The organism is Sporomusa sphaeroides DSM 2875 (genome assembly GCF_001941975.2).
Taxonomy (GTDB): Bacteria; Bacillota; Negativicutes; order Sporomusales; family Sporomusaceae; genus Sporomusa; species Sporomusa sphaeroides.
Genome location: NZ_CP146991.1, coordinates 42,501 through 100,171, shown reverse-complemented (window position 1 = coordinate 100,171; position 57,671 = coordinate 42,501). Strand labels below are relative to the sequence as shown.

Below are 57,671 nucleotides of genomic sequence, written 5' to 3'. Positions count from 1 at the left end.
CAAAAAGATTCACCTGACCGCCATGGGTATGCCCGGCCAGTGACAACGGTATGCCGGCGGCAAAAGCCTCATCCAGAAAAGCGGAATGATGGGTAAGCAATACAGTAAAGGCCTCTGCCGGAATGCCGCGAACGGCCTGGGTAAAAAACTGCTGCCGCACCATTTCCTGTTCCCCTCTGTCCTTGCTCCAGGGGTAGTCAACCCCTGCCAGATACAAGCCGCTGCCAACAGCCGTATTGCTATTTTCCAGAACAACAATAGGGCTCTTGTACAGCGCCTGGCGAATACGGTTGATATCACGGAAGTATTCATGGTTGCCCCAGCAATAGAAAATCCCCTGCGGCAGTTGTGACTGGAAAGCTGTCAGACGTTCCATCGTTGGCGGCAGTAAGGCTAAGTCATCAATCAGGTCGCCGGTAATCACCAAAACTTCCGGCCGCTCCTGCATAACCAGGGAGAGTACCCTGTCCAGCTTATCCATGCCAAAAAACGAACCAATATGGGTATCACTGATTTGGGCAATCCTAAAACCTGCCAGTGATGGCGGCAACTGGGGAAAGATAAGCGTATGCCTGTTTACAACAAGCTGCGTATCGCCGCCGATAACCCCGTAAGCGCTGACCGCCAGCGGCACTGCCGGTATAGCGGCCGACATTCCCTCAAGAAACTGGCGCCGCGTTATCCCCCGCTGTCCGGCTGCTGCCTCTGCCGTATCAGACCCGGGTTGTTCACAGGCAGCGGTTACCCGGCGAGCCGCCAACCGCCGCAACAGGCGTTTGACCACATAGCCTGCCAGCAGTACCACCAGCATAAACACCAGGCCGACAATCCAGATATAGGCAAAGTAAATAAAGTACCGGAACCACTCACCGGGAAAACCGCCGGCCGGCCGCAGCCAGCGGCTAAAAATCAAAATCGCCACAGCGAACAGTGTGGCCCCCCAATATGCATACCTAACCCTTGGGCCGGCATATACTTCATGCCATTTGGGTAAAACCCGGCCTCCCAGCCAGGCTATCCCCGCTAAGAACGAAAAAATAATCAACATCGGAATTATAGACGGACCGTGCTGCATTCGCGCCTCCATTGAGTTTTTTGACAAATAGATTTATCCACAACCCGCAGATGCAGGCAGCAGACGTAGACAATGACTTCCTTCGAGTACCATAGTTATTTCCCCAAAATGCCACTTATATATATTCCACATTAAAGAATATGATAGGCGCCGGCGGATGGTGTATTAACAATGCTCCACCGCAGGCAAAAACGAAATTAGCGGCATAATTGGTCATTCGGCTACATACGGCATATATTATAAGTAGTTTCAACAAGGGGAGGGGTAATTTATGAGCACCAACACGCTAACTATTATTAATGCTATTTTAGGCGATATCAGTGCTGTTATTCCCAACTTTTCCTCATTGGTCAGTTCTTACCGGCTGCTGGTCGGAGCAGCGGAAGAAATCCAGCGCACCCCTGGCGTGCCTTTTGAAATCTACGAGCGGTCAGTCATCCGTTATGACCGGGCAGGAACGCTAATTGACATCCTGCTTGAACTCTTATGCTGCAAGATAGCCTTCAGCAGCCAGTTCTTAGCCGTCACCTGCGCCCCTATCGATATTGTCAGACTCTTGTCCGACTGCGGCAGCGTCGATGACCCTTGCCGCACCGCCGAACAGATCATTATTCTGGAAGCATTGCGGCAGGCATTAAACCGCCCTTGCGGCTCCTGCTTCGGACCGCCGCCGGAGGGTATATTCCCGGCCCCCCCTGCGCCACCGCCACCCGTTACGACAGACGAAAGTACTATTTCCAGCGAGCTTGAATCTTTCGATGAACTGGAAACCGAAGTGACTGCTTTTCCGCCACCGAATTCCTACTTCAAAAAAAGTCCGCTAAGCCGCAGGCATATATAAAACAGCCTGCCCGGACTGCTTGCAGCCAGTGCCCCTGACAGCCGTCCCTGGAATGCCCGGCAATAGCTATAAGCTTACTTAAACATTCCTGCCTTGTTATATAAGGTATAGAAATGATGGGTAGGGCCAACACCCTTCCCAATAGCGAAAGAGTGTTCAATAGCAATGGTTATATATTCTTTGGCTGCAGCCACCGCCTCTGCGACAGACAATCCCTGGCCCAAATTGGCGGCAATGGCCGAAGACAGCGTGCAGCCTGTACCATGCGTATTTTTAGTAACAATCCGGGGAGATTTAAAATAGACAAACCGTTCGCCATCAAACAAAATATCGGTTGAATCACCGGGCAGGTGACCGCCCTTCATGAGTACATGCCTGGGTCCTAAGGCAAAAATTTGCCGGGCCGCGGCTTCCATATCCTCCAGGGTGGCAATCGTGCGTCCGGTAATAACCTCCGCCTCAGGAATATTGGGGGTTACAATATCGGCCAGCGGCAGCAGTTCCCGCATCAAAGTAGCTTCTGCATCCGGGTTTAAAAGGTGGAATCCGCTTTTGGACACCATAACCGGATCGGCAACAATATTCCGGGCCCCATGCTGTTTTAACCTGTCCGCAATGGTAGTGATGGTATCGATTTGCGACACCATCCCGATTTTGACGGCAGCCACATCAATATCTTCATACACGGCGTCTATCTGTTTTGCAATGATTTCCGGCGTAATATCCTGCACGGCAAATACGCCCTGCGTATTTTGGGCGGTAACCGCTGTAATCACACTCATACCGAACACGCCATGGGCGGAAAAGGTCTTGATATCTGCCTGAATGCCTGCCCCGCCACTGGAATCAGAGCCCGCAATTGTTAATACATTTTTCATATTATCACCCCTCATAATAAGTAGCCCAGCTATGACCTGCTTCCTGCCGGCCGCCAAGCAGCCCGCCATGCTGCTGCAGCCAAACAATAAAAGCTTCCGGCGGCAGCGGACGGCTAATAATATAGCCCTGAATAATATCACATTTCTTCTCTCTAAGGTATCTTAACTGGTCCCCGTTCTCGACACCCTCGGCTACAACCTGCAGCCCCATCTGATGCGCCAGTTCAATAATGCTGCCGGTAATGGCAGCATCAACACCGCCAACTGCGATATCGTCAACAAAAGCCTTGTCCATTTTCAAAGCAGCAATCGGCAATTTTTTCAGATAGGTCAGGGACGAATAACCACTGCCAAAATCGTCAAGCGCAATCCTCACTCCCAGTTCTCTCAGCGCCTCCAGCTTGCGAATATTTTCCTCAAACCGTTCCATCAACACGCTTTCGGTAATCTCCAATTCCAGATACTGTGGCGGCACCCCTGTTTCAGCCAGTACGGAGATCACCTTTTCAACAAAATCCTCCTGCATAAGCTGTACAACCGAAATATTTACCGCCGTATACAACCAGCCGCTGCCGCCGGCATGCAGTTGCCGGCTAAATCTACAGGCCTGTTCCAATACCCAGTTGCCCATCTCCACAATGAGGCCGGTTTCTTCTGCCAGTGAAATAAACTTCGGCGGCGCTACCAGGCCGTAATCAGGACTTTCCCAGCGAAGCAGTGCTTCAAAACCCTCTACCCGGCCTGAATTGGCATTAATTTGCGGTTGATAAAGCAGTCTAAGCTCCTGCTGCTCCAGCGTCCGGCGCAGCCTGGCCTCCATCAGCGTTTTTTCCACAACAGCCTCATGCATGGTTTTATTAAACATCATGTAGGTACGTTTGCCGGAGTTTTTCGCCAGATACATGGCAGTGTCGGCATTGCGCAACAGTTCGTCAATATTATCGCCATGCATCGGATAGAGAGCAACACCGACACTGGCCGTAATATAAAAAACATGCTCATTTACCAGAATGGGTTTTTCAAGCAGTCTCATGATCTTATCGGCATAAGCGGCAAACTCCTCAGTCTTATTGATCTTGGGCAGAAAGATAATAATTTCGTCGCCACCCCATCTGGCCACCATGCCTGCCTCATATACCAAGGCTGTCAGTTTGCCGCTAATATTGACAAGCAGTTTATCTCCCCAGGAATGTCCGTAGGTATCGTTAATCTGTTTGAAATTGTCAATATCGATAAACAGGACCGCCCCCTGCGACCCGTCTTGCCTGGCTGCGGCCAAAGCTTGATTGACCGTTTCTGTCAGCAGTTCCCTGTTGGCAAGACCGGTAAGCGCATCATAATAGGCCATATGCTTAATCTTTTCTTCTTTATACTTACGCTCAGTAATATCGGTATAGGAGCCGGCCATTCGCACCGGCTGCCCCTGACTGTCAAACATTACCTTGCCTCTGGATAAAACCCAGCGGTAACCCCCCTCAGGTGATGCAATCCGGTACTCAGCCCCATAAAAGGAGTTACATCCGCTCAAATGTTCTTCCAATTTATCCAGCATATGCGGCAAATCTTCCGGGTGGATAAGCTGCTTCCATTTTTCCTTCGTATTGACTACGTGTTCCGGCAGTCCCAACAGTTCCCGTCCCCGCTCCGACACGACCAGAGCATCGGTAACCATATCCCAGACCCACAGGGCATCATTAGCCCCTTCAGCCACCAGGCGGGACAATTCTTCGTGCTGCCGGATTTTTTCTTCATTCAAATATAATTCATGAAAGCCCTGCCTGAGTTCTTCCTCTTGTGCGGCCAATTCTGACTGAGCCGACTTAAGCTCTTCACTTTGCTGCCACAGCAGCGCTTCTGTCCGCTTGTGCTTATTAATCCGCACCACAAGATACACATCAATCAGAATAAGCAGCACAATGATTACGCTTATACCAAAATCAAACCCGTTAGCCAATTATTTGCACCATCTTCCCCGTAAATATCCTGCAGCAAAATTTAGTTCGTATTTTTTTCTCCCCTCCATTATACACTAATACCATAAAATGCAGGTTGTTATAAGCATTTTTTTTATTTTTAAAACCATCTAAGGTCAAATAAAGTCAAAAAGTCAGTAAAAGTTAGACAGCCTGCGTCCGGCTGGATTTTTTCCTGGAAATTGGCTGTTAAACGGCAAAAATCGGCTGTTATTGCCGTTTATTCAACTCCAACTGAGAACCTTTTTCTGGTAATATTAAATTATAAACAGCCTAGTAGCATGCCAACCTTAAAACGGTAGGATTAGGGTTGGCACGCTACTAACCACCGGCTTAAAAACTTACATTATTTGTGAAGGGGGTTACACATTATGAACAATGAAAAATATACCCAGAAAGCGGCTGCCGCCTTGCAGGAGTCGCAACAACTGGCAGCCTTACATTACCATCAGGAACTAACCACCAGACATTTGGCGCTGGCGCTGATTAAAGATGCCGTAGGGATTACGGCCTATCTCCTGGCCCAATTGCAAATTGATGTCCGCATGCTCACCGCCAAACTGGAGCAACTGCTCAAAACCCTGCCATCGGTACGCGGCCAGGACGGCGGGCTGAGAATGAATACCGCCATGATCCGGGTACTGGCCTTAGCCGAAAAACAGGCTAACGCCATGAAGGATGAATATATTAGTGTCGAGCACTTACTGATAGCCATTGCCGAGGATGGCGACAGTGATGTGGTGGCTGCCTGCCGTGATTTCGGCCTGACCAAAGGTAAGATTCTGGAGACAGTAAACCAGTTCCGGCGCGGCCAATCCATCACCAGCGACAATCCTGACGAAAATTTGCAAGCCCTGAACAAATATGGCCGGGACTTAACCGAACTGGCTAAAGCGGGCAAATTAGACCCGGTTATCGGCCGGGACGAAGAAATTCGCCGCGTTGTGGAAATTCTGTCACGCCGTACCAAAAACAACCCGGTACTGATTGGCGAGCCGGGTGTCGGCAAAACCGCCATTGTCGAGGGGTTGGCCCGGCGGATTATCGCCGGTGATGTACCGGAAAGCCTGAAAAACAAAACCGTATACTCCCTTGACCTGGGAGCTATGGTAGCCGGCGCCAAATTCCGCGGCGAATTTGAAGAACGCCTCAAAACCGTCTTAAGCGAAATTACCAAAGCAGAAGGTAAAATTATATTATTTATCGACGAACTGCACACGGTCGTCGGTGCCGGTGCCGCCGAAGGCGCCATGGATGCCGGCAATATCCTGAAGCCCATGCTGGCCCGGGGTGAACTAAAATGTATTGGGGCCACAACGCTGAACGAGTATCGCAAGCATATTGAAAAAGATGCCGCTCTGGAACGTCGTTTCCAGCCGATTATGGTAGATCAGCCCGGTACCGAGGATACCATCTCCATTTTGCGGGGGTTGCGGGAACGCTATGAAGTGCACCATGGCGTAAAAATCAAGGATGCCGCCCTGGTAGCCGCCGCCGTATTGTCTGACCGCTATATTGCCGACCGGTTCCTGCCGGACAAGGCCATCGACCTGGTCGATGAAGCGGCAGCCAAGCTGCGCACCGAAATTGACTCCATGCCCAGCGAACTGGATGAAGCCCTCCGCCGCATCATGCAGCTGGAAATTGAGGAGCAGGCATTAAAAAAAGAAACCGACACGGCTTCTAAGGACAGATTGGAGCGCATCCATCACGAATTAGCCAGCCTTAAAGAGCAGGCAGATTCTCTCAAGGCCCAATGGCAGTTAGAAAAACAGGCTATCGTCCGCCTGCGGGAGGTAAAGGAAGAGATCGAAACCGTCCGTACCCAAATGGAAGCCGCCGAACGAAGCTATGACTTAAACCGCCTGGCTGAGCTTAAGTATGGGCGCCTGCCTGAACTGGAGAAAAAGCTTAAAACCGAAGAAGAACGGCTGACTCAGAACCGGTCTCACAAAGCCATGCTTAAAGAAGAAGTGGATGAAGACGATATTGCCAAAGTAGTCAGCCGCTGGACCGGTGTGCCTGTCACGAAACTCATGACCGGTGAACGGGAAAAGCTGGTTAATCTGGAATCGGTTCTGCACCACCGGGTAATCGGACAGGATACTGCCGTCACCGCCATCAGCGAGGCCATCATCCGTGCGCGGGCCGGGATCAAAGACCCCGGCCGCCCGATCGGCTCCTTCATCTTCTTAGGACCAACCGGTGTCGGCAAAACCGAACTGGCCAAAACACTGGCCGAGGTGCTGTTTGATGACGAACGCAGCATGATCCGCCTGGATATGAGTGAGTACATGGAAAAGCATGCGGTTGCCCGCCTCATCGGCGCGCCTCCCGGTTATGTCGGCTATGATGAAGGCGGTCAGTTGACCGAAGCCGTCCGCCGCCGTCCTTACAGCGTCCTGCTCCTGGATGAGGTGGAAAAGGCCCATAATGATGTATTCAATGTCCTGCTGCAAATTTTGGACGACGGGCGCCTGACTGACAGCAAAGGCCGTACCGTTGACTTTAAAAACACCGTTATCATCATGACCTCCAATCTCGGCTCCCACGAAATCCTCAACAACGAATTTGCGGCTGCCAAAGAACGGGTGCTGGAGCTTTTGAAACACCATTTCCGGCCTGAATTCTTAAACCGGATAGACGATATAATCGTCTTTAACGCCCTCACTGCGGCTCAAGTGGCTGAAATTGCCGCCATCATGCTGGAAAACCTGAATAAGCGCCTGCATAAACAGCTTAACATCAGCCTGGCCTGGGATGACAACGCCCTTGAACTGCTGGCCAACGAAGGCTATGACCCGCAATTCGGGGCCCGGCCTTTAAAACGTCTTATCAGCCAGTTGGTAGAAACTGAACTTAGTAAAATGATCATTCGCAGCGAAATACAGGAAAATAGCAAAGTTACTTTACACGCTCCTGCCGGGAAACTGGTCTTTACCGTTGAACCAAAGGTAACTACCGCCTCCCAGGACTAACCTGCCCAAATCCCGGCCTATGCCGGGATTTTTCCTTAGTCTGACAAAAAGTACTGTGTTTTCCCTTGCAGGACTTAAGTACTAATAGCATTATGACTTTTGACTGATTGAATTCCAATAAAATACAACTTATACTTAAACTGCCGAGATATTTTTCAGTGAACGGCAAACCAGGCTGAAACCTCCAGCTGCAACAAGCAGAAGTCAAAAGTGGAATCCACTGGAGGTTGAATGAATAATCTCCCGGTGGACTTAACACTTCGCCTAAAGCTAAGTCTGCTTTGCAAAATCTACATAGTCAGCAAAAGGAGTTGGTCTTATGGCAACTGCGATGACTGCAGTAAAAGATTTGATGCCAGGTATGATAATCGGCGAACCGGTTTTATCACCCACCGGCAAAGTGCTGTTGGGAAAAGACATAGTAATTGCACCCCGCACGATTTCACTATTAATGATGTGGAATGTCAGCCATGTCTTTGTCGTTAGTGATTCACCTGACGGCCCACCGGCAGAACAGGCATCACCGGAGCAGGCCCCTGCCACCCCGGGCCGTGTGACTGAAGAGTTCACAACCTTCTTTAAAGAATACGACGGGTTGATAACAACTACCGCCCAGTCTTTTAATTTTATCCGGAATAGCCGTCAAATTCCGATTCAGGAACTAAAGGATACTTCGTTTAGCATCTACTCTACCGTATTGTCCACCGGCCCGGCGATCATGGATTACCTGCTGGTAAGCGACTACAATCTCGCCGACAAGGTTACCCGCCATTCGGTTATGGTAGCCTTCATCAGCAGCATTATCGGCCGCAAGCTTAAATTTAGCGATGACCAGATAAAAGTACTCATTCTGGCAGGTCTTTTACATGATGTTGGCAAACTGGTTATCGCCAAGGATGGCGAGCCTGAGCCCAAAGCCCATGTAATCCACGGCGGCAAACTGCTCCAGCATGTGCCGTCATTACCGCAGGAAGTATTATTCAGCGCTTTGCAGCATCATGAATGGATGGATGGCAGTGGTGTTCCCTTAGGCTCGGCCGGTGAAAAAATCCATCCCTATGCCCGGATTATTGCCGTTGCCGACTTTTTTCACCAGCACGCTTACGCTGCTGAGAATGCCAATCCCTTCCCGGTTTTGACCTATATGGCGAAAGAACTGTTCGATAAATTAGACCAAGGGATCTGTCAGCCGTTTATCCGCCATGTACGTGACTGTCTCACCAACTCGCCGGTACTCTTAAACGACGGACGCACAGGCCAGGTTATTTTCTTTAACCCCAACCATCTGGACAAACCGATCATTAAAACCCATACCGGCACAATCATTGATCTTACCACAACCAAAAATATTTTTATCCAACGCCTTGTCGCGCAGGATTGTTTGGCCAACGCCAATTAAAACAGGCTTATTCCTCAGAGGATAACCACCCTTATAGTTAAAAAAAGTAGGTTGCCAGAAAACCGCGGCAGCCTACTTTTTTTATCCTGTTATTTATCCGATGACTAACTCGCTCTAAGACTCCCACCTCTCCAGGTAGGAGTATACCCCTACGGGCACAGGCGAGCGACTAAGTCCCTGGATAAGGGCGACTAACTTCAGATGGGGTCAAACCCCCTCCTGAAGCTAAGTCTACTTTATATCAGCTTTCTGTGGTCCACTACCCGCTTGGCCTTGCCTTCACTGCGGGCAATGGTATGCGGCGGCACCATCTGCACAGCGGCCTTGACATTCAGCACGGCTTTCAGCTGTTTCTGGATGGCTTTTTCCATCCCGAGCATTCCGGCTTCACCAAGCTCTATATAGCCTGCTTCTGTCGGTTCTACCAGCACTGTCAGTTCATCCAAATTATTGCGTCGATCAATGATTAACTGGTAGTGCGGCGCAGTAGAGCCCATTTCTAACAGCACACTCTCAATCTGAGAGGGAAATATATTGGCGCCACGGATAATCAGCATATCGTCACTGCGGCCTGTGACCCGTTTCATGGTAATGCCGGTACGTCCACATGCGCAGGATTTTCGTTCAAGCGCCGTAAGATCGCGGGTGCGGTAGCGCAGCATCGGCATTCCTTCTTTGGTCAGGGTGGTAATCACCAGTTCACCGCTTGCTCCTTCCGGCAACACCTCGCCGGTTACCGGATCAATGATCTCCGGATAAAACAAATCCTCATGGAAATGAAGGCCTTCCTGACAGCGGCAGTCGGTAGCCACACCTGGTCCGATAATTTCGCTTAAACCATATACATCATAAGCCCGGGTGTCAAATAATCTCTCAATCTCCAGCCTCATCCCCTCTGTCCAGGCTTCCGCACCGCAAAACACAGCCTTCAGCCCCAGAGATTTTGGATCAATACCCTGCTCCTGCATGGCCTCAGCCACATGCAGAGCATATGAAGGCGTTATGATGATATCGGTTACGCCAAAATCCTTCATCAGGATGGCCTGACGAACCGGGTTGCCGGAAGAAGCCGGTACAATGGCGGCTCCCACATGTTCGGCCGCATAATGCATTCCTAAACCGCCGGTAAACATACCATAATTGACGGCAACCTGGAAGACCGAGTCTGCCCCCAAACCACCGGCAGCCAGTGTCCTGCCCAGCGATTCAGCCCACATAGCCAAATCGTTTTTGGTATAAGCAACAGCGGTTGACCTGCCGGTGGTACCGCTGGATGAATGAAACCGGGAAATTTCGCGAAGCGGCACCGCGAGTAACCCATAGGGATAATTATCACGCATATCCTGTTTGGTTGTCATCGGCAGTTTTGCGATATCGGCCAGCGACTTGATATCTTCCGGTACTACCCCATGTGACTTTAGCCGCTCCCGGTAAAAAGGAACATTGCGATATATTCTGGCCACCAGTTCTCGCAGGCGTCCAAGCTGCAGCTCTTGCATCGCCTCGATAGGCATTGTTTCTATGGCTTGATTCCAAATAGTCATTTACGAATCTCCTCCTCCTTGTGTTTAGCGGCAAAACCGTTCAGCAATGCCGCAACCGGATAATACATTGCCTGGGCAATCACCGTATTGGCGACAGTCACTGTCAGTACTACCGGCAGCATGCCATAAAGATAAACATTAAGCGGCAAACCCAGAATAAGTTTTGCCAGGGTGGTAAAGGTCAGTCCGCTCGCCAACGTGCCGCACAAGGCCCCTACCGCCGGCCGGAAATCCATCAGCCCTATTTTCATGCTGACCGGCAGACTGACTACAATAGCGCAAACTAGCGCTCCTATGGGTTCGCTGATGAGATTGCCATAGGGAAAAACCGATTTGGAAGTAGCCAAACACAACGCTCCGGCCACCAACCCAATACCCATGGATCGTCCCAGTGACGGACGAAACAGCACAATCGCCAAACAATACATCGCAATAATCCAGTTAGGTGAAATACCGCCAATACTTGGACTAACCAGCCTGAGAATGGCACCAATGGCCAGCAGCATCGCCGATACCGCCGCCCAGCGAAACCGCCCCTCCTGCCCGGTGGCAACGGTAACCAGTTCCTGTTGTTTGTTTTCCATTTTTACGTCCCTCCCTATCTACAAATAATTGTCTGCCGGAATTGCAGAGAAGTCTTCAGCTGCTAAGCGTACCGCCCGGAAGGGCAACAACGCAGCTGGCGGCTTATCCGCAATGCTAAAGTATCAGGCACAAAATATAAAAACCCCGTCTCCTGAACTACGCTATTGCGTAGCTCAAGGGACGGGGAATAACCCGCGGTGCCACCCTCATTGGTCATGACAAACATCTGACCCGGCTTATCAAAGTACGGGATACTATCCGATACCTGCTTCCTGCTAACGGCGGAAGAATCCGACAGCGCCTACCCCGTCCCTGAGACGGCTCGGACTGTATCTCCCAGGCCCATTCGCCATACCGGTTTAGCGCCAAACTCTCACTATCATTGGCTCGCTGCAGCTTCCTGCGTATGTTTACTCTTCCTGGTCATTGATATTCAGCAATATTGATTTTGTGTATATAGAATACCAAGGGACACGTACATTTGTCAATACTCAATCACCTATATATTTAAACTTGCCAATCTTTTGCCAGAATGCTATACATGTTATATATAACGTGCTAACTATTTTTCCAAGCGGGTGGTGTATTGGCAAACGCGGAAGTCAAACGCCCGTGGTGGAGCGTTGTCAATGCATCGCCCGCCTCCACCTGTCAGATTCTTTAACACGGAATTAATCCTAACATTACACTCCCGAACGACTGTTTAAAGTGAGGTGTGCTTATGTCTATGCCTATACCTGCTTTCACCTGGGTGCTTGCTGCCATCCTGTTGCTTTTCCCCCTGCCGGCGCTTGCCGACACCGGCTTACAAACCCCACCGCATTTACCGCCGGCGGTCGTAGAAGTCAAACTGTTTCAGCTTGAGCACAAAGACGTTATCGCGATAGCGGTGGAAACACAGGTGACCGGTGCGGGCCACTTGCTGTTACATAAATTAGAACCACAGTATCATATAAATAAACGAGCGAACACGGTGGAAGTCACCCTGGAGGCCCGGCCGTCCCTGCCGGAACTTGCGGGAAGAACGGCTGTTATCACCCCCCTGCCCTCTCATCGGGTAAAGACTTTGACAGTGACTGCCGGCGAAAACCAGCTGACAATAGCAGCAAGGTTTAATAACAGCACCACCCAGCCCCGCCTGACCACAGTCAAGCGCAAACCGGTAAAACAAGCGGACAATACTGTTACTTTCCGTACCTACCTTGTACTGACGTTTGCTGATACTGCCGCAGGCCAACCGCCGAAAACCCTGGTTATTGATCCCGGACACGGCGGCAGTGCTCTGGGAGCAACCACCAACTTTCTCCTGGAAAAAGACCTTAATCTGGACATTGCCTTGCTAAGCCGCGATATATTCCGCCGGCATGGGTATGACGTGTACATGACCAGGACAGATGACAGCAATCCCCGCCTAATTGACCGGGCTGATGCCGCCAATATTTTGCAGGCTGACGCGCTAATCTCAATCCATAATAACTCCCTGCCAGAGAGCGCACCCACTGCGGAGCTAAAGCGGGGCGCAACCGCACTGTATAACTCGGCGGCTGCCCGGCCGGGCAAGGAATTGGCTGCGCTTATCGCCGGCCAGTTGGCAGACACCCTCCGGATTCCCCAGTACCCACTGCAGGACCGGCCGGATTTAGTCCTGCTTAATTCCACCTCAATCCCGGCAGTCATCGCCGAAGTATCCATGCTGCCGCATCCACAGGATGCAAAAATGATCTCCCAGCGGGTGTACCGGCTGGCAGCCGCCCAGGCTATTTTTACGGCAACGGACAGCTACTTTGCCGGTCCCCCGCAGGTTACCGCTCCGGTCACTGCCTTGGCCGCCCCGATCCCCATTGCCGCCAACACAGCCAATAGTGGCCTGGCAGCTGCTGCCGCTGACGGTACACTCTATTACCTTGCTCTTGCCGGCGACATACCGGCCGGCGGCCGGGAAAAAATATTCCGGCTAAAACCAGGCGAAACCACACCGGTTTCCCTTACGGATGACGAAGCCTGGAATTTGGTTATTTCCGGGAAATATTTGTATTACAGCAATTGGTCGGACGATCATCGCCTTTACCGGATAAAACCTGACGGCACAGACAAAACCAAACTGGGAAACCATCCGGTCAGCCAATTGGCGATTGCCGGTAACTGGCTGGTATATGTGAAATGGACTAACAGCCGCTCAGCCCAAGATAACAACATTTATAGAATGCCGCTTGCCGGAGGTTTCCCGCAAAAAATCGGCAGCGACCAGGCTGAATCGGTACAGGTTCTGGATAACTGGATTTACTATCTCAATGGCACCGACGGCTACAAAATATACCGCATTAAACCGAACGGGACAGGGCGCAGCAAGCTTACCGAAGATCAGGCTGTTTGCCTGGCAGTGGCTGATAACACGATTTATTACAGCAACTACAGTGACGGGCAAAAACTGTATGCCCTCAGCACCGATGGCCGCCACCGCGTCAAATTATCTAACGATCCAGCCGGCTTCATAGCTGCTGGCAACGGCTATGTCTATTATACTAATGCCTCGGCCAACCATGCGTTATACCGTATGACCGCTGCCGGCCATAATAAGCAATTGGTCTGCGATTTAGGCGTTGGACCACTGCCAATCGATATTGTAAATAACGCCATTTATTATAACCGGCAGTTTATCAGCACTGAAAACCGGTAGTGCCGGGATACCTATTCGCAATGCATAAGGAGGCTTATCCATGTTCCCAATCCGCTTTTTACAACTTGTTCCGGTGGCTCTGGCCGGCATCACCTTGGTTTTGAGCCTGTTAGCCCAGCCGGCTCTGGCCAGTCAGCCGGAACCGCCGCCCGGCTATTTTGCCTTGCAGCCCTATAAACAACCGGCCAAGCCAACAGCACTGGATAAAAGGCTGCTGGCAGCCATGGAAGCACATAAAGTTGTCGGCCTTTCGGCTGCGGTGTTCAAAGATAATAAACTGATCTGGAGTGGCGGCTACGGTTGGGCTGACCTTAATACCGGCCGTGAGGTAACGGCAGATACGCTATTCCGGGCAGCTTCCATTTCCAAGATGATCACCGCCACCGCGCTAATGCAACTCTACGACCAGGGAAAATTCGACCTTGATGACGATATTGGCAGCTATCTTGGCTACCCGGTCCGCAATCCGTATTATCCTGCCGCCAATATCACCTTCAGGCAGCTGCTTACTCATACTTCCAGCATCACCGATAGCGGCATGTATAACAGTATTGTCGAAAACAACCCTGAACTGCTGCAAACCATCGATATCAAAGATCTGCTGGTTCCCGGCGGCCGGTATTATACCCGGGCAACCTTTGCCGGTTATGCCCCAGGCTCACAATTTAGTTATTCCAACTTTGGCACAGGCATTGTCGGTTCGCTTGTTGAAAAAATCTCGGGCCTGCCTTTTGATACCTACTGTGCCAGATATATTTTCAAGCCCCTTACTATGGATGCCGGTTTTGAGCCTGCCAATATCAAAAACTGGCAGAACATTGCCGTATTGTACCGCCCGTCGGCAAACTTGACCAGCTTCCGCCCAACCAGGGATAATTATAACGGTACTAAGCCTGCACCAACAGCAATTACAGCACCCCTGGGCAGTGCGCTTGGCCGCTCCCCGGCCGGCGGTCTGCGCTCCAGTTCCACCGATTTGGCCAAGTTTATGCAGGCCCATATGAATGGCGGTGTGTATAAGCGCACCCGTATCCTTACAGCAGATACTGCCGACCTGATGCATAGCATGCAGTGGTTTGGCAATAGCATGGACGGTTTTTATAAACAAAAAGGGCTCAACTTCCATATAACTGACGACTTAGTACCAGGCAGACGCCTGCTCGGTCACTCCGGTGAAGCTTACGGCCTGTCAGGTGATGCCTATTATGACCCGGAAAGCAACCTTGGCATAGTGTTTATGGTCAATGGCGCCAACCTGACCAATGCCAACCCCTTCTACAGTGTAGAAAACACCATCGCCAAAACATTGTTTGAGGCTTTTGCCCCCAAAGGCAAAAGCAGTGCCAAGCAAATCAAGACAAAGGACAATGCTGTTTTTGTTACCGTAAATAATCGCAAAATAGCGCTTGGAGTTCCTGCCGCAGTAATGAAAGCCGGCAAAACGCAGCTGCTTTTCCTGCCGGCCATCGCAGCCGCCGATGCGCTTGCCACCGGTATTGAACAGACAGGCGATACCGTTACCTTTACCGCCGGACAAAACAAAGCCACCCTGACTGCCGGCCAGCCTGCGATGGCAGTCAATGGCAAAACCACACTCCTCCCGCAGGCCCCCTATAAGCAAAATGGGCAGTTATTAGTTCCCGTCCGGGAACTGGCGGCTGCGCTAAGCATTAATGTCAAGATAAAAGTATAATCACAGCCTATGTAAAAACAGAGAACCCGCTTGCTACAGGGTTCTCTGTTTCATTGTCTCGAAGAATCATCTGTTGCCTGTCCCGGGCTGCTCAGCTGTTTTTCGAGCTCAGTAAAAATATAGCTGACACCACCGGCTGTATCTGCCAGTTTTTTGAGAAAACCCTCATCTGCATCAAGACCAATACATAAAAAAGCACAATTAGCCTGTTTCAGCTCAACGGCAGCCGCCAGCGCATCTGTCAGCGGATTTACTGCCTCCTCGTATTTCCGGCTGGGTATCCCGTCGGTAACAAGTACCAGCAGCGGCTTGCGGGCCTGTTGCTCCGCAATATAGGCCAGCGAACGGCGAATGCCCAAAGCCAGCGGCGTAGCCCCAAAGGTCGTAATGGTATCAAAAGCGCTAAGAACAGTTTGCCTACCGGCAGTAAACGGTACAATCAGATCTGCCCGGTTATCCTGAAAAGTCACCAAACTAAGCCGGCTGCAGCCATAACGGCTAAGTTCCCCGGCCACATACCGGGCTGCCTGAAGCCTGAAACCTGCCATGCTGCCACTACTATCAACCAACAGGCAGATATCACTCCCCCGTCCGGGCCGCCGACCAACAAACCGGAGATCTGCCGGACTAATCTGCAGCCGTCCGGTCATGCCGTCGGCAAGCAGGCGGGCGGCTGCCGCACTTACCGTAGCAGCCACATCAACCCCGGCGGAAAACGGCAGGGAAGCGCTTGTGTTCCTGCCTGCCGCCTGATTATAGAAAAGGGTACGCGTACCCGGTATCGGCCCGGCCTTGCTCCGTACGTTATGTACTGCCTGCCTCAAACTGTCATGCAGACCGGGAGCGCAAAAACCAGGAAAAGCGCCCTTAGCAAGCGGCGGTGCAGCCTGCCGGTCTCTTGCCGGTATCCCGGCTTCCTTTACAACAACAAGCGTCTGGCCTTTGCCGCCTGCGGATAATTGTTGCTTGTGCGGCGGTACTGCCGGTGAACCAGTGCTGTCCGGTGGTGGTCGGCTTGGAACAGCCTCGCTGGTACACGCAGCCTCCTGCCCGGTTTGTCCTGCCGGTGGTTTACCGACAAGCAGGGAATCGGTCTGATCAGTATAAGGGCTAATATCTGCCAGGCTATCTGTCGAATCGACATGCGAAATACCTTCATTGCACCGGAGTTCCAGACCTGATTCGGCAACCGCCGCCTCAGCGGCTGCTACAATATAAAACAAACATGGCAGTTCATCAGGAGGTATGCTTAGCGCCACGTGAACGTGATTCTCATGTGCACGGCGCACAGATCGTTTTTTCCCGCCCTGCAGGCTGCCGGTAATTCTGCCGCCGCCGGTTGCCGTCTGAATATCCAGCAACGCCGGATTAACTGCCCCCCGGCAAGCCAGCTCTGTCTGATTGGCGGCGCAGGCGTTATACACAGCAATAGCCTGACAAAGATGCCGGGCCGCCTGTCGATGATCCACCCTGCCACACTGATGGAAAATATCAAGATGCCAGACAGCCCCTTCGTCCTGGCGTTGATAAAAGACCTGACCGGCATCGCTGTTTATTAATATCTGGACATGTTCAGGGCAGCGGGGCTGAAAAGCATGGACCTTCGTACTCAGCACCGCGCTTTGCCCCAGCCGTACCCCCTGGCCTGCCGCAATTGCCTGACTGACAACAGCTGCCGCCTGGTCCAAACGCCCCAAGGGCAACTGTTCCAAAGAAGCCCTCAATCGATCACCCATGTTGCTTGGGTTCCCTGGTCACAAGCTGCTCATCCGGCAATTGAGAAATAGGCAAAGCCGGTTTGGGCGGTGCAATAATCGTGGTTTTCAGCGGATCGACAATCCGGGCGTTCCCTTCTCCACCCTGGGCATCGCCACTGATACCGGCTGCTGGTAAATGAGGCAGGCTCTGAAGCCAGGCCGTCAGCCGCCGTTTACAAGCCACCCACCAAGCCACCCACGGGGATATTTCCCGGAAGGCTCCCTGTTCAGCGCCTTCTGCCACAGGGGCCTGCCCGCTTTCCTGCCCGCCGGTCAGGCTGTTAAGATAACCCATAATGGCATCAATGGTGCCGGCGTTGACCCGGTGTGCCAACGCCAGCGGTGCTACCTGCGTTAGCTCAGCAATACCGGCGGTGGAACGTCCTGCCAGCAAAGCTGCCAGACAGCTTGCGGTCTCCATAGCCGCCACACTGCGGAGGCTCTCCAGGCCAAAATCCAGATATATTTTCCCCAATATCAGCCTTACCTCCGGGCTCACTTCGACAGCATCCAAACTGCCTGACAGCTGACCGATATTCCCGGCCACCGGCTGCTCCCGGCTTTTGCCTGCCAATATGTCAACAACAGCCTGGCAATTGTCCGGCCGCCCCATAACGACCGTTACGTCAAACCGGTCTGCCAGCTGTTTTCTGATCCGGCTCAGCGGGCCGGGATCTTCATCCGGATTGGAAGCCGCCCAAATACTGACCGTTACCGGCAGCTCAACGACCGGCAAGCCCGGTTCTTCAATCTGTACCCGCCCCGGCCGCGTCCCCATAACATCTAACAAAACATCGGCCAGTTCCGGGGCCGTATCGGCCAAACGGTTGATTTCATCAATAAAAATAATGCCCCGGTGGGCCTGGGGAATGGTGCCAGGCAAAAGTGCCGCCAGGGGATTGGCCGGATTGGTCAAATTCGCAAGGTCGATACTGCCAACAACAGTTCCTAACTTGGCTGCCTGCGATATCTCCAGAAACGGCCGGGGAATTTCCTCTGTCCCCAACAGCGCAATCTCTTCCTGTGACAACCGGCGATGAAAGGGGCAATGCGGCATTGCAGGGTGGCAATTGTACAGGCAGCCCTTTATCCGGGTAATGGGCGGCAGCAGTTCCCGTGCTGCCCGCATAATGGTGGTCTTGCCTGTGCCGCGCAAGCCTTCTGCCTGAATATGAAAAGGCCGTTCATGCAAGAGGGCCGCCACCGACATTTCGACAACCCGGAACAGATCCTGATTACCGTTGTGACGGATAAGCCGGTAATATAGATTCATCATAACCTTTCACCCCCTGAAATGGTTAGTGCCCCAACAGAAAGTATAACTTTCTTAAGAGCAGGATCAACATCGACTTCCACCGTTGCCAAAGGCTCGTTGCAAGCCGTGTTTTCGTTATTATGTAGTGTTTCCCAAGGGGATGCCGGCATACGGAAAAAATTAAAACTCTTTTCTTCCCAGTAAAAATAACGGCAATAAGCTAACAGCTATTCTCCGCAACTTGTTGCCGCAATCGAGTAGGAGGCTACCCATTAGTTGAGTAGCCGACCTCTCACACCACCGTACGTACCGTTCGGTATACGGCGGTTCAATAGTTTGAGTGCATTACCTCGTATCTTTTGGCTATATCGTCATAGCCAATGGATGCGAGGTATTCGTTTGTTAATGACCTGTGCAGAATCCAACTATCGGCAATACGCCAGTATCCAAGACGGGAGTAAGCCCATTCTCTGGCCTTCCGCTTTGGTATACCAAGCCGTTTAAGATTATCGAATCTCGCAGACGGTTTCTTCCATTGTTTCCAGAAGATTTGTCTTATTCTTCTGCGTATCCATTCGTTCAGTGATTTTATCTTTGAACTCATTTCGGCTATGGAATAGTACCCAAGCCATCCTATCGTATATTTCCTCATTTTATTTAAAATCAGGGATATTGGCTTGGCTTGTTTTCTGCTTGTCAGTTGCCTAATCTTGTTCTTGAATTTCTCTATTGGCTTGGCATGTGGGCGTATTCCTACTCTTTTCCCTGTTTTATATAGGGAGAAGCCTAGAAATTTCAACCTTAACGGACTTCCTGCTTTGCTTTTTTCCTGGTTCACCTTGAGTTTTAATTTCTTCTCAAGATAGTTAGTACAACTAGTCATTACTCGTTCGGCAGCTCTTTGGCTCTTGACGTATATGTTACAGTCATCTGCATACCTTACGAACCTATGTCCTCTGCTTTCTAGCATTCGGTCAAATGCAGTAAGGTATATGTTACTTAAGAGGGGCGAGAGGTTGCCTCCCTGTGGCGTCCCTTCTCTTGTCGGACTGACTAAGCCGTTTACCATTACGCCGCTCTTTAGGAACTTGCGTATCAGCTTTATTACTTGTTCGTCCTTTACCTCTTCTCTTATTCTATCTATCAAAATGTCATGGTTCACCGTATCGAAATAGCTTGCTAGGTCTATGTCTACTACTTTAATATAGCCTTCCTTGTAGTATTCTTTGGTTTTCTTTATTGCTTGGTGAGCATTGCGGCCTGGTCGAAAACCATAGCTGCTTTTAGAAAAGAGTGGCTCAAATATTGGCTCCAATACTTGCGCTATTGCTTGTTGTATCATGCGGTCTATTACCGTTGGTACTCCTAGTTTTCTCTTTCCTCCATCTGGTTTTGGTATTTCCACCCTTCTTACGGGTTTTGGTTTATACCAACCACCTCGGATGCTTGCCAGCAATTCTTCTTTGTGTTCTTTTAGATAGGGTAACATTTCTTCTACTGCCATTCCGTCTATGCCTGGGGCTCCGCCGTTTCGTTTTACGCGCAGATAGGCTGCGTTGAGATTGTCCCTATGCAGTATTTCTTCGAGCAAACTGTATGCACCGTCTTTATCTGCGGGTTCAAGTGATACAATGCTCCGCGCTCCGTTATTACTCTCTGTTTCCAACATACCCTCATAGCGGTAGCCAGCTTTCGCCGTTTTCTGCTTTCTTAACATTGTTTCACCATCCTCGTTCAAAAGACTACTATTGTTCGGTCCTTCCCGAAAAAAAAAACCGGTACTATGACCTCTGCTGACTTCTTGCAATTGAGCCATACATCACTGCATGGGTTCTTCGGGTGTCATGGGGTTGCCGATGTCTTTCGAAGCCTTGCAAGACCTCCCCGGTTAAGAACAGTAACCTTCATCCCATGTCACCGCCGCATTTACACTATGGAGTTCGGGTAGTGTTGGACTTCGTTTTGGCTAGCAAACTCGTCCGCTCCAAATATGCCTTATATGCGGTTTCTGTTCGTCGGTGCAGGATTTTGCCTACAGCTTCCTTCAGATTCCACCTCACGATGGACACCCTTGCTGTTCAGCTAATGGTTCCCACTACCATGCCCATAGCGGACTTTCACCGCCAAGTTACTGCCCATGCCGGGCGAACCAGCAAATCAGGTGGGGAATTATCCCCACCTGATTCAACGCTGCCTGCAGCAGCAAATGCTTCTATTTTGTCTTGTCACCAGCAGGCTTATCAATTCTTCCCGGATAAAGCTCCCCAGCCTATGTATATCATCAGACTAAAGCTCATTGGGATTGAAACTGCCTTCAGCTAACTAGCGGAAAAGCTTTTGGATCAGTTTGTCGGTAACGGCTTCCCTTACTTCCTCTTTCGTGACCGGCAGTTTGCGTTCCTGAAGCCTTTCCATCACACTCTGACTCAATTGTTCAGGATAGAAGGTTCCTATATCTGTCTTGATCACCAGATTGCCGATTTCGGTTGCCGCCGAACCCTGTTTGATAAAGCTGCCGGTCAGAGTCCTGAACGATATGCCGTACGCCTTGCCGTTGTCAATGGAAAAATTGCCCTGCACCACAGCAGCCGCCGCATCGCCGCTGGCCGTTCCGGTAAAGGCCAAGGGACCTTTAACATCTTTATCAGTCAGTTTTGAGCTGTCAAGACCGCTGCCGGAAACAGACAGGGAATATTGCTCGGTATCGGGGTTAATGTCACCGCTGGCCGATACGGAACCACCCAGCGAGGTACCATGCGCTGTCAGTAATTTCATGGTCTCCTGCGCATAGGAAAAAGCGCCGGTGATACCGTTGACAACAATATCATCAAACTGGATACTGCCAAGAGTAAAGTTGCCGGCCAACACCGGCGACAGAACCGGGCCGGTAATCGTCCCCTGTGCCGCCAGCATACCGCCGGTTTTCAGACTGGGCACCAGCGCTGCCGGGTCTGCGGCCGGCATTTGGACGGCAAAATCCAGTGTTTGCGTACCGTCCACACTTGTCAGCACCCGTCCGGCTCCGGTAACAGACTGCCCCCGGTACAAAGCCTGTCCATCCAGAAACTGAATAGCCTTATCCTGTTTTTCAAACCGGGCACTGCCTTGGGTCAATGCCAGCGCGCCGGTTGTGGCAATCCCGGAAAAGCGTCCTGCCAGTGTTTGCAGCAGTACCGCGCCTGAAGCATCCTTACCAAGTTTAACCGTCAGTTCATCCAGCCTGCCGCCGGTCAACTGAATGGGATCATCTGCCGACGTCAGGCCCAATTTAGCCAAATCCATGCCTTCTGCGGACAAATTAATTTCCGAAGTGCCTTGACTGCCCCATTGTCCGCCCAGCTTCAGGGCCGTCTCATCCACTTTGCCGCTGGCGGCAAAACCGAGCTGGTCTGCCTGCCGGAAATCAATATTGCCGGTTAACTGGTCTACCGTTTTGGCAAAAAACGCTGTTTCCACATGCAGCTTGCCACCCTCGACCTCTACCAGACCGGCAAAGCTGGCTTCTTCTTGTTCTTGTTTCGTCTTAAGCAAACCATCCCAATTCAACTTGTCCTGGTTATAGACAACCCAAACTTCCGGTTTTTCCACAACCACACCGGTCACCAACTGCGGCCCCAGCTGTCCTTTCAATAAGTCACTCCAGCTATAACTGATTTGTATCCGGCTGATCTTGGCCAGCAGTTTACCGGCCGCATCCAGCACCTGGACTTCCTTGGCCTCTACAGAACCTAAAATTGACAAATCAATGCCACCCACTATGACTTGGCCATTGACCGCTTCATTAGCCTGTACCAGCAGCGTTTGCTCCGCCACTTGCCGTACCTTGCCGGCGGCAAATTGAAAGAGACTTGCTCCTACCAGTACAATCACTGCAAAAATAAGCAAACCGATTTTTTTCCGGCTCCATGCCGGACGGGGTTCTATTACTGTTTGTTGTTCGTCACTCATCATTCACGCCTCCGGTATCTCTAAAATGGTTGCCGGCTGCCGCCGCCAGGCTGCATCCGGACCTGTTTTGAAACACAGTATGTATATATCATTCTCCCCTGCACCGCCTTTTTCCTGTTAAGCAAGCGCAGACAACTGCTTCCTAGTTCTGTCAACAGGTAACATCACTGAGGCGCAGGCGGCCGTCATGCATAAGCGGAGGTTAAGCGCCGGCGTCGCAGTATTCTGTGACGGCCGCCTGCGCCGGGCCTTGTACCGCCGTGATGCTATAATCTCCGGCAAACCTAAAAACAGAGATTGCAAGCACTATTGCCGCAATCTCTGTTACAGGTAAAGTTGATTATAAACTTAATTTGGTCTTAATCCGGTCAATGGCTTCCTGTGTGCTTTCCTGGCTGCCAAACGCCGTAAGGCGGAAATAGCCTTCGCCGGCCGGGCCGAAACCGGCGCCCGGTGTGCCGACAATGTTGACTTCGGTTAAGAGTTTGTCGAAAAACGACCAGGAATCATAGCCTTTAGGGGTCTTAAGCCAAATATAAGGCGCGTTTACCCCGCCGAACACATCCAGGCCAATGCTTTGCAAGCCTTCACGGATAGTCTTGGCATTCACCATATAGTAGTCAATCAGTTCTTTGATCTGCCGCTGGCCTTCCGGCGTATATACCGCTTCGGCACCGCGCTGGATAATATACGGCACACCATTAAACTTAGTGGTTTGGCGGCGGTTCCACAGCTTGTTCAAAGGGTATTGGCCGCCGTCTTTCGTTGCCGCCATAACCGTTTTGGGTACTACGGTAAAGGCGCAGCGGGTACCGGTAAAACCGGCATTTTTGGAGAAAGTCCGAAATTCAATGGCTACTTCTTTCGCCCCTTCAATCTCGTAGATGCTGTGGGGAATGCCCGGTTCCTGAATGTAGGCTTCATAGGCGGCATCATAGAGAATGACAGAACCATTGGCTTTGGCATAGTCTACCCATTTTTTCAGTTCTTCCTTCGGCAAGGTAGTGCCTGTCGGATTATTAGGAAAGCACAGGTAAATGATGTCCGCCCGCTCCTCAGGCAGTTCCGGGGTAAAGTTGTTTTCGGCATTGCAAGTCAAATAGGTAACACCGGCAAATTTACCGCCGGCCAGTTCGCCGGTACGCCCGGCCATAACATTGGTATCCAGATACACCGGATACACCGGGTCGGTAATAGCCACCACGTTATCCACACCGAAAATTTCCTGAATATTGCCGACATCACTTTTGGAGCCATCGCTGACAAATATTTCGTCAACATCCAGCGTCACACCCAGCGGTGCATAATCGGTAGCAATAATTTTCTCAATAAGAAAAGCGTAACCTTGCTCAGGGCCATAGCCGCGGAAGGTCCGGGCGTCAGCCATTTCGTCAACAGCAGTATGCAGCCCCTTGATGACTGCCTCAGGCAAAGGTCTGGTTACATCACCGATACCCAGTCTGATAATGTCGGCAGCAGGATGATCTTCCTTGAATTTGGATACACGCCTTGCTATTTCAGCAAACAAATAACTCCCAGGCAATTTAAGATAATTGTCGTTTATGAAGGCCATGCTGTGAAACTCCTCTCTGGTTTGAATAATTTGGCATTTAAGAATTGTTCCCCAAAATAGTAAGAGCCATGCAAGCAGTAACAGTTGTTGCTGCTACAGATAGTATATTCTGCCATAAAAATACTTTTCCTGCATTTTTCTGTAAAAAAAATAATTGCCGCCACCGGGCTTTTCCCCACTGGCAGCAACAAAGGCTCCCCGCTAACTATCGCACAATCGCCAACCCGATGGTCAGCGCCAGCATCAGCAGCAAAGCAGTATAATCAAGACTGCCCAGCGCTACGTCAGCGGTAAATTGACGCCGCCCCTGACGGCCAAATCCTCTGAGCTCAAGACTCATCGCCATAGTTTCCGAACGCGATACTGCCCGGAGCACCAAGGGTTCAACAATGGCAACATAGTCTTTCAGGCGTTTTAGCGGACTGCCGCGAAAAACATAGCCCCGGCAGGCCTGCGCTTCCCGGACAATCTGACTTTCCTCAAGAAAATCCGGAACAAACCGGAGCGCCGAAGTAAACATAAAAGCATATTCATACGGTATCCGGCATTGGCTGACCAGCGCCGCTGTCAGGTCCTGCAACCTGGTTGTAGCCAATAAGAACACAAAAATACTGGACATAGCAAACATTTTAAGACCAGTCATCAGCGAAAATTCCAGTGTACTGCCAAACACGTATTGCAAAGCTGCCAGCATTACGGCAAATACCGTTAAACCGGCAACTGCCTTACAATGCTTGGCTGACGGACGGTACAGCGCCAGCAGCAAGAGTTCGCCGCCAACCAAAATGGCTTGCCCGGTCAAGGTGGGAAGCAGCAAAGCCCATATCGAAACCGCAGCAGTCAAAATAAGTTTAGTGAGCGGTGCAAGTCTAGGCATGGTTTTCCCTCCTCTGGTTTATCGCACGACTGACCAACCCGGTCAGTTCTGCGGCATCTGTGCTGTTAATCCCGTTAAGCTGCTGGCTGAGAGCCACGGCAGCCGGGGGTATAAGGCCCCACCTGGCGATATCCTGACTGCCGTCAAACAACGCCGCCGGCGTACCGTCAAACACTTTGCAGCCTTTGTCAAGCACGACCGCCCTGGTAGTATACTCCGCAATAAGCTCCATGTCATGGGTAACTAAAATAATGGTAATGCCTTGTTTATTCAGGCCCACCAACAGTTCCATCAGATTTTGCGCTTCCCAGGGGTCCTGTCCGCTGGTCGGCTCATCCAGAATCAACATCTTGGGCTGCATAGCAATGGCCGAAGCAATGGCTACCTTCTGCTTTTGTCCCCGGCTAAGTGTTCTGGGAAAACTGTCTGCCGCCTCCGTCAGTCCGGTCATGCTAAGCGCCTTGGACACAGCCTCATTAACAGCTTCCGGGGTAAACTTCAACTGCTCAGGCCCGTAAGCCACCTCTTTGGCAACCGTATCCCGGAAAATCTGCCTGTCAGGGTTCTGGAACACATAACCAATGCTGTGAGCCATGTCGGCCGGTGTCATCGCTGAGGTATTCTTCCCCTGAAGCGTAATACTGCCGCTGGTGGGTTTCAATAACGCCATAGCTAAACGGGTCAGCGTAGTTTTACCACTGCCGTTGCGGCCGGCTAACGCCACAAATTCACCGCTTGCCACGGCAAAGTCCACGCCATCCAGCGCCCGCCCGCCCTTGTTGTAGTCAAAAACAATATTATTAATATCTAAAAGAATTTCAGGCACTTTTGGCCACTCCCTCTTTACAGGTCAATCGATTTAGTTCTTCTGCTGCCTGACTTTCACTTTTCCAGGTACCAAGCCGGATGCCTGTCGCTTCCTCTATTGCCAGCTTAATGCTCCATAATGTCGGCACACCTTGCTTAAGCTCAGGCTGCTGCCACATAAAGGTAAGTGTTTCGGCTACATCGCCGGCAAATTTCATCTGGCCGTCCTGTAAAACAATAATCTGACTGGCATAAGGCAAAACCCGCGCCAGCTGGTGTTCAACGACAATCACGGTTTTCCCCTGGACATTAAGCTCATGCAGCAGTTCGTAAATACCGGCAGCGCCTTCAGGATCAAGCGCCGAAGCCGGTTCATCAAGCACCAGAATATCGGGTGACAAAACAAGCACGGCAGCAATCGCCAGCCGTTGTTTCTGCCCGCCGGATAAACCGGCTACTTCCCGCTCCTCCAGCCCGGCCAGCCCCACCATGGCCAGCGCCTGACTAACCCGCTCGGTAATTTGGCTGCGGCTGCAGCCCGAAGTTTCCAGACCAAACGCCACTTCCTCCGCAACCGTCAGGGCCACAAGCTGACTCTCATAGTCTGCCAGCACGGTCCCCACCTGTTCTGCCAGCTCGCCCATACTGCTGTGGGAGGCGTTAATACCACCTACCTGCACATGCCCACCCCGGCGACCGCCAAAATAATGGGGCACAACACCGGCAACAGCCAGCGCCAAACTGGTTTTGCCGGCGCCGCTGGGGCCGGTAATCACACTAAACGATCCCCGGGGGATGGTTACATGTATATCATTAAGTACCAGATCACTGCCAGGATACGCATAAGAAAAATGTTGAAATTCGACAGCTGTCATTGGCTAATCCTCCTTACCGCCAAACAATCTTTTCGCCGGGAAATACAGCAGTTGGGTTATGACCATATTAATGCCGGCAGCCATCAGCACTACAGGCATCATGCCATAAAGATAAACAGCCATCGGCAAGGCCAGCACTACTTTCAGTATGCTGATAAAGGTAAAACCGCTGGCCACGGTGCTGATACCTGCCGTTATCGCCGGCCGCAGGTTGACACCGCCCAGCTTCAGACTAAATGATGTATGGACCAGCAATGCGCACACCACAGCACCCACCGGCTCACTGGCAAAATTAGCGTAGGGCAGGGCAGCCTTGGAGATAGGTATCGAAATGGCCCCTGTCACCAAACCAATGCCTGCAGCCTGTTTCACATTTACCCGGGTCAGATTGATGGCAATACAATACATCGCAATCAGCCAATTGGGCGTAATGCCGCCAACAGCCGGAGTAACTATTTTCAAAATAGCACCTATCGCCAGAAGCAGCGCCGTGACTGCCACCCAGCGGAAACGGCCCTCTTGCCCGGTTTTAATGGTAACTAATTCTTGTTGTTGCTGTTTGGTGTTCACGTAAACTCCTCCTTTTATTATCTGCCCTAAAAAACACAAAACCCCGTCCCTTGAAACATGCAGAACTGCATGCTCCAAGGGACGGGGTACTATAACCCGCGGTGCCACCCCAGTTGACCAGATTTCTCCGGCCCGGCTCAATCTAAGTACAGGACAATAAGCCCGATACCCGCTTCCTGGTAACGGCGGAAGAATCCCGACAGCGCCTACCCCGGTAACCGGCTCGGACTGTATCTCCCAGGTCCATTCGACATGCTGAGCGGCGCCAAACTCCCACTGCCGTTGGCTCGCTGTGGCTCTCTAGCCATGTGTACTCTTCCTGGTCATCGATGTAAAACCATATGTCATTGAGCAAAGTATAGCAAAAGGTAAGGTAGCTGTCAATGGCTTTTTGCGATTGACAACAATTGCCGGTGTAGTCTATATACATACTCGTACCCCTCATTATGGCCTGCAAGCAGGATGAAGGGGAATCTACTTTAGCATTGCCAGCATAGTACCGGCAGCAACAGCCGTACCTATTACACCGGCTACATTAGGCCCCATAGCATGCATTAGTAAATAATTGGATGGGTTTGCCTTTTGTCCGACAATCTGACTTACACGAGCCGCCATGGGTACGGCTGAAACGCCGGCTGACCCAATCAGCGGATTGACTTTACCGCCGGTTGCATAGCACATGATTTTACCGAAAAGAACTCCGCCGGCTGTACCACCGGCAAAGGCAACCAGCCCTAAACAGATAATAAGAATAGTCTGGTATGTGAGAAAGTTTTCCGCTTTCATAGTGAGGCCTGTACCGGTAGCCAAAAAGATAGTGACTGTATTGATGAGTGCATTTTGCGCAGTATCGGAAAGACGATCAGTAACACCAGATTCACGGAGTAAATTCCCCAGCATCAGCATGCCCATAAGGGAAGCAATAGGCGGCAACAGCAGGCTGATAACAATAGTAACCGCTACCGGGAAAGCCAGTTTTTCAAACTTAGTGACAGGGCGCATTTGATCCATCACTATTTCACGCTCTTTTTGAGTTGTTAATGCCTTCATGATTGGCGGCTGAATCAATGGCACCAGCGACATATAAGAATACGCCGCAACTGCAATGGCACCCAGCAAATGCGGCGCCAGCTTAATGGTGAGATAAATTGCCGTCGGGCCGTCGGCACCGCCAATTATTCCGATGGCGGCAGCTTCCTGGACACTAAAGCCGAGAGTCATAGCACCCATAAGCGATACAAATACACCGATCTGAGCGGCCGCACCTAAAAGCAGTGTGGACGGGTTGGCAATCAAGGGGCCAAAGTCAGTCATAGCACCAACCCCAAGGAAAATCAACGGCGGGAATATCTCGTAATGAATACCATATAAGATGGCCTGCATCAAGCCGGGTTCTTCTTCAAACCCAGTTTTGGGGAAATTGGCAAGAATACAGCCAAAAGCAATCGGAGCCAGCAAAAGCGGTTCAAAACCTTTGGCAAAAGCCAGATATAACAGGATTATTCCAACGATTATCATAATGCCATTACCAACAGTAAAAGCTGCGAATCCACTATCTGACCAAACAGCTTGAAGCGCAACAGCAAGTGCATCCATTATCTTTTTCCTCCTTTTTTGAATACTTCAATAGAGTTTTTGCAGCCTAAAACGATTGATTTTTGGCAGATACACCTTCCAGGCGGGCGGCTTGAAACCAGGCTTTGCCTCCTGCCGGGCGAATTGATACAATTTGCTCAGGGCTATAACCATAGGCAGCTATGGCAGCACTAATAACAGCCACTATTTCAAACTTATCTTGACTAGCATCAGCATATTCCGGTTCCGGAACAGTTGCAGGAACACTTACAAGAAATTTTTTAGTTTCAGCTACATTTTTTTCACGTGTCGGGTCAATAATTCGGATAAATTTAATGACCCAGATTAAAGCATACAAAACAGCAAAAACTACTAACAAGTTTATGAGTGAAATCATTAACGGATTAGTTGTAACCGGTTGTTCCATTTTTTCACCCCATTTCTACGGCGTATCACAATATTATTCCCCGTAATTTACAGTATCGGATTTTACCTCCTTTTCTAAGATAAAGAAAATACGGCTTGCGCCGAGCCTGTGGCGACAGCGGAAGCCGATGTTGCCCTTATCCAGGCAAAAGTTATACTTTCTATCAAGATAAAATAACGGGAGAAACCGTGATGACAGGCTTCTCCCAAATTAGACATATTTTCCTATAAATTCATAATAAACAAAGAACCATTTATTGTCAAGCCTTTTGACGTTAATTGTGGCCAATTTGCTGTGGGGACGGTTGCCTATTGTCAAAGACAATGTGCTGACGGCAACAACTCCCGGTGAAACGGTCGACGTGCTCGTTACCGAGCGTGGCGTGACAATATATCCTTCGCGCCGCGACCTGTGGGAGAAAGTAACGGCGGCGGGACTGCCGGTGAAAGATATTCACGAGCTTAAGCAGGAGGCGGAAAAAATTGCCGGGACGCCGCAGGCTGTTAAAACAGGCGACCGCATTGTGGCTGTTGTGGAATACCGTGACGGTACTGTGATTGATGTAGTCAGTCAGGTGGCCGAATAAGACTATAAGAAAAGCGAACGCAACAGAAAAATGGCTCCTGCAGCAGGATGCCATTTTTCTGTTGCGTTCGCTAGAGTTTGTCTTTTGTTTGGCGTGGTCCCTTTATACTGTCCGGATGCTAATATAATCAACCGCTTCCTGGTCTTCGGAAAAAACAACGCTGCCGGTAACTTTTTTTCCCTTGAGCACCGCCGGCAGCCAGTAGCTGTCATCGGCCCACATTTCCTTATACGGAATATCAGGCACATCAAACCATACCGGTTTCATTTCCGTGGTTTCCTCCGGTTCCCCCTGCCAGTTGCGGACAATATACACATACACATCATGCTCAAGCTCAGGCTTATCAGGAAAAGAAAACATCAGCTTCCCGACGTCTTCCAAATCGCTTTCCTGTACCTTAAGGCCGCATTCTTCAGCCAGCTCGCGCACAGCGGCAGCCGCCGGCGTTTCACCGTCCTCGATCTTGCCGCCAAAACCATTGTATTTGCCACAGCCAAAACCTGTCTTCTTCATTCCGAGCAAAATACGCTCAGCCGGCTTTCCCTGAACAGGCAGGCATAATGTTGTCGAATACATCCTCGTGTCCCCCTTTTAAAACCGAAAAACTTTTAACTTATTGGTAACTGTTGATATAGCCAGCGGCAATAGCGGTCCCCGCTCGCCATCCAGGTCGCTTTCTACCGGTTCATCACATTCAATGACAATGTCTGTCGCCTGTACATACCGGATATGGCTGCTGGAGGTATGCCTGCCGGAAAAAATACTGATAAACAGGCCCATCAGGTCCGGAATACTGCATTTATTAACAATCAACAAATCCAGCTTGCCATCATCGACTTTTGCTGCCGGTGCCAGCGTGGGAAAGCTTCCCACCATGCCGCTATTCATAATCAGAAACAACAAAATATCGTCCTCAAATACCTGACCGTCAGCCGTTATCCTGACATGAAGCGAACGAAAACTGGGCAACTCCCCCAGACCTTTAAAGTAGTATGCCATCCGGCCAAGCGTGTTTTTAAGAGAAGCATCGACACTATGGGCAACCGAAGTCAACAGCCCGGCACTGGCCACATTCAGAAAGTATTCCCCATTGACGCTGCCAACATCCACCGCACGCCATAAACCGCCGGTAACAGCGCGCAGGCATCCTGGCAAATCTTTGCCGAAATTCAGATGGGTGGCAAAATCATTGCAAGTCCCGCTGGGAATTATGCCAAGCGGCACATCAATGTCTTCGGCCAGCATTGCATTAATCACTTCATGCATCGTGCCATCGCCACCGGCTACAATAAAGCCGTCGGTGGCAAACCCCTTGATCTCGTTGATAAATGGCCGGATATCGCCTTTGTATCTGGTGCGAAAGGGCAATACCAGACTGCCTGCTGCCTGCAGATATTCGACTACCTCATCCAGCCTGGATTTAAATCTGGCATCCCCGGACACGGGATTATAAATCAACGCATACTTTTTCATTGTTACCTCTCCTGCCGGCCTAAAAATCCAGCCATTGACCGTCGGCCGGGACTCGCACCCTGCCGCCCAAACGCTCCTGTTGGATAAATTCATTCAGTTCCGCCCGGGTCAAGAGACAATGGTTAATTGCCTCCATGTGCAATACCACCACTTTGGCTGCCGGCGCGTGCTGACAAACCCGGAATATATCCTCTTTCCCCATGGTTATCGGCTCACCCTGGTTAAACCTGGCTGCACCACCGTAGAGGACAATGACTTCAGGTTTATGGATTGACAGCGTCTCGGCCACTTCCGGACACCAGACAGTATCACCGGCAATATAGAGTGTTGGTTCAGTGGCCGCCTTAAGCACATAGCCCGACACAGGCGCCATCTTACGGCCAATTTCGCCGGTGCCATGCTGACCACCGGTTCGTATCAACTCTATATTTCTCCAGGTTATAACCGGATCTACCGGCTGTACTGCGGTAAACCCCAGCAAATGTAGTTTATCCCGATCTTCGGGCTGGCAAAACACCGGCAAAGCCTTCGGCAATTGTTCACCGGCAGCCGTATCAAAATGATCACGGTGTGTATGGGTAAGCAAACAGCCATCTGCCGTCATGACCTCTTCGACGCTGACAGGCAATTCCACCAGCGGATTACGCCGTTGATTAGGTGAGTTATCAATAGGTGTCATTGCTGCTGCCGGACTTAACACAGGGTCGACCAACAAAGTTACACCTTGGATATGTAAGTGAAAAGTAGCATGCCTCAGGTGCCTAATTTTCATTACCATCCCCCTCTGGTTAAACGATTGGCATTTACTATCCAGATTATACCACACTTTTTTATATCCTTGCAGCCCCTGAATATCTCAAACATAGTAAAGAAAAAAATAGCAATGCAACGGACTAAATCGGCCAGATTTTTTGTCATGCCATTAAAAGCCGTCGTTACTTGCCCGATTTCGTCTATGCGACACAAAAAGAGGAACACTCCCGCCTACGGCCAAAACGCCGGGCTGTGAGTGTTCTGTTTATGGACATACGTTTAACTGGATATACTTTCTAAGGATTTTCCTTTGGTTTCCTCACCCAGGATAATTACCGCCGCCGCCGCGACAGCATAGCATACGGCCCCCAGCGCGAAAACCCCTTCAATCCCGGCATGCGGCAAAATGGCCCCTACCAGATAAGAACCCACAATGGCCCCCAGCCGCCCCACCGCCGAGGCAAAGCCAGCTCCGGTAGCACGGGCGCGGGTAGGATACAGCTCCGGCGTATAAGCATACATGCAGGACCACATACCCAGCATGAAAAATTGCATAATTAAACCAAAAATAATTAGGCTGTTCATGGTTGTCGCCATACCATAGAAATAGGCTCCTGCCGCTGCTCCCAGCAGAAAAATTACATTGGTCGGCTTACGGCCGAGGCTCTCAACCAGATAAGATGAAGTCAGAAAGCCCGGAATACCGCCAAGGGAAATAGTTACCGTATAGAAAACCGATTTTGTTACTTCAAAGCCCTTCTGCTGCAGCAAGGTGCCAAGCCAGGTGGTTAAGCCATAATAACCCAGCAGAGCAAAGAACCATAAGCTCCAGATCATAACCGTTCGTTTGGCATAACCCGGCGCCCATAAATCCGCAAAGGAAGACTTGTCCGCCTGTTTAGCCGGATCATAAGGCCTGGGCTCAACAACCGGCAATTCCTGACCGCCCAAGGATTTTTTGACTCCTTCCTCAAATTCGGCAACCACTTGGTCGGCTTCCTCCAGGCGGCCTTTATCCTCCAGCCAGCGCGGCGATTCAGCGATATAATATTTAACCACAAAGTAATATAAAACCGGCACGGCTTCCGCAAAAAACACCAACCGCCAACCGCCAATAGGAATCAGGAAGTAGGCAAGAATGCCCGCACAGATAAAACCGATAGGCCAGAAGCCTTCCAGTATAGCGATATAGCGTCCCCGGTTCTGGCTGGGAATAAATTCGGATACCAGAGACATGGCCGGCGGAAAACCCGTGCCTAAGCCAAAGCCCAGCAGAAGACGGAACACACCCAGCATCTCCGCCGTTTGAGCCAAAGCGCACAGAATACTGGCGCCGCTATACACCAAAATGCTATTTTGCAAAATCACCTTTCGCCCGAACTTATCACTTAACATGCCGGAGGCCGACGCGCCGACAGCCATGCCGATAAAGCTCATTGTAGCAAGCAATCCGGCCTGCTGCGGCGAAAGGCCAAAATCCGTCTTGATCGAACCTAACACAAAAGTCAACATGGCCAGATCCATGGAATCAAACAGCCAGGCGGCGGCAATCAGCACAAAAATCCGTTTTTGATAGCCGGTGAGCGGCAACCGCTCAAGCCGGTCAGGTACACTTGCACGCAGGATCACATTGTTATCCATACCGGAAATACCCCCTCAGTGTAGTATTTCTGTGTCAACCAAAGCGATCTGCCAATTGTTATTGTATTTATTTACTTTTCTCAAATTGCCGTTTGAGCAGGGAAGCCTCCCAGGCTTCCCGCCACAAACGGCAGTGCTTCCCCTACTATGATCAGTATTTGCAATTGGCCTGGAACGTTTCCCACATAGCAATGAAATTTTCAATAGGCACATCGTCCTGAATATTGTGCACCGGCGAGAAGACAAAGCCGCCGCCTGGAGCGAACAAGTCGATATTCCGCTTGGTCTCTTCCCGGACTTGTTCAGGGGTTCCGTTCGGCAGGGTTGCCTGCGTATTGATGCCACCGCCCCAAAAGGTAATTACCTTCCCGAATTCTTTCTTCAGGCGCTCAGGCTCCATATTGGTGGCGGCAATCTGCACCGGGTTCAGGCAATCATAGCCGGCTTCGATAATGTCCCCGATTACCTCATATACCGAACCGCAGGTGTGCAGTGTGGTTTTAATACCAGGCTGTGATTTTTTTATAAATTCATTGAGCTTTTTGTGATAGGGGAAAATCAGTTCCCGCAGTACTTTCGGTGAACAGAAGGTTCCGCGCTGGGTGCCGAAGTCGTCGGCTTCCGCGGTTACGTCAAGCAGTCCGTCATATTCGTCAAACAGATAACCGTACCATTCGATTTTCTTTTGGTAGAGCTTGTCAATAAAGGCCTCGCAACGCTCCGGTTCGGCCACCAGCATAGCAAGCCAATTTTCATAACCGTAGACCAACGGCCCGGTTTGCAAAAAACCATTGCCAAACACCTGGCAGGTTGTTGTCAGAAAGCCCGCCGTGCGGTAATCCTCAAGCTCTTTTCTCGTACCAGGCACCAGGCGGTTGGGACAAGGCCAGATATACTTGGCGTCGTCTTCCTCATCTTCCGCTTTGCCCAGGGCAGTGTCGTACAGGTCGTAGTAGAGGCTTTGCTTGTGAGGCATACGGTAGGTGGTACCAAAATCATTGGTGAAATACGTGTACTTTTCATCTTCCCATTCCCGCACATACGGGCTTACATGCTCTTTCACATATTTTACCCTGGCATTACGGACATCGCAGCCAAGCAAATCCATTACCTTATCTGACGCATAAACCAGTTGGTAAGGTTTTTGAGCAATTTCCAAATTGTCTTCTTTCAGACCAAAGTAATCCAACAGCTTCTTATAAAAATATTTTGTAAACTTACACGCATGGCCTGAGCCTAAATCGAGTGGTATACGGTCCGGTTCCTGATGATTCAGAGCCATTTGCAGTCTCTCACGAGAATTCATACTATAACCCCTCCCTTATATATTTGGCTGGTGCTGCTTTATCCGGTTACGCGATAAGCTCTTTGGAAAGGCTTGCGGCCGAAGCTGCATTTTCCGCATAACCGTCGGCACCGATTTTATCGGCAAATGCCTGAGTTATCGGCGCGCCGCCGATAATAATCTTAACCTGGCTTTTAAGTCCGGCTGCTGCAATAGCACTGACAGAGGCTTGCAGAGCCGGCATTGTGGTGGTAAGCAGGGCGGTCAGGCCGACAATCCGGCAATCCGGGTTCGCTTTTATGGTATCAACAAATTTTGCCGCCGGAACATCAACGCCTAAGTCAATCACTTCAAAGCCAGAACCCTCCAGCATCATGCCCACAAGATTTTTGCCGATATCATGCAAATCGCCTTCGACCGTACCGATGATGAATTTCCCCAGAGTAGCCGCAGCTCCGCCAGCAAGATGGGGTTTGAGCGTATCCACACCCTTTTTCATTGCTCTGGCAGCCACCAGCATTTCCGGAACATAGATGTCTCCGGCCTTAAACTGATCGCCTACAATTCCCATCGCGGCAATCAGGCCGTCGTTCAAAATATCAGTGGCGGCAATACCTTCCGCCAACGCTTCCTCGACAAGGCCGCCAACCAGTTTCATTTTGCCGCTTGCAACCGCGGTTACGATTTCCTGAATTTTTGACATGTTGCATTCCTCCTGGTTTAATAAAATCTATTTGTTATTTTTGCTGCCCGAATTTGTTTTCCCGGTAGGCTCCTATGTATTCCATACAGTATTCATCCATGCCCAGCAGTGCTTCGGTAGCATAAATCATCCCCATCAGATCCCGATTCAGCGGATCAATGATCGCACTGTCCATGCCCGCGTTCATTGCCAGGACGAGAAAAGCCTGATTGACCAGTTTTCTGGCAGGCAGATTAAAGGAAATATTGCTGCCGCCACCGGTAACATGAATATCCGGATATTGCGCTTTGATGGCTTTAATTACTTCTGTAACGGTGTTGATCCCGTCTTCCGAGGTGCAGAGCATTTGTACCAGAGGATCAATATGCAGGCGGTTTGGAGCAATACGGTAGGCTTGCGCTTTTTCCATGATGGCGGCAAATACAGCCAGCCGCTTTTCCGCATTCTGGGGCAGCCCGGTGTCGTCGCATAAGAGTGCGGCACATTCCCATTTTGTATCGGCAATTAACGGAAAGATGACCTCAATCTTGTCACCTTCCATGGATACCGAATTAATAAGGCCAGGCTTGTTGCAGAACTTCATCGCCGCGGCACAAATACGGACATCAGGACTGTCAATGGCAATGGGTGTATCGGTAACTTCCTGCACCAGCCCGATAAGCCATTGCATAGTTTCAAGCTCGATCTGGTTATCGACCGACGCGCACACGTCGATAAACGCGGCCCCGGCATTGGCCTGTATTGTTGCAAGGTTCCGGATAAAATCCGCATCCTTCCCTTCGATGGCCTTGGCTACGGCGGGAATAGAACCATTTATTTTTTCACCAATAATAATCATCGCTTACTATCATCTCCTCCTAATGTTGTTACGGAGCATTCGTGCATCAGCAGAAAATATACCTTTTTTTTGCTGCTTTCACCCGCTGGGACAAGCCGGCACCAGACTACTGTTTTGTGGATCTTCATTCCGGATTTTAATGCTTTCTGGATTGGATGATGGATTCGGTTTATGCCTATGCAACATTTATGCCAATCTTCAAAAAATAATAGTTTATCTACTTGAATAGAATGGCATGGTCGTTGCTTATGTATATAGTTGGGAAATACTGAAAACCACTTAGCCGGATGGCAAGCATGCCATAATTTGAAGCTGCAGCCGGAAATCCTCCTGACTGCGTTCCCCGTATTCCTAAAAAATATTAAAATTCAAAATTTTTTAACAATATTGTCATTGTTCTGCCCGACAGTACGGCGATTATGAGTTGTTTTCGAATCAATGTCAGCCGAAAATACTGGCAGTTCGCGCGGTATTAGTACTACCAAAATGCTTTTATCTACACTTTAAAGCAGCGGAAAACAATATAGAGTCATTTACGATTCGCATTACCGTGATATCAATTGGCGCTGACTTGAAAAACCTGTATACTTTAAAAGGAATTAAGCACTATCGATTGAGTCGATAACGAATCGCAAAGTTTAAATATTTCAATAATTTTGCCAAATGGAGGGGCTTGTGTGGAGATATTACATCAGGTGAAACGTGTTACAGATAATAAAGAAACTATCATTGTGACAATCTCTGAAGAAAAACAAATTCTCTATTGGAATAAAAAAGCCGAATTGATTTTCGGGGATACGGCTGGCATGATTGCTTTTTTAGAAAGCCTGCATATCTCAGAAATCTTTGACACCGTTATAACCGACGGCACGGAACAGTCCCTGCGCTGCACCCTTCCCAACAACCACTGTTATGAAATGTTCATTTTTCCGTTCCGTCCGGCGAAAAACAAAGTAAATATCACTATTTTGTGGCATTTGTCCGAAGCCTGGGAGAGTTGGTCCAACTGGGACGAGAATATTTTCGCCCTGACCCAGGAAATCATTGACGCCGTGGCCGATGGAATCATTATCGTTGACGCCAAGGGTATTGTCCGCCAGACCAATAAATCCTATGAGGCAATGGCCAATATCCGCAAACAGGACTATATAAATGTGCATATTGACACGCTGGTGGAAAACGGGTTAATTCACCAGGGCCTGTCGCCTATGGTTGTTGACAGGAAAGAAACCATGTCCATTGTCGACTTCCGGAACGGTAAAGATATGCTGCTCACAGGAACCCCAGTGTTTGGGCGCACCGGAGAAGTCATTTGCGTTCTGTGCAATGTACGCGACGTAACCGAACTGAGAAATTTGAAAGAGCAGCTTTCAGAAAGCAAACGGCTGCAACAGGATTATTTAAAAAAGCTCAACGAAGTTATGTCCCCCAACATATTGAATTTCCACACCGAAAACGCCAAAATGCGGCATATTGTCGAGCTGGCAATGCGGGTGGCGCCGTCCAATTCCACCATTTTGCTGCTGGGTGAATCCGGTGTAGGCAAAGGTGTCTTTGCCAATTTAATTCATCAGTCAAGCAAACGCAATGCCAAGCCTATGATGGAAATTAATTGCGGCTCCATTCCTCCCAACCTCTTTGAATCGGAGCTTTTCGGCTATGAGGCCGGCGCATTTACCGGCGCCAGCAAAGGGGGAAAGCCGGGAATATTTGAGCTTGCCGACAAGAGCACCTTATTCCTGGATGAAATCGGCGATTTGCCCGGCGATATGCAGGTCAAGGTTCTCAAAGCCATCCAGGATAAAAAAATCATGCGTATCGGCGGCAACAAACCGATTCATGTTGATGTACGCATTATTGCCGCCACTAACCGGATTTTAGAGGACATGGTAAAGAAAAAAACCTTTCGGGAGGACCTCTATTACCGGCTGAACGTTATTCCTATCCTGATTCCGCCTTTGCGTGAAAGGCCGGAAGACATCTTGGCGCTGACACTGCATTTTATCAAAAAGCTCAACAGGGAATACAGCATGAACAAATTCTTCCAGCCCCTGGTACTCAACGCCTTTCTGGACTACCACTGGCCCGGCAATATCCGGGAACTGGAGAATACCGTGGAACGCTTGCTCATTACCAGCACATCTTCTGAGATTCCGTTGGCAAGCTTTTATGAAATCAAAGGAAATTCCGGCAATAACGATGGTACTATTGCCATACCCTTACAGGAAATTTTAGACCAAAAAGAAAAAGAACTCCTTCTCGCAACCTACAAAAGTACCAACAGCACTCGAAAGAGCGCTTCTCTGCTGGGCCTAAGTCAGTCGGCCTTTATGCGAAAAGCAAAAAAGCACGGTATCTCCCTGCGGTAATTCCCGTTTTGTTTACCGACAGAACAAATGTGTTGGCACGAAAATTGCTTTAGTGAAAAGTAGGATTTTAATGGATGGTGGTCGTCTGGATTGGAACCAAAACTGCTTTCACCGTTACGCACTGGGTACAGCCAACTGATTCGAAACAACTTGAATACTGCGAGGAGGAGTAAACCATGGGGGAACGGTTCGAAAACAACATAGCCGGACGTCTAGACAGACTGCCGCTATGTTCGGTTCAGTGGAAACTGTGGCTTCTGCATGAAATATGCTGGATATTAGGTTCTGTTGGATTGGGAACGGCGACTTTTGTATTAGCTTCCATCGGAAATGAATTTACCTTTACATCTACAAGCAAAGGTCTTGTCGCTTCATCCACCTACCTGGGCATGTTCTTCGGTGCCAGTTTGTCCGGCTACCTGGGCGATAAATTCGGCCGCAAAAAAATGCTGGTGATATCCATCTTTATTTGGAGCTTAGCCAGTCTGGGACTGGCCTGGAGCCCAAACATCACTTTCTTTTGGATTTTCCGGTTTTTCCTGGGCCTGGGAATGGGCGCTCAGTTCCCGATGACACAGTCCATGCTGTCGGAGCTTTTCCCCGCCAATAGCCGGGGACGCGCCATCTGTCTTATGGAGGGCGGCTTCCCGCTGGCCTGTATCTTAGCCGGCCTCATTTCCTGGGTAGCGTTGATGTATGTCGACTGGCGATACGTTTTCTTGATCCAAGCGCTGGGCGGACTTTGTGTGTTCATGGTAATATACAAGATTCCGGAATCAGCCCGCTGGCATGAATCGGTAGGGCAGTTGGACAAGGCAAAGGCCATTGTCGAAACTATGGAAGCCCAGGTCATTAAAGTAACCGGCAAACCCTTGCCGGCCATCCCGGAACCGATTGTCGACGAAAGGGATTACTCCGGTAAATCCAAACTGGCCCAATTGTTTGAGCCTGACCAGATTAAGAAGACACTGACCCTTTGGACGCTCTGGTTCTGTGTATTGTTTGGCTTTTACGGTTTAAATACCTGGATTTCGGCCCTGCTGGTAAATGCCGGGTTCAGTGTGGTTAAATCCAGTGGTTTCGTCCTGCTGATGTATTTACCCGCCATACCAGGCTACCTGTGCGCGACTTATTTCGTGGAAATATTCGGCCGCAAAAAAATGATCTTTTCGTATTTAATCCTCGCGGCGGTATTTTGCTATTTTTACGGACAGTCACAAACGCTTACCGAGCTGTTTGTCTTCGGCTGCTGCATGCAGTTCTTCATGTTCGGTATGTGGTCGCTCATTTACACCTATGCCTCAGAAGTATTCCCGACAAGAATCCGTTCCACCGGCTGCGGTACAACTTCCTCGGCTGGCAGAATGGGTTCGCTGATTGCACCGACACTTTTCGGCCTGCTGTTGCCGTACATAGGAAACAGCGGTTTGTTTAATCTCGGTGCGGCGATTTTTATAATCGGCGGCACGGTGACGCTTATCTTCGGCGTAGAGACAAAAGGCAAACGCCTGGAAGAAATCCGCAATCTGTAAGAAGTATTGAGAGCCGTGCCGAATCCGAGTTTCGACACGGCTCTCTTTGATACCGGGAATTCCAAACCAGCCTCGGCCGGCCTGCAAGTGTAAAGTAAACAGGCGCGCCTTAGCGACAGCCAGTTGCGTCACGCGCCGCTCATAAGACGCTGCGTCCGGGTTAGTCTGGATCAGCAAACAGCTCGCTGGTAATAACAGCGCCATTTTCTACAATAACAAAGTCATCCTCCCAGGGACCGTAGATCAGTTTTCGCAGGTAAGTGTCGCTCCCGGCAATTTCCTCATACCGCAGCCGGAAAAAGTCGGCAAACTGCCGGACATAAGCAGCCGCGAACCGGTCCCGGTCGTCACCGGTTTGTATAAACAAGGCCCGGGTATAGTGCTTTAGGGTTTCCTCGGCAATCCAGCGAGAGTCTTCTTCGCCATATTGCTCAATATTTTTCCAATACTCCTTCAACGGATCCGGTGCGCCATCCACCCAGCCGGCAGTAAAATAATAGGTGCCGCTGTTCTTGCGGAATTCATCAAGATATCTTTGCCGTGAGCCCAACACCAGACCGATACAATCATCCGAGCGGGGAATAATCAGGCGCTGGCCGGAAGCCCCCCGCAGGCCAATAATCGCGTTGCTGCATAACCCATATGCAAACAGCAGGGTCTGATATCGTCCGGATCGGTCAATCAGCTGCTGCAATTCCTGCCGCAGCTTATCCGGCGTCCGGTGGAGCAGCTGTTCCAGATAAACCGCATCGGCAGGTATCTTTCCCTGTCTTTCAATTTGCGTTTTCAAAACTTCACAGCCAATTAATAGAACCTTGTTCATGAGTACCTTCTCTCCTTTACGTGCGTTCTTCTTAGTAAACGGTACAATTTTTTCCATGATTGTCATGGTAAATCTATCCTTCAGCTAATGTGTATAGAAAAATATATTGCAAAAAATATGCCAACCGCCAAACCGACAGCAAAGTCCGACAGGTGCGATAAATACAACTGGCTCCTGGCCGTACCTTAAACAGTACAGCCAGGAGCCAATTTCTGGATTGGTTAATTATAAAGATAATATTGTTTAGACAGTGCTTTAAACCGCGCGGCAGCCTCATCCCAGTCATGTAATATTTCAGCCTCAGGCACTTCGTTCCGCACACGGCTGTCACCCGTATAAAGGTCGATGGTCGCCGTAGCGGCAGTGGACGGCAAAGTAAACGCAAACTTGCCGCCGCTCATATCCTTGATTACATACAGCAGAGTCAGACCTGTCCGCACCGGGAGAAAGGCCTGCCTGTCAGTCACATGCAGCTGCACCCCGCCGCACAGTCTGCCAGTGTATTTGACCTCGGCCTGTCTTGGTGTAAAATACACCGGCCGGAAGGCTACCCCCGGCAAACCTGCGGCATTCATGCGTTCCGCCAATGCGGCGGCATTAAGCCAGGGTGCGCCGACAAGCTCAAAGGGCCGGGTAGTGCCAATACCTTCCGATATATTGGTACCGCCAAAAATTCCCGTACCGCTGTACACCAGGGCAGTATCCGGTGTCGGAACATTGGGGGATGTCATAACCCAGGGCAGCCCGGTATCGTCAAAGTGCATACTGCGCTGCCAGCCTGTCATCGGAATCACCACCAAATCGCAATGAATATTGTACTCACTGTTCATCAGGCGGGCCATTTCGCCGATTGTCAGGCCATGGCGGGCCGGAATGGGATATAGGCCGATAAAGGATTCATACCCCGGCTGAATAATATTGCCTTCCACCGCTTCACCGCCGGTTGGATTAGGACGGTCAAACACAACAAAGGTCTTGCCCTGTTCTTTGGCGCTTTGCATGGCATAGGCCATGGTAAACATATAGGTGTAGAACCTGGCGCCAATATCCTGCATATCAAAGGCCAGGACATCGATATTGTCCAGCATGGCAGCGGTTGGTTTCTTGGTTTGGCCATACAGGCTGTAGACCGGCACACCGGTAGCTTCATCCAGATAGCTGCCAACAGCGGCCCCGGCAGGTATAGCCCCTCGAATCCCATGTTCAGGTGAAAATAGGGCAACAAGGTTGGTCTTGGCTTTAAGCACATCAATACTGCTCTGAAAATCGCTGGTCATCCCTGTCTGATTGGTGATAAGCCCCACCCGCTTTCCCTGAAAAACAGTGAGGTGTCTGTCAATATTATCAATGCCCAGCCGCACCGGAGCTAGGGCCGGAGCAGGGGCCGGCTTTTCTGCCGCCTGCCCGGACAAATCCGGGGCGGCGCTGCAGCCTGTTGCTGCTATCAGAAAATACACCAGAAAAAACATCATAAGTAAGCGTTTACTGTGCACAACTAACCTCCATCCAATTCACGATAATTAATTCGCCGACCAACCTGTGCCAAGCCTGCTTTATGCCTCTTCCAGCTGAACCCGGCTGCCGCGTCCGGCCGGTTCTGCCGGTTCAACCAGCAAACGGCGGGGCATACGCTGTTTTAGCTCGGCCACATGGCTGATAACGCCAATGGTCAGGCGCTCCATATGCAATTTTTCCAGTGTCGACATGGCAACATCCAGCGCATATTGATCAAGCGAACCAAAGCCTTCATCCAGAAAGAAAAACTCCAGCGGATATTTGCCCTTGAGCTGAATCTGCACCGATAACGCCAAGGCCAGTGCCAGCGAGGCCTGAAAGGTTTCACCACCCGACAGTGTGCTAACCGGACGTCTTACACCGCCATTGGCGTCGTCTCTGATCAGAAAGCCGCCGTCAGAACTCATTTCCAACGCATACCGGTGCTGGGTAATCTGCTTAAGACGGTCTGAGGCTTGCCTGGCCACCAGCTCCATCTGTTCCTGGGCTAAAAATTCAATAAACACATTGCCGCGCAGCAAGGTCTTCAGCGCCTGCAAACAATCCCTGCGGTCTTTAAGTTCAAGTCTGGCGGTTTCCAGCTCCGACCACCGCTGGTGTTTTGCCGACAGGTCACGATACTCTTTGTCGGCTTCGACCCGCTGTTCGGTAGCAGCATTTTTGTCTGCTTCGGCTGCGGCAGCCTGCCGGTTCACCAGCTCCCATTCGGTCTCAGTTATACTTCGTCCCTTAAGCCTGCCGGCCAGTTGCTCACTCTGGGCGGTCAGCCATTGCCCGGCTTCCGCATAGGTTTTGAGCAAACTCCGGTACTTTTCCTGGTCAGCCTCCGGCATAAGAGCGGCAGTCATAGCCGCCGCATCAGCAAAGCCCTCTTCAGCCAGCTTGGCATTAAACTGCATTTGCAGCCTGTCCCGCCGTCCGGCGGCCTCCTGCCAGCTGGTATCGGCGCGGATACAGGCCTGTCCGGCTTCGGCCAAAGCCGCCGCGGCGTTATCATAGCTTTCCTCTGCCAGCCGCTCTTCCCGCCGAACCGTCTCTAATTCCTGCCCGGCCCGGGCTAACAGCTGGCTGGCCGGTATTCCCCCGGTAACCGCATAGAGCTCCTGTCTTTTGGCGGCCAGCAGCTCGTTAAGGCTGGTCAGGCGTGCCGTCAGGGCTGCCAATTCTGCTTCCTCGCTTTGGGCTGCGCGCTGCCAGCGGGTGATCTCCGCCTGACAAGCTTCATAATCCTGCCGGTGGCTGATTAGCTGTTTCGCCAGGGTTTCGGCCAGCCGGTCCTGCTCGGTAATGTATTCGTTTAGTTCGGATACCTGTGCAATTACCGTGCTAATGGCTGCGTCACCGGCTATCGGTTTGCCTGCAGCCTGCAGGGCTTTGACCAGTTGTCCCCGGGCGGCGGCAACCTGCTCCCGCACCTCCCGGTATTCATCTCTCACCGTATCCAATTCGGCCAACGCGCTCACAACCTGCTGACTCAACGTAGCTGCTGCTGTCCGGGCCTGATTCAGGCTCTGACGCTCAGCCGCCACGGCTTTACCGGCTTCGGCCAGACTTTGCGTCAGCTTGGCGATATGTTCTTTCGCGGCTGCTATTTCCTGTTCAAAGTTAACCTGGCTTGTAGCAGCGGCAACACTGACCAGCTGCGGATGGGCTGTCGAGCCGCATACCGGGCAGGGAGTGCCTTCCTTCAGTTCACCAGCCAGCCGGGCGGCTGCGGCCTGCTTTTCACCTGTTACCAGCAGATCAAGCTGAGCGGCTGCCGCCTGCAGCTGTTCTTCAGCAGCTTTCGCCTCGGCAGCTTCCAGCTCATTGAGCTTACGCTCCGCCTGGCACAGTTGTTCTGCCGCTTGTTTCGCGGCCGTCTGCGCGTCATCGCAGTGCTGTTTCCGCAACACCCCGGCTTGCTTAATCTTGTCGGCTGACACCAGTTGCTGCTGCAATACATACGCTGCCTCCTGGCAGGCTTGCGCCTGCAGCCGCAGTTCGGCACCGATACTGGCCGTTGCCTGTTGTTGTTCAAGTTTTTTGATACCGGCTGTCAGTTCTTCATTGCGCTTAGTTTGTTGTTTTACCGCCAGACCGGCTGCCTGGCAGGCAGCCTGCCGCGCCAGCAGTTGCTGCTCTAAGTCCGCTGCAGCCTGAGCCAGCTTGGCTGCCTCTGCCTCCAAACTGATAGCCGCCTCTAATTTCGACTTCCGCTCAATCAGCCTGGGTTCCTGCTGCAGGCGCTTCTCCCGGGCCGCCGCATACGCAGCCTGCAGCTTCTCAGTGTCTGCCGTCAGCCGGGTGACTTGCCCGGTTATCTGTTGTTTACTTTTGGCCGCAGCCTGCTCACAGGCTTCACCGGCTGCCAACTCTTTCCATATAAGCGCTGCCCGCCCGGCCTTTTCCGCCATTTCGAGGGCAGTTGCCGCCGCTTTGATTTCCTGATCCCGCTGCCGGTGTGCAGCAAGCTCTGCCTGTTTTTGGATCAGCTCCTGCTGCAGCGCAGTTACCTCTTTGGCCTCTGTATATTGCTGCTGCGCCGCCTGATGCCGCCTTACTGCCGCTTCCTCCGCCTGCCTGGCTGCTGCCAGCATGGCCAACACCTGCGCCACTGCCGCCGGCGAGGCATCCCCCAGCCCTTTCTGTTCACTTTCCACTTCAATATAGCCTGTTTCGGCAGTGGCAAACCGGTCATTTACTTTTTTTATCAATATATTGCCGTATTGTTCCAGCGAGAACAGCCGTTGCAGCATCTCGCGCCGCTCTTTGCCGCCCAAGTTGAGAAATTCGGCAAACTTTCCCTGCGGCAATACTACCGCTTTGGTAAAGTCTTCTTCCCGCAGGCCAAGCAGCTGTGTTACCTGTTCGGTAACCTCACGCTCCTTATCGGCAAGCACTTCTTCGCCGGTAGCTGTTACCACCACAAGGCGGCTATGAGTATTGCCGACAGCTAACTGGTCTTTGCGGACATACCGCCGTTCGACCCGGTAGACATGACGGGCCGTTCCCTGCCCCAGCGAAAAGGTCAGTGATACTTTTACATGCTTTTCCGCATGATTTAAAATTCCCTGGGTGCGCCGCCCGGCTCTGACCACCGTACCGTACAAAGCCAGCGTCATGGCATCAAGAATAGACGATTTGCCGCTGCCTGTCGGGCCAAAAATACCAAACACGCCCAATTCACTCAGTTTGTCAAACGGGATCTCCTGTTCTTCGCGGAAACTATGCAGTCCGGCAATTTTGAGTGCTATCGGTTTCATCCTGCCGCCTCCCCGCTGTCATGGCCTTCGTTGTCAGCGGCATCCTCTGACAGAATACTTTGGCTTAACTCCAGAAACATTTCCACCAGTTTATCATCCGGTCTGAGTCCACCGTTTTGCCGTTCATAAAACCGGATAAACAGCTCATTGAGCGGCATACTGTTCAGTCTGGCCGGTTCCTGCCCCGTCCTGTCCTCCTGTAAATTAAACACCGGGCGGATAGTAACAAACCCGGGGTGCATGGCCCTGAGCTCCTGGATTTCATCCAAGGCCAGCGCCTTAACAATTTCCAGTTCCACCTCAATCCAGGCATCACGGTCCCGCCCGTCGGCAACCCACTGCCGCACCTCAGCCAGACCACCGGCCGCCCGCCACCGGACCAGCGGCCGCCCTGACGCAACAGGCATTTCGCGGATATTGACATCTTTCCCCGGCAAAGCTTCAATAATGGTTACCGACTTAGCATAACCGGTCTCGGAAAAACTATAGGCCAGCGGCGAACCGGCATAACGGCAAGGTGCCGGAGTACCACCCACATATTGCGGCCGATGCAAATGCCCCAAGGCAATATATTGGGCATTTGCCGGGAAAATCAGCGGGTCGACGGCATATACGCCGCCTACTTGAATCTGCTGCTCAGAATCTGACTCAATGCCGCCACGCACATACAGATGGCTGACAGCCAAGTTGACTGTATCCGGCCTGTATCTGGCATTAAGCGCCCCGAACAATCCGGCCAGCCGGTCGTTATAGCCCTGGCGCAAATCTTTATCCTCAAGCGATTGCGCTACCAGTTCCTTCAACCGCCCTTCCGAAGGGTAAGGCAAGGCCGCGATAACGGCAGTATGCCCTACTCCCGGCACAGCCAGCTCCAGCCAGGCCTGGCCGCCGTCAACCCGGTATACCCGCCCTGCACCGGGCGAGGTTGGCCCAAGCTCTTCTTTCGGCAAGCCTGCCAGAGTTATGCCCAACCGTCCGGCCAATGGCGCTGCGGCGCACAGTCTGTCCGGATTATCATGATTACCAGCCACAATGACGACGCCGCGCCTGCCATGGTCTGCCAGACGGTCAACCGCATAGTAAAATAACTCTTCGGCTGCCGCGCTGGGATTGGGGCTCTGAAATACATCCCCGGCCACCAGCACAAGATCAATGCGCTCCTCAACGCAAATACCGCACAGTTCCTCAACAAAAGCCACCTGCTCGGCCAGTCTGTCCCGTCCTTCAATTGTCTTGCCGAAATGCCAGTCGGCTGTATGTAAAATTCTCATGGTTTCTCCCTTTAATCAATAGTTAACCGCCCAACTAGGGACATAACCTCCTGCTTTTATGCCCCAAAAACGCAGGAAAGCCGGAAGTGTTAACGCAAGTTAGTCATTGGATAAAAGTGCGCAAAAAACAATAGCTTTGAAAGGATTTTCGCCCCATGAAAAGTAAATTCCTGCTCCAGGAAAAGTCAAACATTTACTCCCTGCTGCTAATGGACAGCATTCTGAAAACAAAAAAACGAGGTTGCTAAAAATAAGCACTACACTTATCAATAACCCCATCCCCACTGACACTTATATTGTTCAGTAGCCGATTTTTATACCAATCCACTATTATTTTTTAATATAGAATACATCATTAAATCGATAAAATTGCCTTTTACTTGCTCATACTGCCGAAGAAGACCTTCTTCCTGAAACCCAAGCTTCATTAAAACCTTTCGGGATACTGTATTTTCTGGCTCAACAAGTGCCTGAATACGATTAAGTGCCATTATTCCAAAACCATGGGAAATGAGTCCTGCCAATGCCTCTGTCATAAACCCTTGACCCCAATGCTGCTTTCCCAGTTCATAGCCAATCTCGGCCCGCTGATTTTCTTTATCCCAATTATTAAATCCGCAAGTACCCAGAATTTGTTTGCTGCCTTTACATACTATACTCCAGCGAAAAGCTTTTTCGCTGTCTGCGAGAGAGTTTAACAAACCGATCATGTCTTCTGCTTGCTTTATACTCTCAAACCCAAGTATATTCATATATCTGGTAACGTCTTTATCAGACCAGTATTCATATAAGACAGACGCATCTGTAATTTCCATCTTCCGAAGCAATAGACGTTTAGTTTGTATTTCCGAAAATACATTTTTTCCAGCAGCCAATATTTATTCTCCTTTCAAATTAACTTCACAGCACAATCAACATATACTTATTAAAAAGCAGTCACTAAATACCGATTTTATTCGGAATTTATGACTGCTTCTTGCCGGCTGGACACAGGCTTGCAGAGATGGTATTTGTCCCACTCTGGAACAACCGGCTCACTCCACCGCTAACCAGAATGGCCCAGCAGCATAGAGATATTGCGGGCACTTTCCTTTACTAATGGGAAAAAACTGGCAATTACTTCATCGGTTATCCGTATAGCCGGGCCGGCAACACTGATAGCGGCCCTGACCTTCCCGGAATGATCAAAAATCGGTGCCGCCAGACCGCGAATACCGGGTAAATAATATTCGTCGTCAATCGAGTAGCCTTGTTCTCTAATTATCGTCAATTGCTGCTTAATTACACTAAGATCAGTAACCGTATTGGGAGTATGTTTCGTAAATTGACCTGCTTGTAGGGTCTGGTCAAGCAGTCTATCTACGGCAGCAGGGCTCATGAAGGCAAGCATGGCAAGCCCTAAGGCAGTACAAAAAGCCGGGAACCGCGTTCCGACATCCAGTCCAATCCGCAGCGGTTCGCGGCTCTCAATCCGGTCAATATACATCACCGTATAGTTATCCAGAACCGCCAGGTTTACTGTCTCCTTGGTAACCGCAGCCATTTGTTCCAGATAGGGATGAGCCGTTTTGCGAATCCCGATTTTATTAACTACTCTATTGCCTATCTCAAATAACTTGAAATTAAGTTTATACTTTTCTGAAGCTGTTTGTTCAACATAACCGTGAAGCCGCAGCGTAGTAAGTATCCGGTAAACGGTTGCCTTTCCCAAACCAAGTTCTCTGCTCAGTTCGCTGACACCCATTTCCTCAACCCTGCTCAAGGTTTCTAAAATAGTCAGTGCCTTCTCGACAGAATGTACTACCATTGAGGAATCATTCATCCTAGGCTCTCTCCTGAATAAAAATATTAAAACCCTCTCAACTGCGTCGAAAAAGCGGCTTGCCGAAGAGTATGATTTCTATTCAATTTTATAGTACAGTTTATTTTCTGTCAAATATTACTATATTATGGCATACTGACAGCAGGTAGTTTCCAGGATAAATTACCATCAGCCGCAAATGGCAGCATCGCCAAACCGGCGATAACCTCAATATTAGGATTGCCGCGAATCTCAGGCAGCAGCGCTTCGGAAATATAGAATTTTTCTAACTCCAGCGTATTTTTTATCCAGACCATTCTGGCATTTTCCTGCGTTACCGGCCCGCAAAGCATAAGTGCAGCAGTAATTGCGTCCTTATCGGATTCCATCGTAATCGGCACCCTGCCTTTTTCCGGGACCGAACCAGCCAGACAATTAATGGCCGTGGCCTTATAATCAATTTTATCCACCAGCCGGCGGGTTGTTAAATCAGCCATGCCAATACCCACTGCATTGCCATAAGTATCCTCCGCCAAATCCAGCGCCACAATCCGCGTGTATTTAGGAAATTCAGCTTCCGGTTCAGCCACATTATACATCCTGCCGACTACATTGGTGTCCATGCCTGTGCCGGATATCTTTTTGCCGATTTCCTGAACAATAACTACGTCTAGCGTAACAAAAGGAATCCGGGCCATCATTTTTTTTGCTTCCCGCAATAACTCTTTCTCGGTTTCTTCCAATTGGTCCGGTTTTGCTGCTTTAATAATAGCTGTTTTATGATAAAAATTCTCTACCAAACCCAGACCGAACAACACCGGTGCCTTTTGCAAAACAAATCGCGCCACCACCGGTATCACCTGATTGAAGCCGCGCTGTACGGCAAACCGGTGCGCCATTTGCGCACCTTGATGATTTCCAAGGCCAATGGTAATGAGTTTCATCATCCCGCTTTCAATAGCTCCGTCAAAATCAGTGTGCGCTTTAACCCGGTGCACCAAAACAATACCGTCAGATTCAACGGCAATTTTATCAATCAGGACAGGAATACCGGTTGCGGTGGTTCCAAGCTGCACTACCTCCATAGAGGAACAGATAGGCACACCCATGTTTTTTTCGGTTATTCCCAGTGTTTCAAGAACCATTATCTGCCCTTCGGCGGTGGCACTGCCATGACTGCCCATTGCCGGAACAATAAAAGGTTTGGTACCCAGGGCTTTCAGTTCATCTGCTATGGTTTTTACCACCAAGGCATGATTGGAAATTCCCCTGCTGCCTACAGCAATGGCAATGCGGGCTTGGCCGGGCAGCTTCAGGTTCAAGGCCGCTATTTCCTGCCTGACCACTGTTACCACGTCTTCAATAACAGGTATATCTGAACTTTGCTTTACTAATGCCATTCTGGGAAAGCGCATACCATTCCCTCTTTCACTTTATTTATAAATGGAAACTTGATTCAGATGGGGTTTTAACCCCATCTGAATCTTAGCCGGAATTATCCAGGGACTTAGCCGCTCTTAACTCCCGCTTGCAGAAGCGAGAGTCTTAGAGCGGGTTAGTCATCGGATAAATTGTTATTCCTCCCATAGGAATGAGTTCCTGCCTAACTTAATCCGGGGTTTTGCGCAAAGGCAAAGACCTGCTGAGGTCTTTAAATTTTTCCCCGTTTTTCAATAGCCTTGACCAGCTTAGTCAATGTCTCGTTTACCGGTGTGGGAATACCTAGTTTCTGTCCTTCTGCCACAATTGCACCATTAATGGCAAGTACCTCTGTCCGGGAGCCGCGTTCCACATCTTGCCGCATAGAGGCTTTGTTATTATAGGTTCCCCTAGCAACCCCCCGTACATGTTCCAGAATATTCTCCGTCATGAATTCAATTCCTTTAGCCTTAGCTACAGCCGCACCTTCCGCCACCGCAGCAGCCTGAAGACTTTTTGTTTCCTCGTGCTCCAGCAATTGCCCGTTTGTCAGCAGGGTAATGGCGCCAAGCGGATTAATGCCTACATTGACCAGCAGCTTTGTCCAGATCAGACTGTCGACATTCTGACTTGTATGCATTTCAACCCCTGCCTTAGTAAAGGCGGCAACTACCCTTTCCAAACGCGGAGTTATCCGGCCATCCAATTCGCCAATTGAGATTGATCCGGTTTCACTGGGTTTAATTCTGCCTGGTCCCAGGACAGTGCAACCGAAAGCCGTCGTACCGGCGATAATACGGCCGGCGCCCAGTACGGCAGATAGCGTCTCGACGTTTCCTACCCCATTTTGCACAGTAAGTACAATGGTATCAGGCCCGACGATTTTCAGGCAATCCTCAGCCGCTTGCTGATTATCATAGGCTTTAACCGAAAAAATAATCAAATCCGGCGTACCGGCCTCTTCGATATTGGTAGTGGCTTTTACTGTAAGTACTTCGGTACCGCTTTGCCTTTCGATAATCAGTCCTGCCGCTTGAATCGCCGCTACATGCTCCCGGTTAATATCAACAAAAGTCACTTCTTCACCGCTTTTACAGAGAAAAGAGCCAAACAAACCACCAATAGCTCCGGCGCCCACCACCGTAATCTTCATACTATAACACCTCTTCCTGCCAAAGTAATTTATTCGTTTTCCGCCATATTTCCGGTTTCTCAGCCCCGTTGGTCCACTCTTTCACAGAAATCCGGATATACTGCCATAATCCGCTCTGACTGTTGTCAAGCCTGCCGGCATAACCCGTTAAATTCTCCCACTTGGGGTAACGAGCGAACATGTTCTGTATTAAAGAACAACGTTCGCTCGCTATAACAGGTTTTTAGCATGTTAATTAATGTTTGGTGCCAATATAGACTTAATCTCAACCCTTACGGCAAATTACACGCCGGTTGAATCTGGTAAAGAACCATCGGTAGGCGGATTATTTGCCCAATAACCTGCAATAATAGAGCCGGTGAAATTATGCCATACACTAAAGATTGCCCCCGGAACGGCGGCCAGCGGTTCTAAATGGGCTATCGCCAGCACAACTGCCAGCCCGGACATTTCAATGCCAATTTCAAAGGTAATGGCTCTTGCCTGACGTTCCCCCATACCGAGAGCCTTCGAAGCTCCATAACCTAAAAGCAAACCCAGAGCATTATGCAGTGCAACAGCCGCAAATGCAATAAGAGCGACGGTTACCAGCTTGGAGGCGCTCATCGCAACTACAATTGCGATAGCCCAAATAATTGCAATGACCGAAATTACCGGGACAATCTTCATGATGCGGTCAACAAAGCTGCTAAACAAACCACGCAGTACCATTCCCAATATAACTGGCCCCAGTACAATTTTTACTACATCCAAAAACATAGCCTGCGCACTGACATGAACTTCCGCTCCGGCAAGCAGCAAAAATGTAGCAGGCAGCAGAAGCGGTGCCAAAATAATATTAAAACTGGAAACCGTTACAGACAAAGCCGTATCGGCTTTTGCCAGAAAACTCATTACATTGGAAGCCGTACCACTGGGACAGCAGCCTACCAGGATAAGCCCGGCAGCCAAGGCGGGAGGCAAGCCCAGCAGCTTTGCAACACCCCAGCCTACTGTTGGCATAATTAAATACCGGAGTACAATACCGATAATAACATCTCTGGGTCTGGATAATACCAGCTTAAAGTCATCTACCGACATGGACAGCCCCATCCCCAGCATGATAGTTCCCAGCAAATAAGTTACCAGCGGTCCCTGATGCTTGATTGTATCCGGATACAAAAATGCCAGACCGGAAAAGAAGATAAGCCATACGGGAAATAATTTTGTAATTGTCATAGCAATTTTTTCTAAAAACGCCATTTATTGTTTTCCTCCATTTCCTTGCTCTAAATTGGGTTTGCTCAACTACACTCCTGTATAATTTGATACCTGCTGCCTACCATTTTTAAGCCAGGTTGTCTAACTATATATTCCAATATGGCTCTTTCTTACTTTCCAGTCTGTCACCGCAACAGGATTAAACTGCGTATAAAGAAACTTGGCTTACGCAATCTGGCGATAAGCGGTAAGCCGCTGTTATTCTTTTTATCGTGGAATTTGGGCTGACAAATCACATCACTAAACCGTCTGTTTTACTTAATACAAATTCTTTAAATCTTCCTCTGCCATACCAAAAGAGTGTTCCGGTCCGGGGAAAACGCCAGCCTGAGTTTCCTGATAAAAGGAATTTAGTGCATCTACCATTTGCGTATTGAGCTTGGCATATTGTTTTACCATCTTAGGTACAAACCGGTCGAACATTCCCAGTAAATCCTGAGTAACCAGCACCTGCGCGTCACAATAGGGTCCTGCTCCGATTCCCATAGTAGGAATGGACAGTTCCTCTGTAATTCGTTTAGCTACCGGTGCAGGTATGCATTCCAATACGATGGCAAAAGCACCGGCCTGCTCAAGCGCTTTTGCATCTTCGATTAATTGCTTTGCAGCCTCCGCATCTTTGCCCTGGACCTTAAAGCCGCCCAATTGACCTGCGGTTTGCGGTGTCAGGCCAATATGACCCATAACCGGAATGCCGCCCTTCACCAATGCTTCTACGATGTGTGCAACATTTTTGCCACCTTCCAGTTTAATGGCATCTGCACCGCCTTCTTTCATAATGCGGTTAGCATTACGGGCAGCGTCTTCAATTCCCGTATTGTAAGAGCCAAACGGCATGTCCCCAACAACAAAAGTATTTGGTGCTCCTTTGACCACAGGTTTGGTGTGATGAATAATATCCTCCATCGTAACCGGTACAGTACTGTCATATCCCAATACCGTCATCCCCAGCGAATCACCCACCAGAATCATTTCAATCGGAGTTTTTTCAATTACAGAAGCCAGTAAAACATCATAAGCGGTGATCATTGTGAACTTCTTTTCCTTGCCCTTCATTGCCTTACATTGTGGAATTGTAATTTTTACCTTTGCCATAGATATCCTCTCCTTCGAAAATATATTTATTGTCCCGCTTTACGCGAAACAGGGAAAACATTTTTGTTTCACTATACGAAACGATCGTTTCGTATTTTTTCGAAAAAATTTACTTGGTTTACCCAAGTTGAATTTTGATATAGTTTTTAAATATTTGACAGACTATTTCGTTATTTAGCCAAATTGTATAGCTTTCATCATTATTTGTCAAGAGTTTTTTTGTATATGCCAGGCTATTGTCAAACGCCATCTGTAATAAAAAAACCACGGTCAATTGAAGTAAGCTTGTTCCCTTCATTTACCGTGGTTTTTACATTTGCTTAATCGATTACCAAGCTGCTATTACCGAGCTTTTAAAGTGCTCTTCAATAAATTTCTTAACTTCTGCGGACTGGTATACTTTAATAAGCTTAGCAATCGCCGGATTGTCTTTATCTTTAGACTTAACCGCAATAATATTGGCATAAGGCGAGTTGCCGTCTTCCATCGCCAGGGCATCCTTATTGGGAACCAAACCGGCAGTCATGGCATAATTGGTATTAACGGCTGCCAGATCTACATCTTCCAGCGACCGCGGTACCTGGGCGGCATCCAGTTCTTTAATCTTAAAGTTCTTGGGATTCTCGGCAATATCAGCCGCAGCCGCCTTAAGCCCGGCACCGGCTTTAAGCTTGATTAGCCCCTGTTGTTCCAACAGCAGCAAGGCACGCCCGCCATTAGTGGGATCATTCGGAATAGCAATGGTCGCGCCTGGCTTAAGTTCGCTGATGGCATTGACTTTTTTAGAATAAATGCCCATCGGGAATATAACTGTTTTAGCTACCGATACTATATCATATTTACGGTCTTGCACCATATTGTCAAGGTACGGCTGGTGCTGAAAGCTGTTGGCATCAATATCCCCCTGATGTAATGCCACATTGGGCTGAACATAGTCATTAAATTCAACGACTTCAATTTTTAAGCCTTCTTTTTCCGCGATTTTTTTGACAACATCCATAACTTCAGCATGCGGACCGGCGGTCACGCCCACTTTTAGCGGCTTATCTGCTGCCGGAGCCGTCGCTTGCTTGCCGCAGCCGGCCAGCCCGGCCACTGATAAGGTTAAAATAGCAGCTAATGCAATTTGTTTTATATATTTTTTCATTTTTATCTCTCCTTGTGTTATGATGAGGTTCTTCGCTACCGCTCAGAACTAAGCGATTCGCACATGTTTCTGCGTCGCTATCACTCCTAAAAACTTGGCTCTCTGCTTATCGCTACCGCTCAGAACTAAGCGATTCGCACAAGTTCCCGCGTCGCTATCACTCCTAAAAACTTGGCTCTCTGCTTATCTGCTTATAAGCTTCTGCAACCGTTCAGCAGCAGCGCTTAAGGTTTCAAACTTTTTGCAGAAACAGAACCTAATCAGTTTTTTACCGGCTGTGCTTTCCGCCCGGAAGAAACTCGAACCCGGAACAACAGCAACCCCAATCTCGCTGGCCATATATTTAGCAAAAGCAACGTCATCATCCCAGCCGAACGGGGTAATATCAGCCATAATATAATAAGCGCCCTGTGGTCTTACGCAAGTAAAACCAACCTTCTCTAAAGCGGTAAGCAAATAGTCGCGGCGTTCACGGTAGAAACCGGATAGCTCTTCATAGTATTCTGCGCCAAAAGTAAAGGCGGCGGCGGCGGCCACCTGCAACGGAGCAGCGGCGCCTACTGTAAGAAAGTCATGTACCTTCCGGACAGAGGCGGTAATCTCAGCAGAAGCCTGAACATACCCAATCCGCCAGCCGGTAACACTAAAGGTCTTTGAAACGCTGTTTACCGCAATTGTACGCTCCGCCATTCCCGGCAAAGTCCACAGCGGAATATGTTTGGTATTGTCATATAAAATATGTTCATAAATCTCGTCATTAATAGCAAGTACATCATGTTTGATACACAGTTTGGAAATCAGTTCCAATTCCTCGCGGTTAAATACTTTGCCTGTAGGATTGTTGGGAGTATTAATAATAATCGCTTTGGTTTTATCGGAAAATGCAGCAATCAGTTCCTCACGGTTAAAGTTAAATTCCGGTGGGGTCAAGCTGACATATTTGGGCACAGCCCCACATAAAATTACGTCAGCTCCGTAGTTTTCATAAAACGGTTCAAAGATAATAACTTCATCCCCGGGATTGACAGTAGCCAATAGCGTGGCGATCATGCCTTCCGTAGCACCGCAACACACAGTCAGTTGACGTTCCGGATCGATGGTGACGCCATAATCCCGCTCCACTTTGGCGGCAATGGCATCACGCAACCCTTTCGTTCCCCAGGTTACCGCGTATTGATTGTGGTCTTCCATAACAGCCTTTACAGCAGCCTGCTTAATGGCTTCCGGGGCCGGGAAATCGGGAAAGCCCTGTGCCAAATTAATGGCATTATGGGCCGCGGCAATCCGGCTCATTTCCCTGATTACTGATTCGGTAAACTGTCTGGCTTTAGCTGAGGCGTAGCCGCCTTCGCGCATACTCTGAATAACATTTTGCACTATAAATACCTCCCAACTAATACAGTAACACCTTTGCAGGCCATTTGATTACAGACTTACATTATCTTTTATTTAATTTGTGAGCAAAGTAATCGCCACTTGACTGAACCATTTGTACCAAAGCAATCAGAATGACTACTGTTGCTAACATAACGTCAGCTCTAAACCGCTGATAACCGTAGCGGATGGCCAAATCCCCCAAACCACCGCCACCAATCGCACCTGCCATCGCAGAGTAACCAATAAGGCTAATCACTGTCAGCGTCAGCCCCAAAACAATGGACGGCATAGCTTCCGGAATGAGTACCTTCAATATAATCTGGCTGGGTGATGCTCCCATCGCTTGTGCCGCCTCAATAAGTCCTGCATCTACTTCTTTGAGAGCCGATTCGACAATACGGGCAACAAAGGGGGCGGCGGCAATAGTAAGTGGCACAATAGCAGCATTTGTGCCAATAGATGTACCGACAATAAGCCGGGTAAACGGGATGATGGCTACCATTAAAATAATAAACGGAGTTGACCTTGCAGCATTTATAATAGCTCCTAACGTCTGGTTCAACACCGGCTGCTCTTTAATATGTCCTTTACCGGTTATGACCAATATAACCCCAAGCGGAATCCCCAGGATTGCCGATACCAGCGAAGAAACCGCAACCATATATAATGTCTCACCCAATGCCTCAACCAGCAACATAAGCATGTCTTGCGACATAACCAATCACCTCTGTTCCTAAATCACGTGCTTGTAAATATTTTAATGCATTTTTGACATCCTCCGGTTCACCGGACAATTCAATGAGTAGCGTACCATATGGAGTGTCCTGTAGATGATCAATATTGCCTGAAATAATATTAGCATCAACAGCAAACCGCCTGATTAAACCGGCTATAACCGGCTCATTGGTGGCCGCGCCAAAGAAAGAAAGTCTTACGACAACATTACCGCCGGCTACCGGTTCCTCTGACAGCAATCGGCTCAACGCTTCCGGCACCTTGTTATTGATAACAGCCTTAATAAATTCCCGGGCAGTATCCGATTGCGGCCTGGTAAACACATCAAAAACCTTGCCTGTTT

46 protein-coding genes (2 of these 46 cut by a window edge) are annotated in these 57,671 nt (G+C 50.0%); 9 read left to right on the top strand and 37 right to left on the bottom strand.

The genetic code is table 11. The annotated features are described in order from the left end of the window. On the bottom strand, positions 1 to 922 hold the 5' portion of the coding sequence (locus SPSPH_RS00380) for a metallophosphoesterase (RefSeq protein WP_158027030.1). 167 nt of this gene lie to the left of the window's left edge; only the first 922 of its 1,089 coding nucleotides appear in the window; it begins with the start codon at positions 920 to 922; its stop codon lies off the left edge, out of view. A gap of 424 nt (positions 923 to 1,346) precedes the next feature. On the opposite strand from SPSPH_RS00380, the gene SPSPH_RS00375 reads away from it, so the two are divergent. Then, positions 1,347 to 1,916 (top strand): hypothetical protein, encoded by a 570-nt coding sequence (locus SPSPH_RS00375; protein WP_075752150.1) that lies wholly within the window; start codon positions 1,347 to 1,349, stop codon positions 1,914 to 1,916. A 74-nt stretch (positions 1,917 to 1,990) separates the two neighbouring features. Here the strand turns inward: SPSPH_RS00375 and thiD are convergent, their stop codons facing one another. Both thiD and SPSPH_RS00365 read right to left on the bottom strand, forming a co-directional pair. Further along, positions 1,991 to 2,794: a bifunctional hydroxymethylpyrimidine kinase/phosphomethylpyrimidine kinase gene (gene thiD / locus SPSPH_RS00370; RefSeq protein ID WP_075752148.1), complete on the bottom strand. Its 804-nt coding sequence runs from the start codon at positions 2,792 to 2,794 to the stop codon at positions 1,991 to 1,993. A 4-nt stretch (positions 2,795 to 2,798) separates the two neighbouring features. Continuing rightward, the gene (locus tag SPSPH_RS00365; protein ID WP_075752146.1) at positions 2,799 to 4,748 is read right to left on the bottom strand and encodes a putative bifunctional diguanylate cyclase/phosphodiesterase; all 1,950 of its coding nucleotides are present in this window, start codon (positions 4,746 to 4,748) and stop codon (positions 2,799 to 2,801) included. A gap of 390 nt (positions 4,749 to 5,138) precedes the next feature. Between SPSPH_RS00365 and clpB the strand changes: the two genes are divergently transcribed. After that, positions 5,139 to 7,745 carry an ATP-dependent chaperone ClpB gene (gene clpB / locus SPSPH_RS00360; RefSeq protein WP_075752144.1) on the top strand — a complete coding sequence of 869 codons (2,607 nt, stop codon included), beginning with the start codon at positions 5,139 to 5,141 and terminating at the stop codon, positions 7,743 to 7,745. A 319-nt stretch (positions 7,746 to 8,064) separates the two neighbouring features. After that, the gene (locus SPSPH_RS00355) at positions 8,065 to 9,144 is read left to right on the top strand and encodes an HD-GYP domain-containing protein (RefSeq protein WP_083945328.1); all 1,080 of its coding nucleotides are present in this window, start codon (positions 8,065 to 8,067) and stop codon (positions 9,142 to 9,144) included. A 236-nt stretch (positions 9,145 to 9,380) separates the two neighbouring features. Here the strand turns inward: SPSPH_RS00355 and SPSPH_RS00350 are convergent, their stop codons facing one another. Further along, complete coding sequence (locus SPSPH_RS00350; protein WP_075752142.1) at positions 9,381 to 10,688, bottom strand: phenylacetate--CoA ligase family protein; 1,308 nt, start codon at positions 10,686 to 10,688, stop codon at positions 9,381 to 9,383. Further along, the gene (locus SPSPH_RS00345) at positions 10,685 to 11,272 is read right to left on the bottom strand and encodes a tryptophan transporter (protein ID WP_075752140.1); all 588 of its coding nucleotides are present in this window, start codon (positions 11,270 to 11,272) and stop codon (positions 10,685 to 10,687) included. The genes SPSPH_RS00350 and SPSPH_RS00345 overlap by 4 nt, the downstream gene beginning before the upstream one ends. Positions 11,273 to 11,994: 722 nt before the next feature. Between SPSPH_RS00345 and SPSPH_RS00340 the strand changes: the two genes are divergently transcribed. Further along, positions 11,995 to 13,950: a DUF5050 domain-containing protein gene (locus SPSPH_RS00340; RefSeq protein WP_083945327.1), complete on the top strand. Its 1,956-nt coding sequence runs from the start codon at positions 11,995 to 11,997 to the stop codon at positions 13,948 to 13,950. A gap of 40 nt (positions 13,951 to 13,990) precedes the next feature. Further along, the gene (locus SPSPH_RS00335) at positions 13,991 to 15,643 is read left to right on the top strand and encodes a serine hydrolase (protein ID WP_075752136.1); all 1,653 of its coding nucleotides are present in this window, start codon (positions 13,991 to 13,993) and stop codon (positions 15,641 to 15,643) included. Between the two features lie 50 nt (positions 15,644 to 15,693). Here the strand turns inward: SPSPH_RS00335 and SPSPH_RS00330 are convergent, their stop codons facing one another. The 3 genes from SPSPH_RS00330 to ltrA all read right to left on the bottom strand — a co-directional run bounded on the left by SPSPH_RS00330 (position 15,694) and on the right by ltrA (position 20,372). Then, positions 15,694 to 17,355, bottom strand: a complete 1,662-nt coding sequence (locus tag SPSPH_RS00330; RefSeq protein WP_075752134.1) for a vWA domain-containing protein — start codon at positions 17,353 to 17,355, stop codon at positions 15,694 to 15,696. Between the two features lie 16 nt (positions 17,356 to 17,371). After that, complete coding sequence (locus SPSPH_RS00325) at positions 17,372 to 18,676, bottom strand: magnesium chelatase (protein ID WP_233138617.1); 1,305 nt, start codon at positions 18,674 to 18,676, stop codon at positions 17,372 to 17,374. 307 nt (positions 18,677 to 18,983) lie between these two features. Beyond that, complete coding sequence (ltrA, locus tag SPSPH_RS00320) at positions 18,984 to 20,372, bottom strand: group II intron reverse transcriptase/maturase (RefSeq protein ID WP_075752132.1); 1,389 nt, start codon at positions 20,370 to 20,372, stop codon at positions 18,984 to 18,986. 230 nt (positions 20,373 to 20,602) lie between these two features. Between ltrA and SPSPH_RS00315 the strand changes: the two genes are divergently transcribed. Further along, positions 20,603 to 20,977, top strand: coding sequence for a hypothetical protein (locus tag SPSPH_RS00315; protein WP_109298174.1), 375 nt, complete (start codon positions 20,603 to 20,605; stop codon positions 20,975 to 20,977). Here the strand turns inward: SPSPH_RS00315 and SPSPH_RS00310 are convergent, their stop codons facing one another. From SPSPH_RS00310 to SPSPH_RS00275, 8 genes are all read right to left on the bottom strand, one after another. Continuing rightward, positions 20,978 to 22,606 carry an AsmA family protein gene (locus tag SPSPH_RS00310; RefSeq protein ID WP_143558939.1) on the bottom strand — a complete coding sequence of 543 codons (1,629 nt, stop codon included), beginning with the start codon at positions 22,604 to 22,606 and terminating at the stop codon, positions 20,978 to 20,980. It lies immediately after the preceding gene. Between the two features lie 337 nt (positions 22,607 to 22,943). Next, a complete protein-coding gene (locus SPSPH_RS00305) occupies positions 22,944 to 24,176 on the bottom strand; it encodes an LL-diaminopimelate aminotransferase (protein ID WP_075752128.1) in 1,233 nt (410 codons plus the stop codon). Positions 24,177 to 24,381: 205 nt separating this feature from the next. Next, a complete protein-coding gene (locus SPSPH_RS00300) occupies positions 24,382 to 25,053 on the bottom strand; it encodes an energy-coupling factor transporter transmembrane component T family protein (protein ID WP_075752126.1) in 672 nt (223 codons plus the stop codon). Beyond that, positions 25,046 to 25,879: an energy-coupling factor ABC transporter ATP-binding protein gene (locus SPSPH_RS00295; protein WP_109298175.1), complete on the bottom strand. Its 834-nt coding sequence runs from the start codon at positions 25,877 to 25,879 to the stop codon at positions 25,046 to 25,048. Before SPSPH_RS00295 ends, SPSPH_RS00300 begins: the two co-directional genes overlap by 8 nt. Next, entirely contained in the window at positions 25,872 to 26,735 is an 864-nt protein-coding gene (locus tag SPSPH_RS00290; protein WP_075752124.1) for an energy-coupling factor ABC transporter ATP-binding protein, read from the bottom strand. The genes SPSPH_RS00295 and SPSPH_RS00290 overlap by 8 nt, the downstream gene beginning before the upstream one ends. A gap of 3 nt (positions 26,736 to 26,738) precedes the next feature. Next, a complete protein-coding gene (locus SPSPH_RS00285; protein ID WP_075752122.1) occupies positions 26,739 to 27,305 on the bottom strand; it encodes a tryptophan transporter in 567 nt (188 codons plus the stop codon). 474 nt (positions 27,306 to 27,779) lie between these two features. After that, the gene (locus tag SPSPH_RS00280; RefSeq protein ID WP_075752120.1) at positions 27,780 to 28,901 is read right to left on the bottom strand and encodes a sodium ion-translocating decarboxylase subunit beta; all 1,122 of its coding nucleotides are present in this window, start codon (positions 28,899 to 28,901) and stop codon (positions 27,780 to 27,782) included. 46 nt (positions 28,902 to 28,947) lie between these two features. Continuing rightward, entirely contained in the window at positions 28,948 to 29,307 is a 360-nt protein-coding gene (locus SPSPH_RS00275) for an OadG family protein (protein ID WP_075752118.1), read from the bottom strand. A 256-nt stretch (positions 29,308 to 29,563) separates the two neighbouring features. On the opposite strand from SPSPH_RS00275, the gene SPSPH_RS00270 reads away from it, so the two are divergent. After that, positions 29,564 to 29,893 (top strand): citrate lyase subunit alpha, encoded by a 330-nt coding sequence (locus SPSPH_RS00270; protein ID WP_083945325.1) that lies wholly within the window; start codon positions 29,564 to 29,566, stop codon positions 29,891 to 29,893. Between the two features lie 102 nt (positions 29,894 to 29,995). Here the strand turns inward: SPSPH_RS00270 and SPSPH_RS00265 are convergent, their stop codons facing one another. From SPSPH_RS00265 to SPSPH_RS00235, 7 genes are all read right to left on the bottom strand, one after another. Beyond that, positions 29,996 to 30,469, bottom strand: coding sequence for an 8-oxo-dGTP diphosphatase (locus SPSPH_RS00265; RefSeq protein WP_075752116.1), 474 nt, complete (start codon positions 30,467 to 30,469; stop codon positions 29,996 to 29,998). Positions 30,470 to 30,484: 15 nt separating this feature from the next. After that, entirely contained in the window at positions 30,485 to 31,366 is an 882-nt protein-coding gene (locus SPSPH_RS00260) for a diacylglycerol/lipid kinase family protein (protein ID WP_075752114.1), read from the bottom strand. 19 nt (positions 31,367 to 31,385) lie between these two features. Then, positions 31,386 to 32,138, bottom strand: a complete 753-nt coding sequence (locus SPSPH_RS00255) for an MBL fold metallo-hydrolase (RefSeq protein ID WP_075752112.1) — start codon at positions 32,136 to 32,138, stop codon at positions 31,386 to 31,388. Between the two features lie 260 nt (positions 32,139 to 32,398). Next, complete coding sequence (locus SPSPH_RS00250) at positions 32,399 to 33,760, bottom strand: MFS transporter (RefSeq protein WP_075752108.1); 1,362 nt, start codon at positions 33,758 to 33,760, stop codon at positions 32,399 to 32,401. Between the two features lie 151 nt (positions 33,761 to 33,911). Further along, complete coding sequence (locus SPSPH_RS00245; protein WP_075752106.1) at positions 33,912 to 35,066, bottom strand: uroporphyrinogen decarboxylase family protein; 1,155 nt, start codon at positions 35,064 to 35,066, stop codon at positions 33,912 to 33,914. A 46-nt stretch (positions 35,067 to 35,112) separates the two neighbouring features. Beyond that, positions 35,113 to 35,748, bottom strand: a complete 636-nt coding sequence (locus SPSPH_RS00240) for a corrinoid protein (protein ID WP_075752104.1) — start codon at positions 35,746 to 35,748, stop codon at positions 35,113 to 35,115. 34 nt (positions 35,749 to 35,782) lie between these two features. Further along, a complete protein-coding gene (locus tag SPSPH_RS00235) occupies positions 35,783 to 36,586 on the bottom strand; it encodes a methyltetrahydrofolate cobalamin methyltransferase (RefSeq protein WP_075752102.1) in 804 nt (267 codons plus the stop codon). A gap of 677 nt (positions 36,587 to 37,263) precedes the next feature. Here SPSPH_RS00235 and SPSPH_RS00230 point away from each other — a divergent pair. Both SPSPH_RS00230 and SPSPH_RS00225 read left to right on the top strand, forming a co-directional pair. After that, entirely contained in the window at positions 37,264 to 38,955 is a 1,692-nt protein-coding gene (locus SPSPH_RS00230; RefSeq protein ID WP_075752100.1) for a sigma-54 interaction domain-containing protein, read from the top strand. A 176-nt stretch (positions 38,956 to 39,131) separates the two neighbouring features. Next, the gene (locus SPSPH_RS00225; RefSeq protein ID WP_075752098.1) at positions 39,132 to 40,487 is read left to right on the top strand and encodes an MFS transporter; all 1,356 of its coding nucleotides are present in this window, start codon (positions 39,132 to 39,134) and stop codon (positions 40,485 to 40,487) included. Between the two features lie 160 nt (positions 40,488 to 40,647). On the opposite strand, the gene SPSPH_RS00220 is transcribed toward SPSPH_RS00225, so the two are convergent. The 14 genes from SPSPH_RS00220 to SPSPH_RS00155 form a co-directional block, all read right to left on the bottom strand. Further along, the gene (locus SPSPH_RS00220) at positions 40,648 to 41,310 is read right to left on the bottom strand and encodes a DUF1638 domain-containing protein (RefSeq protein WP_075752096.1); all 663 of its coding nucleotides are present in this window, start codon (positions 41,308 to 41,310) and stop codon (positions 40,648 to 40,650) included. A 221-nt stretch (positions 41,311 to 41,531) separates the two neighbouring features. Then, the gene (locus SPSPH_RS00215) at positions 41,532 to 42,803 is read right to left on the bottom strand and encodes an exo-beta-N-acetylmuramidase NamZ family protein (protein ID WP_233138615.1); all 1,272 of its coding nucleotides are present in this window, start codon (positions 42,801 to 42,803) and stop codon (positions 41,532 to 41,534) included. 60 nt (positions 42,804 to 42,863) lie between these two features. Then, positions 42,864 to 46,070 (bottom strand): AAA family ATPase, encoded by a 3,207-nt coding sequence (locus tag SPSPH_RS00210; RefSeq protein WP_075752094.1) that lies wholly within the window; start codon positions 46,068 to 46,070, stop codon positions 42,864 to 42,866. Then, positions 46,067 to 47,341: an exonuclease SbcCD subunit D gene (locus SPSPH_RS00205; RefSeq protein ID WP_075752092.1), complete on the bottom strand. Its 1,275-nt coding sequence runs from the start codon at positions 47,339 to 47,341 to the stop codon at positions 46,067 to 46,069. Before SPSPH_RS00205 ends, SPSPH_RS00210 begins: the two co-directional genes overlap by 4 nt. 314 nt (positions 47,342 to 47,655) lie before the next feature. Then, positions 47,656 to 48,216, bottom strand: a complete 561-nt coding sequence (locus SPSPH_RS00200; RefSeq protein WP_198930876.1) for a GNAT family N-acetyltransferase — start codon at positions 48,214 to 48,216, stop codon at positions 47,656 to 47,658. Between the two features lie 170 nt (positions 48,217 to 48,386). After that, positions 48,387 to 49,163, bottom strand: a complete 777-nt coding sequence (locus SPSPH_RS00195; protein ID WP_075752090.1) for an IclR family transcriptional regulator — start codon at positions 49,161 to 49,163, stop codon at positions 48,387 to 48,389. Positions 49,164 to 49,288: 125 nt separating this feature from the next. Continuing rightward, a complete protein-coding gene (locus SPSPH_RS00190; protein ID WP_075752088.1) occupies positions 49,289 to 50,557 on the bottom strand; it encodes a lactate racemase domain-containing protein in 1,269 nt (422 codons plus the stop codon). Positions 50,558 to 50,793: 236 nt separating this feature from the next. Further along, positions 50,794 to 51,714 (bottom strand): ketopantoate reductase family protein, encoded by a 921-nt coding sequence (locus SPSPH_RS00185; protein ID WP_075752086.1) that lies wholly within the window; start codon positions 51,712 to 51,714, stop codon positions 50,794 to 50,796. Positions 51,715 to 51,996: 282 nt separating this feature from the next. Then, positions 51,997 to 52,956, bottom strand: a complete 960-nt coding sequence (locus tag SPSPH_RS00180) for a bile acid:sodium symporter family protein (RefSeq protein ID WP_075752084.1) — start codon at positions 52,954 to 52,956, stop codon at positions 51,997 to 51,999. A gap of 276 nt (positions 52,957 to 53,232) precedes the next feature. After that, on the bottom strand, positions 53,233 to 54,069 hold the full coding sequence (gene panB / locus SPSPH_RS00175; RefSeq protein WP_075752082.1) for a 3-methyl-2-oxobutanoate hydroxymethyltransferase: 837 nt from the start codon (positions 54,067 to 54,069) through the stop codon (positions 53,233 to 53,235). A 328-nt stretch (positions 54,070 to 54,397) separates the two neighbouring features. Further along, positions 54,398 to 55,216: a MetQ/NlpA family ABC transporter substrate-binding protein gene (locus tag SPSPH_RS00170; protein ID WP_075752080.1), complete on the bottom strand. Its 819-nt coding sequence runs from the start codon at positions 55,214 to 55,216 to the stop codon at positions 54,398 to 54,400. Positions 55,217 to 55,399: 183 nt separating this feature from the next. Further along, the gene (locus SPSPH_RS00165; protein WP_422397028.1) at positions 55,400 to 56,596 is read right to left on the bottom strand and encodes a pyridoxal phosphate-dependent aminotransferase; all 1,197 of its coding nucleotides are present in this window, start codon (positions 56,594 to 56,596) and stop codon (positions 55,400 to 55,402) included. A 58-nt stretch (positions 56,597 to 56,654) separates the two neighbouring features. Further along, on the bottom strand, positions 56,655 to 57,308 hold the full coding sequence (locus tag SPSPH_RS00160) for a methionine ABC transporter permease (RefSeq protein WP_075752078.1): 654 nt from the start codon (positions 57,306 to 57,308) through the stop codon (positions 56,655 to 56,657). After that, a protein-coding gene (locus tag SPSPH_RS00155; RefSeq protein WP_075752076.1) for a methionine ABC transporter ATP-binding protein crosses the window boundary here: on the bottom strand, positions 57,277 to 57,671 show its end. The gene runs 661 nt beyond the window's last position; only the last 395 of its 1,056 coding nucleotides appear in the window; its start codon lies off the right edge, out of view — the gene reads right to left on this strand; the stop codon is at positions 57,277 to 57,279. The genes SPSPH_RS00160 and SPSPH_RS00155 overlap by 32 nt, the downstream gene beginning before the upstream one ends.

Excerpts from the sequence above, each read along its gene's own strand:
- SPSPH_RS00375 (WP_075752150.1), top strand. The coding sequence starts at position 1,347 with ATGAGCACCAACACGCTAACTATTATTAATGCTATTTTAGGCGATATC.
- thiD (WP_075752148.1), bottom strand. The coding sequence starts at position 2,794 with ATGAAAAATGTATTAACAATTGCGGGCTCTGATTCCAGTGGCGGGGCA.
- clpB (WP_075752144.1), top strand. The coding sequence starts at position 5,139 with ATGAACAATGAAAAATATACCCAGAAAGCGGCTGCCGCCTTGCAGGAG.
- SPSPH_RS00355 (WP_083945328.1), top strand. The coding sequence starts at position 8,065 with ATGGCAACTGCGATGACTGCAGTAAAAGATTTGATGCCAGGTATGATA.
- SPSPH_RS00350 (WP_075752142.1), bottom strand. The coding sequence starts at position 10,688 with ATGACTATTTGGAATCAAGCCATAGAAACAATGCCTATCGAGGCGATG.
- SPSPH_RS00345 (WP_075752140.1), bottom strand. The coding sequence starts at position 11,272 with ATGGAAAACAAACAACAGGAACTGGTTACCGTTGCCACCGGGCAGGAG.
- SPSPH_RS00340 (WP_083945327.1), top strand. The coding sequence starts at position 11,995 with ATGTCTATGCCTATACCTGCTTTCACCTGGGTGCTTGCTGCCATCCTG.
- SPSPH_RS00335 (WP_075752136.1), top strand. The coding sequence starts at position 13,991 with ATGTTCCCAATCCGCTTTTTACAACTTGTTCCGGTGGCTCTGGCCGGC.
- SPSPH_RS00325 (WP_233138617.1), bottom strand. The coding sequence starts at position 18,676 with ATGATGAATCTATATTACCGGCTTATCCGTCACAACGGTAATCAGGAT.
- ltrA (WP_075752132.1), bottom strand. The coding sequence starts at position 20,372 with ATGTTAAGAAAGCAGAAAACGGCGAAAGCTGGCTACCGCTATGAGGGT.
- SPSPH_RS00310 (WP_143558939.1), bottom strand. The coding sequence starts at position 22,606 with ATGATGAGTGACGAACAACAAACAGTAATAGAACCCCGTCCGGCATGG.
- SPSPH_RS00305 (WP_075752128.1), bottom strand. The coding sequence starts at position 24,176 with ATGGCCTTCATAAACGACAATTATCTTAAATTGCCTGGGAGTTATTTG.
- SPSPH_RS00300 (WP_075752126.1), bottom strand. The coding sequence starts at position 25,053 with ATGCCTAGACTTGCACCGCTCACTAAACTTATTTTGACTGCTGCGGTT.
- SPSPH_RS00290 (WP_075752124.1), bottom strand. The coding sequence starts at position 26,735 with ATGACAGCTGTCGAATTTCAACATTTTTCTTATGCGTATCCTGGCAGT.
- SPSPH_RS00280 (WP_075752120.1), bottom strand. The coding sequence starts at position 28,901 with ATGGATGCACTTGCTGTTGCGCTTCAAGCTGTTTGGTCAGATAGTGGA.
- SPSPH_RS00275 (WP_075752118.1), bottom strand. The coding sequence starts at position 29,307 with ATGGAACAACCGGTTACAACTAATCCGTTAATGATTTCACTCATAAAC.
- SPSPH_RS00265 (WP_075752116.1), bottom strand. The coding sequence starts at position 30,469 with ATGTATTCGACAACATTATGCCTGCCTGTTCAGGGAAAGCCGGCTGAG.
- SPSPH_RS00260 (WP_075752114.1), bottom strand. The coding sequence starts at position 31,366 with ATGAAAAAGTATGCGTTGATTTATAATCCCGTGTCCGGGGATGCCAGA.
- SPSPH_RS00255 (WP_075752112.1), bottom strand. The coding sequence starts at position 32,138 with ATGAAAATTAGGCACCTGAGGCATGCTACTTTTCACTTACATATCCAA.
- SPSPH_RS00250 (WP_075752108.1), bottom strand. The coding sequence starts at position 33,760 with ATGGATAACAATGTGATCCTGCGTGCAAGTGTACCTGACCGGCTTGAG.
- SPSPH_RS00245 (WP_075752106.1), bottom strand. The coding sequence starts at position 35,066 with ATGAATTCTCGTGAGAGACTGCAAATGGCTCTGAATCATCAGGAACCG.
- SPSPH_RS00240 (WP_075752104.1), bottom strand. The coding sequence starts at position 35,748 with ATGTCAAAAATTCAGGAAATCGTAACCGCGGTTGCAAGCGGCAAAATG.
- SPSPH_RS00235 (WP_075752102.1), bottom strand. The coding sequence starts at position 36,586 with ATGATTATTATTGGTGAAAAAATAAATGGTTCTATTCCCGCCGTAGCC.
- SPSPH_RS00225 (WP_075752098.1), top strand. The coding sequence starts at position 39,132 with ATGGGGGAACGGTTCGAAAACAACATAGCCGGACGTCTAGACAGACTG.
- SPSPH_RS00220 (WP_075752096.1), bottom strand. The coding sequence starts at position 41,310 with ATGAACAAGGTTCTATTAATTGGCTGTGAAGTTTTGAAAACGCAAATT.
- SPSPH_RS00210 (WP_075752094.1), bottom strand. The coding sequence starts at position 46,070 with ATGAAACCGATAGCACTCAAAATTGCCGGACTGCATAGTTTCCGCGAA.
- SPSPH_RS00205 (WP_075752092.1), bottom strand. The coding sequence starts at position 47,341 with ATGAGAATTTTACATACAGCCGACTGGCATTTCGGCAAGACAATTGAA.
- SPSPH_RS00195 (WP_075752090.1), bottom strand. The coding sequence starts at position 49,163 with ATGAATGATTCCTCAATGGTAGTACATTCTGTCGAGAAGGCACTGACT.
- SPSPH_RS00190 (WP_075752088.1), bottom strand. The coding sequence starts at position 50,557 with ATGCGCTTTCCCAGAATGGCATTAGTAAAGCAAAGTTCAGATATACCT.
- SPSPH_RS00185 (WP_075752086.1), bottom strand. The coding sequence starts at position 51,714 with ATGAAGATTACGGTGGTGGGCGCCGGAGCTATTGGTGGTTTGTTTGGC.
- SPSPH_RS00180 (WP_075752084.1), bottom strand. The coding sequence starts at position 52,956 with ATGGCGTTTTTAGAAAAAATTGCTATGACAATTACAAAATTATTTCCC.
- panB (WP_075752082.1), bottom strand. The coding sequence starts at position 54,069 with ATGGCAAAGGTAAAAATTACAATTCCACAATGTAAGGCAATGAAGGGC.
- SPSPH_RS00170 (WP_075752080.1), bottom strand. The coding sequence starts at position 55,216 with ATGAAAAAATATATAAAACAAATTGCATTAGCTGCTATTTTAACCTTA.
- SPSPH_RS00160 (WP_075752078.1), bottom strand. The coding sequence starts at position 57,308 with ATGTCGCAAGACATGCTTATGTTGCTGGTTGAGGCATTGGGTGAGACA.